Source organism: Aeromicrobium phragmitis, assembly GCF_003674095.1.
GTDB lineage: Bacteria > Actinomycetota > Actinomycetes > Propionibacteriales > Nocardioidaceae > Aeromicrobium > Aeromicrobium phragmitis.
This window is the reverse complement of the sequence record NZ_RDBF01000004.1, coordinates 56,288-113,369: the sequence shown is the minus strand read 5'-3', so window position 1 is coordinate 113,369 and position 57,082 is coordinate 56,288. Positions and strand designations below refer to the sequence as shown.

Sequence of the window (57,082 nt, the reverse complement as noted above, 5' to 3'; positions counted from 1 at the left end):
ACGAAGCCGCTCGAGTTTCCGGGTCCGTTGTTGGTGACCGTCAACGTGTAGGTCACGGTGCCGCCGGGGATGACGGCCTCGGGGCCCTCCTTGACGATGGCCAAGTCCGTGGGCTGACCCGGCGAGGCCGCGCCGTCGTTCGCGGCGCTCGACGGACCGGGATTCGTCGAGACGAGCGTGAACGTGGGGGCGGGGGCCGCGGGGTTGGTCACCGCGACCTGGTAGACGGTGCCGGAATTGTTGAAGGAGAACCCGAGGTTGTCGTTGCCGTAGGTCCAGGCCGCACCGGCTTGATCGTTCGTGTCGGTGGGGAACGGAGCGGCGAACTGCGTCGTCGCCCCGCTCGCCGGATCGATGCGGGCGATGAGGCCGCCGCCCAACGACCAGAAGAAGCCATCCTTGTATGCGATGTCATATCCAGTCGTGTTGCCGCCGACGAGCGGAATGTGACGCACCAGGGTGCCGTTGGACACGTCGATCACTTCCAGGCTCTGCACTCCGTCGACATAGCCGACCGTGTACAGGTGCCCGTCCGCCGGCCCGAACGTACCGATGACGCTCGGCGTGAAGGTCTGCGTCCCGACCCGAGTCACCACGCCGCCTTGTCCGATGCGAACCAACGAGTTCAGCGGAATCGAGGCGCTCGCAACGTTGACGATGCCGTACAGATAGTGGTCCGCGGGGTTGTAGCCGATGGCGTTGTACGAGAGGTCGGACGGCCCGCCCTCCGGTTCGAACGACGTGTTGCCCGAGGCATCGGTCAGCGCCTTGAACAGCTGGGTGGGCTGATTCTGCGCGACGAAGACGTAGGGATCGGCCGGGTCGAACGGGTCTCCGGGCGCGGCGTGAGCCGGCGACGCGGTCAGCATCGGTGTTGCCGCCAGGACGCCGGCGAGCACCGAGAGCACGCCGGCCAAGGCCACCCCACGACGCCGCGGGTCCTTCATGGGGACTTCCTTGGTGGTCCGCTTCGGCGCACGTCGCCATCGAAATCTCACGCAGTTCTCCTCGCTTCATGGTTCAGCCGGCGAGCGATCGGACCCCGGCGGCCGTTCGCTGATAATGAAAGCCGAGTTTGAGCGTGGCGTCCAGTTCCGGTCTCGCGAATTGCGGGCGCGGGCCCCTTCGGGCCTCGTTACCATCGCTTCATGACCCAGCTCTCGATCGACCGACTCCTCGACCTCGAACACCGCGGCTGGGACGCCCTCAGCTCATCGCAAGGGGGGACCTTCTACGGCGACCTGATGACGCCGGACGCGGTGATGATCCTCGTCAACGGGATGGTGCTGGACCGACCGACGATCGCCCAGACGCTGAACGACTCGCCGCCGTGGTCGTCCTTCTCGCTCGACGGCGCTCGCGTGGTGTCGACCGGCGAGGCTTCGGCTGCGCTCATCTACACCGCGACGGCCCGCCGCGACGGGCAGGACGAGCCGTTCGTCGCCCTCATGTCGAGCCACTACCGCGTGCTCGACGACCAGGTCCGCTTGACGCTGTACCAGCAGACCACGATCACGCACGGCTGAGCGCGACTCACCCCGTGTTGCGCAGGCCGTTGGCGATGCCGTTGATGGTCTGCAGCAGCGCGAGACGCATCGCGTCATCGACCGACTCGGGCTCCTGGCGCACCCGGGCCAGCAGGTCGACCTGCGCGAACGAGATCGGCTGCAGGTAGGCGTCGCGGACGTCGAGGGTGCGTTTGAGCCCGGGCTGATGGTCCAGCAGCTCGGACTCGCCGGTCAGCCGCAGCACCTCCTGCACCGTGACCTCGTACTCCGCGCGGACGAGGCCGAAAACGTGCCGCAGGTGCTCGGGGACGAGCGCCTCGACGTACCGCTCCGCGACCCGCAGATCCGTCTTGGCCAGTGTCATCTCGACGTTGGACACGAACGTGCGGAAGAACTGCCACTCGGCCAGCATCTCGCGCAGCACGTCCTCATGACCCGCCTCGCGTGCGGCGCGAAGGCCGCTGCCGACGCCGTACCACCCGGGCACGATCTGCCGGGTCTGCGTCCAGCCGAACACCCAGGGGATGGCCCGCAGGCCCGAGATGTCGCCGCCGGAGTCGGGCCGTCGCGCAGGCCGTGAGCCGATGTTGAGCTCACCGAGCTGGTCCACCGGGGTCGCGGCCAGAAAGTAGTCGAAGAGGCCCGGGTCTTCGACGAGGCCCCGATAGGACCGGTAGGCCGCGTCGCTCACCAGGGTCATGGTGTCGTCCCACGCAGTCAGTTGCCCACCGCGGTGCCGCGTCTGCAGGTGCAGCGTCGACGCCTCCAGCACCGCCGCGAGCGACAACTCCAGGTTCTCGTGACCCAGTTGCGGGAGCGCGTACTTGTCGCTGATGACCTCGCCCTGCTCCGTGAACTTGATGTCGCCGGTGAGCACGCCGTACGGCTGGGCGAGGATCGCGTCGTAGGTCGGTCCGCCGCCGCGCCCCACCGTGCCACCGCGCCCGTGGAAGAGTCGGAGCCGCACGCCGTGCTTCGCGGCGACGTCGCGCAGGCTGCGCTGCGCCCGGTGCAGCTCCCACTGCGAGGTGGTGATGCCGCCTTCCTTGTTGGAGTCGGAGTACCCGAGCATGACCTCCTGAACATCTCCCCGCAGTCGCACGACCTCGCGATACGGCTCATCGGACAGCAGGTCGTCGAGCACCTCGCCGGCGCGACGGATCTCGTCCACGGTCTCCAGTAGCGGCACGAAGTCCAGCCGGGCGAGCGGCTCGACCCCCGGTCCCCCGACGAGATCGACGAGCCCGGCCTGCCGCGCGAGCACGACCGGAGCCAACAGGTCGTCGGCGCCTCGCGCCATCGACACGATGTAGCTCTCGACGACGTCCTCGCCGTAGGTCTCTTTCAGTTCGCGTATCGCGCCGAACACGCCGTACGTGCGCGCGCCCCACTCGTCGAGCGCGGGCGGGACCGGGCTGAGCGGGCGGCGCGACCGCAGCTCGCGCGAGAGCACGGCGACTCGCGCGGTTCGATCGAGTTCCTCATAGGCGCTGTCCAGCTCTCCGAGCCGGTCGACCATGAGCCCGATCGTGTGGTGGTGCGCGTCGGCGTGCTCGCGGACGTCGAGCGTGGCGAGGTGGAGGCCGACCAGCGCGATGGAGCGGATCGCGTCGGCGAGCAGCCGGTCGGCGATGCGGGAACCGCCGTTCTCGCGCAACGAGCGGTCGACGATCGCGAGGTCGGCCAGCAGCTCGTCACGATCCGCGTAGTCCCACCCTGTGCGGTGCGGTTGGGCGTGAGCGATCCGGGCTTCGGTGTTGTGCACCTTGAGGCGCATGCAGGCGAGCTTGAGCCGGTACGGCTCGGCGGCGTTGACGGTGAGTAGCCGCGGGTCGAGGTCGGGGAGGTTCGCAAGGTCGACGCTGAGCGAGTCGGTCAGCTTCTGGCTCACTCCGACCAGCTCCGACGACGGCGACAGCTCGCGGATCAGAACGTCGAGCCGGTCGGTCACGATGCGGGTGGCGACCCGGTTGTGGAGCATCAACACCTCGCGGGTGACCTCGGGCGTGACGTTGGGATTGCCGTCGCGATCGCCGCCGATCCAGGAACCGAAGCTGAACGGCCGGCTCGTCGGGGGCAGCTCCACTCCGTGCTCGGCGAGCATGTCGGTGAGCTCGCGCCCCAGCGCCGGCATGGCCTCGTCCAGGATCTGCTGGAGGTAGAAGACCATGTGCCGCGCCTCGTCGAGCGGGGTAGGCCGGGTGCGCCGAACGGCGTCGGTCTGCCAGATGAGGTCGACGAGCTGAGCGAGGTCCGCGTCCTGCCGCCGGCGCTTCCGGCTCCCAGGCTCCGAGGGATCGGCGAGGATGTCCGCGATGCGGCGCAGCTTGGTGAGGACCGTGCGGCGGCTGACCTCGGTGGGATGCGCGGTGAACACCGTCCGGGCGTGCAGCCGCCGGACGCCGTCGGCGAGGCCCTCGCGACCTTGCTCGGCGACGACCTCGGCGATGGCCCGCGCCAGCCAGCCCTCGTCCTCGGGGCGGTGCTCCAGCCCGCGCACGCGCGCGACCTGTTCGGCTGCGTTGGCGAGGCTGAAGTAGACGCTGAAGGCGCGCACGAGCTTGCCGACCGTCTCCGACGGCACATCGCGCAGCAGCGCGCGGATGGCATCGGACGATGCCTCCCGCTCAGCTGGATCGTCGCTCTCCTCGATGCGTTTGGCATGCGCCCGGACGCGCTCGACCCGTTCGAAGAGGTCGTCCCCCTCGAGCCGGCGCAGCGTCTCGCCGAGGAGGTCGACGACGCGGCGCACGTCATGGCGGATCGTGTCGTCGATCGAGCGGGCGATGGCGTCGAACTCACTGGACGTCATGACTCGAGCCTAGGGGCGTTCGATGACGGTTGCGTGACGTCCAGGCTCTGTGATCGACGGAGCGAGCGATCCGCTTTAGAGTGGCCGCATGATGATCGGGGGCGATCCGGAGGACCTGCGACGCCTCGCGGCCTCCGTGCGACGCGTGGCGGAGGGGTTGGCGGACGACACCGACCGTGCCGCGTCCGCCCGACACGTCGAGTGGGCCGGTGTCGCCGCCACCGCCTTCCGTGAGGAACTCCGCACGCGCCAGCTCGAGGGGACCGAGATCAGCGCCGCCATCCACGACGTGGCTCGCGAGATCGATCGGCTCGCCGAGACGCTCCAGCAGCGGCAATCGGCACTCCTGGTGGCGCTCGAGACCGCTGGCAGATCCGTGGAGGACGCGCAGCAGTGGATCGCCGACGGCGTCACCGACCTCGTCGACACCGCCGAGGGTTTGGCGAGGGAAGCGCTCGACACCATCGGAGACGGGGCGGAAGCCCTCGAGGATGCGGCGCGCCGCGGGCTCAGGACGATCGGGCTGGGATGAACTCCACCGCACTCGCGATCAGCGGCAACGCGGCCCGGGTTCGCCTGGCCGAGGACGACTGGGCGGCCGTCGTTCGGGCGGCGCGACTCGATCCGACCGCGCTCGGCGCGCTCGCGCCGTTGACCGAACCATCCGACCGGCCTCTGGACGAGGCGACCGTCGCCGCGGCGGGGCGGACGTGTACTTCCGCGCCCGTCACGGTCACGGTCTCGACCAGTTCGCAGGGACGAGGCCTGCACGGTTCCCTCGCGAGCGACACCGAGAGCCTCGTCGCGGTGACCCGGGTGGTCGCCGCGTCGGAGGATCCGAACGCACCTGCGGCGCTGGTCCCGGGAGTGGAACTGTCGGTGGCTCGGGCGAGCCAGCTGGTGGAGGAGCTGTCTCGGCTCGTACCGCCCCTGACGCCGACGATGACGTGTGCGGACGCTGGGCCCTGGTCGCTCCCCCACGACAGCGCGCTCAGTTGGGCCGCGGCCGTCGCGAAGCAGGACGACGCGGTGCTCGACCTCATCGCCCGGCAGTGCGGATGGTCCGAGCCGCCGGACGTCCTCGTGAATCTGGCCGAGGGCCTCGATGCCTCGGTCACCGTGCAGATCGCCTCGCTCGACCATCCCCGGGATCTGTTGCGATGGCTGGGCTGCGGTTACGGCTGGGTGGGGTTGTCCGTCACCTCCACCCACCTCATCCATGCCTTACACAGCCGCCGCGAGCTGCTCGCGGTCCTCGTCGAGCGCACGGCGCTGGCCTTCGACCGCGCGACCACCGCGCGCCAGGAGGGAGGCGGGCGATGAGCGACGACCTTCAGATCAGCGGCGGCGCGGGCGGCCTGACCGCCGCCTACGAGGACATGATCCGCTATGCCGGCGTCCTCGACGAGACAGCAGACGGATTCCGCTCCGCGGGTGTGCTGGTGGCGGCCGCGGCGACCGATCCCGAGCTCGCGCAGGCAGCCGTTCTGTGTCCTGCGGAGGTTGCGAGGATTCACGCCTCGCTCGGTGCCCTCACTCTCGGACGTTCCGGGCCGTTGGCTCTCGGCATCGAGATGGAGGTGCTCGCGCGGCATCTGCGGTTCAGTGTGGAGACGCTCCAGGCCAAGGACGCGCTGCTCGCCGGACTCGAGGACGCCTTCTGGGACGGGGCCGGCTGGTCCGCGGGCCTCGGGATCGTGCCGGTCGCCGTGGGAGGGTTGGCGGTCTGGGGGTTGTCGAACGATCCCCGCTTCAGGCCGCTCTTCGATGCGATGGGGTTCCCGCGCGACCTCGACGACCTCCAGGAGACCCTGTACGACAACCCGTGGATGCTCGACGCGCTGAGCCGCATGGCACCAGGCCTGGTCCAGGGCGTGGGATTCAGCCTGTCGGGTCTCCTCGGACCCGTCGGCGCGCCCTTGCTCTTTGCCGCCTCCGACGGAAACTGGCCGACGGGGGATTACGCCGCTGCTGTCTCCGGTCTGCTCGCGATCGCGAACCGCCTGGGGTATCTCGAGGACGTCGGCGACTTCACGGTGGAGCCGGCCGGTCCCGCGACACCCCTCGACTTGAGCACCGGTGGTCTCGAGGCGTTGCTCGAAGAGCAGCGGGCGCTCGCGACGTCCCCGGGGCAGGTGCAGGTGATCGCACTGGACGGCGCGCCGCCGGCCTATATCGTCCAGATCCCCGGCACGCAGTCATGGTCACCGCACCGCGGTGCTCATCCGGTCGACCTGACCACCAACGTCGAGCTGATGGCGATGCAGCAGCGCACCGTGATGGAGCAGCAGGTGCTGGCCGCCATGGAGCGAGCCGGCATCGGCCCCCACGACGCGGTGATGTTGAGCGGACACAGCCAAGGCGGGATCACCGCAGCCGCCCTCGCCGCGGACCCCGCCGTGCGCGACCGCTTCTCGATCGAGAGTGTCGTCACGGCCGGCTCCCCGATTGCCCACATCGACCTCCCTGAGGACGTCTCGGTCCTGTCGCTGGAGCACAGCCAGGATCCCGTCCCGATGCTCGACGGGGCCGACAACCCGGACCGGCCGAGCTGGACGACCGTCCGACGGGAGCTCTCCGATACCGAGGGAACCCGCGGTGGCCCGCGCAGCCCGATCAACGCCCACGGCTCGGGGACCTACGCCACGACGGGGGCCCTCGTGGACGGCTCCGAGGACCCTGGCCTGGTGTCCTGGCGAGAACGCAACGATCATTTCCTACGTCCGGGAACGACCCGTGGCTACCAGATTCACGCGGAGGATTGAGCAGTGACAGCGTTGCGCCACGCCGTGCTCGTCCTGGTCCTCTCGATCGTGATGACGGGTTGTGCGCAGGACCCCGAACCGACTCCGGAGCCGACCGTGTCATACACCCCCATCGCCGACGAGCAGCTGTACGCCGACATCACCCGGCTGCCGGGCGTCCAGTCGGTCGATCTCGACTACGTCGACAGTGTCACCGCCGGACGCGGCTACATCGGGAGCATCGTCATCGACGACGGCGCCGACGCCGCTCAGATCCTCGACCACGCCATCGCGATCCTGCGCCAGGGGCAGCCCGACGCGACCATGACCATCCACGCGCTGCGCGGCGATGAGCGCATCACCCCGCGAACAGCGCTCGACCTGACACAGACCGATCTTCGCGAGCTCGAGAACCGCTACGGCCCGCAACCCGGCGACGGTCAGCCGCCGGAGGTGGCTCCCTGACGTCATACGTTTCGTGGCCCCCGGGCCACGGAACGTATGACGCAAACTCAGCCGCGCCGCTGCCAGAGCGTGATCTGGTGGCGGGCGACGACGGCGGGGAGATTCTGAGGCTGCTGCGCGGCGACGAGCTCGGCCTGGAGTTCGGCCACGCGCTCACGCAGCGCCGCCACCTGGTTCTCCAGCTCGATGACGCGCTTGACGCCCTCCAGCCCGAGACCCTCGGCCGTCAGCCGCGCGACCTCCCGCAACTGCTCGATATCGCGAAGTGAGTAGCGCCGGCCGCCGCCGCTCGTCCGTCCTGCCTCGACGATGCCGAGGCGGTCATAGGTGCGGAGCGTTTGCGGATGCAGGCCCGACAGTTCGGCCGCGACGGAGATGACGAACACCTTCGCCTCGGGTCCCGGCGGGACGAAGCCGGATGCGCTCATCGTTCACCACCCTCTCAGCCGGCCGCCTGGAACACGGCGGCCCTGGGATCTGCGTTGCCGCGCGCGGCGCGCAACGCCTCGACGGCGGCGCGCTGCTCGTCGGTCAGGTGCTCGGGTACCTGCACCTCGATCGTGACCAGGAGGTCACCCCGGGCCGCCTGCCCCGAGCCTGGCGACGCATTCTTCTTGACGCTGCCCTTGCCACGAGCCCGGAACGTGCGGCCCGTGGGTGTGCCGGCCGGGATCTTGAGCTTGACCGGCGGCCCATCCAGCGTCGGCACGCTGATCTGGGCGCCGAGCACCGCCTCGTCGAAGGCGACCGGCACGGTGATGGTGAGATCGTCGCCCTTGCGGCCGAACAGCGGATGCGACTCCACGTGCACGATCAGATACAGGTCTCCGGCGGGAGCGCCCGCATCGCCCTTGGCACCCTTGCCCTTGATCTTGATGCGCTGGCCGTCCTTGACGCCGGCCGGCACCTTCACGTTGATCGTGCGGCTCGACGGCGCCCGGCCGTTGCCGTGGCACGTGGCGCAGGGGTGCTCGACGATGAGCCCCCGACCAGCGCACTGGGCGCACGGCTCGGTCATCGCGAACAGCCCGCCGGCGGTGCCGGTCTGCATGCCGCTGCCCTGGCATTTGGGGCACACGCGCGGGACGGTGCCGGGCTTGGCGCCCGTGCCGTGGCACGTCGGGCACGCCTCCTCGCTCGTGAGCCGCAGGGGCAGCGTGACCCCGTCGACCGACTGCTGGAACGTGATCGTCGCCTCGGACTCGAGGTCCTCGCCCCGGCGGGCCTGAGGCGGGCGGCGGCGACCACCGCGGCCGCCGCCACCGAAGATGCCTCCGAGCAGGTCACCGAGATCGAACTCGGTGCCCCCGGCCGTGCCACCGCCGGGGAAGCCGCCCCCGGGCGGGAATCCGTTCTTGAACTGGCCGAACAGCGACCGCTGCTCGTCGTACTGCTTGCGCTTCTCCGGCGAGCTCAGGACGCCGTACGCCTCGGAGACCTCCTTGAAGCGCTCCTCGGCGGCCCTGTCGCCCGGCTTCGAGTCGGGGTGGTTGTCGCGTGCCAGCTTGCGGTACGCCTTCTTGATCTCGGCAGCGGAGGCGTCCTTACTCACGCCGAGCGTCTTGTAGTAATCCTTGGTCGCCCAGTCACTGGGGTTGCTCACGACGTTCCCCTCCTCTCTGCCGTCAGTTGGGTGCGTCCTCCGCGGAGTCGGCCGACTCCGTGGCGTCAGCGGATGGATCGGCGGGGTCGACGACGCCCACCGTCGCGGGGCGCAGGATCCGCTCGCCGACGCGGTAGCCGATCCGCATGACCTGCGCGATGCTCGTGGTCGCGACGTCGGCGGACTCACCGGCGTGGAACACGGCCTCGTGCTGGGCGGGGTCGAAGGGCTCGCCCTCGGCGCCGAACGCCTCCAACCCGTACTTGGAGGTGGTGCTGCGCAGGGCATCGGCCACCGCCTTGAAGCCCCCGGTCAGTTCACCGTGCTCCTCGGCTCGGCCGATGTCGTCCAGAACCGTGAGCAGGGCGCCCAGCACGTCTTCGCGTCCCTGCGCGCGCATCATCTCGCGGTCCCGATCGACGCGACGTTTGTAGTTGACGTACTCGGCCTGAAGCCGCTGCAGGTCGGCGGTGCGCTCGGCGAGCTGCTGCTCGAGCGAGGGCCCCTCCTCGGCCGGGGCGGCCGGAGCCTCCCCGTCAGGGGAGGCGTCCGGCGTGGCCTCGGCGTCGGGCTGCTCGACGGGCTCGTCGACCGCTCCGTGGTCGTCGGGCTGCTGCGTCACTTCGTGTCACCCTCGTCCTCGTCGACGATCTCGGCCTCGACGACATCGTCGTCGTTGTCGGCGTTGTCGGCGTCGCTCGTGGGCGCGGAGGCGTCCGCCGCCTGCTGTTCGGCGGCAGCGGCGGCGTACATCGCCTCGCCCATCTTCGAGCTCGAGGTGCCGAGCTTGGCCACCGCGGCGTTGATCGCCTCGGTGTCCTCGCCCTTGAGGGCTTCCTTGAGGGCGTCGAGATCGGCCGTGACCTCGGCCTTCACGTCGTCGCCGACCTTGTCGCCGTTCTCGTCGAGGAACTTCTCGGTCGAGTGGACCAGCGCCTCGGCCTGGTTGCGGGCCTCGACCGCCTCACGGCGCTTGCGGTCCTCCTCGGCGTACTGTTCGGCGTCCTTGACCATGCGGTCGATGTCCTCCTTGGACAGAGCCGAACCGCCGGTGATGGTCATCGACTGTTCCTTGCCGGTGCCGCGGTCCTTGGCCGAAACGTTGACGATGCCGTTGGCGTCGATGTCGAAGGTGACCTCGATCTGCGGCACGCCGCGCGGAGCCGGGGGCAGGCCGGTGAGTTCGAAGGTGGCCAGCAGCTGGTTGCCGGCGGCCATCTCGCGCTCACCCTGGTACACCTGGATCGCCACGGACGGCTGGTTGTCCTCCGCCGTCGTGAAGACTTCGCTGCGCTTGGTCGGGATCGTGGTGTTGCGCTCGATGAGCTTGGTCATCACGCCGCCCTTGGTCTCGATGCCGAGGCTCAGCGGGGTGACGTCGAGGAGCAGCACGTCCTTGACCTCGCCCTTGAGGACGCCGGCCTGCAGGCTCGCGCCGATGGCGACGACCTCGTCGGGGTTGACGCCCTTGTTGGGCTCCTTGCCGCCGGTGAGCTTCTTGACGAGCTCGGACACGGCCGGCATGCGCGTCGACCCACCGACGAGCACGACGTGGTCGATCTCGTTGATCGAGATGCCCGCGTCCTTGATGACGTTGTTGAACGGCGCCTTGGTGCGCTCCAGCAGGTCGGCGGTGATCTTCTCGAACTCGGCGCGGGTCAGCGTCTCGTCGAGGAACAGCGGGTTCTTGTCCGCGTCGACCGTGATGTACGGCAGGTTGATCGACGTGCTCGAGGAGCTCGACAGCTCGATCTTGGCGCGCTCGGCCGCCTCGCGGATACGCGGCATGGCCATCTTGTCCTTGGTGAGGTCGATGCCCGTGCTGTTCTTGAACTTGGTCACGATCCAGTCGACGACGGCGTTGTCCCAGTCGTCACCACCGAGGTGGTTGTCGCCGCTGGTGGCCTTGACCTCGATGACGCCGTCACCGATCTCCAGCAGCGAGACGTCGAAGGTACCGCCGCCCAGGTCGAAGACGAGGATCGTCTGGTCGTCGGCCTTGTCCAAACCGTAGGCCAAGGCGGCCGCGGTGGGCTCGTTGATGATGCGGCTGACGTTGAGGCCCGCGATCTCACCGGCCTCCTTGGTCGCCTGCCGCTGGTGGTCGTTGAAGTAAGCGGGCACCGTGATGACCGCATCGGTGACCGGCTCGCCGAGGTAGGCCTCGGCGTCGCGCTTGAGCTTCTGCAGCACGAAGGCGCTGATCTGCTGCGGCGTGAACGCCTTGCCGTCGATGTCGATGGTCCAGTCCGTGCCCATGTGGCGCTTGACCGAACGGATCGTGCGATCGACGTTGGTGACGCCTTGACGCTTGGCGACCTCGCCGGCGAGTACCTCGCCGTCCTTGGCGAAGGCGACGACCGACGGGGTGGTGCGGGCGCCCTCGGCGTTGGCGATAACGGTGGGTTCGCCACCTTCGAGTACGGCGACGACGGAGTTGGTCGTGCCGAGATCGATTCCGACCGCGCGGGCCATGGGTTCCTCCTGAGTGTCGGGAAAATCTGTGAGGTCGACTGACTTGAGTCTAACCGTATCAACTTTCCTCAAGCCGCTCGTATTCCCCCGGCCGGACCCCCGAGATGCCCGCTATCCGCGCGCCTCGAGATCAGGCCCAGTGGAGGACGGCGGGCGCGTGCTCGGGGACGAGCGGCGTGCGCGGTGCGACGGGGTCGAGACGCACGTAGCCGGCGCCGAGAGGCGGGCGCGGGTCGCGCTCGCCCTTGACCGGCCAGAAGGACATCGCTCGCTCGGCCTGAGCGGCGATCGTGAGCGAGGGATTGACGCCGAGGTTGGCGCTGATCGCTGAGCCGTCGGCGATGTGAAGGCCCTCGTAGCCGAACACCCGCTGGTACGGGTCGATCACCCCGCACTCCGGGTCGCTGCCGATCGCGCAGCCGCCGATGAAGTGCGCCGTCATCGGGATGCCGACGAGGTCCGCGACCGAGCCGCCCGCCACCCCGTCGACCTTCTCGGCCAGCCGGCGCGCGACCTGGTGCGCCACCGGGATCCACTCCGGGTTCGGCTCCCCCGTCCCCTGCCGGCTGGTGAGCCGCAGCCCCCACGGCCGGCGGCGCAGGAACGTCGTGATCGAGTTGTCGAGCGACTGCATCGTCAACAGCACGATCGACTGTTCCGCCCACCGCCCCGGTCGGTGCACCCGCAGCGCCGCGCGCAGCCCGAGCGTGCGGTACTGCCGTAGGGTGGCGCGCCACCGCCGCACGCCGTCGACCGGATCGACGAGGTGCGCGTTGAGCAGGCCGATGAGACCCGATCCCGGCCCGTACCGCACGGGCTCGACGTGGGTGTGCTCGTCGGGGTGGAACGACGAGGTGATCGCCAGCCCCGCGGTGTGGTCCGCCGCGCGATCGCCGGCTCGCGCGGTCAGCACCGCCTCGGAGTTTGTCCGGCTCAACACCCCGATACGGGAAGAGAGCCGCGGCAGCGACCGGCGTCGCAGACGGTGCAGCAACGTCTGCGTATTGAGCGCGTTGCCGGCGAAGACCACCTGCTCGACGCGCAGCGTGCGCCGCTGCCACGGCCGACCGCTGTGCCGCGTCCGCACCCGGTACCCGCCACCGGCGAGCGGACGCACGTCCGTGACCGTGGTCAGCGCATGCACGTCCGCGCCGCCCTGCTCGGCCAGGTGCAGGTAGTTCTTGACCAACGTGTTCTTGGCGCCGACCCGACAACCCGTCATGCACGAGCCGCACTCGGTGCACGTGCGACGCTGTGGCCCGACCCCACCGAAGAACGGATCGGGAACCTCCTCACCGGGCCGCTCTCCGAACAGCACGCCGACATCGGCGGGGTGCACCGTGTCGCCGGCGCCCAGTTCGTCGGCGATCTCCGCCAGCAGCCGATCGGGCGTCGTCCAGCCCGGGTACGTCGTCACGCCGAGCATGCGTCGCGCCTGCGCGTAGTGGGGTGCGAGCTCGGCGCGCCAGTCGGTGATACCCGCCCACTGCGGGTCCCGGTAGAACGGCTCGCCGGGCTCGTAGAGGGTGTTGGCGTAGACCAGCGAGCCCCCGCCGACCCCCGCGCCGCTCGCGATGAGCACGTCGCGCAGCAGAGTGATGCGCATGATGCCGAAGCACCGCGCCCACGGCGCCCACAGGTAGCGCCGTATGTCCCAGGAGGTGCGCGGCAGCTCGTCGTCGGCGAAGCGTCGGCCCGCCTCCAGAACGGCGACGCGGTAGCCCTTCTCGGTCAACCGCATCGCCGTCACGCTCCCGCCGAAGCCGGAGCCGATGACCGCGACGTCGTAGTCGAACTGGCTCATGGCGCGAGACCCTACGCGCTTGTTGACACTTTGCCAATAGTCCACGAGACTGCCGGCATGACCTTGCCGTCCACCTCGGCCCGCACGCGCTTGGCACCGGACTCACGCCGGCAATCGCTCATCGACGCGGCGCGCACCCTCTATGCGCAACGCCCGTACGACGACGTCTCCACCGCCGAACTGGCGCGGGCCGCGGGAGTCACGCGCGGGCTGATCAACCACTACTTCGGCACGAAGCGCGAGCTGTTCCTCGCGGTCATGCGCGAGTCGGTCATGATGCCGGCCGAGGCGCTGCCCGACCTGTCGGCGCAGCCGATGCCCGAGCGCGTGCGTCACACGATCGACTGGATCCTCGACGCCGCGACGACGTACGGGCAGGCCTGGGTCGCGGCCTCGGGCGCCGCCAACCTCCACGGCGACTCCGACGTCCAGGCGATCGTGGACGAGGCCGACGACCGAGCGGCCCGACTCGTCCTCGACGCCCTGTGCCTTCCCGACGATCCGCACCGCCGGGCGCGGCTGCGACCCGTCGCCGCCTACGTCAAGGCCTTGTGCCGCGAGTGGCTCGTGCGCGGAACGCTCACCCGCGACGAGGTCAGCGATGCGGTCTGTGCGGCGGTGCTCGCCGTGGTCACGGAGGAGGCACGGTGACCTCGATCGGGATCATCGGGACAGGATTCGGCGGCATCGCCGTGGCCATCGAACTGCTGCAGCACGGCCACGAGGACGTCCGCCTGTGGGAGCGCGCCGATGACATCGGCGGTGTCTGGCGCGAGAACACCTACCCCGGCGCCGCCTGCGACGTACCCGCGTCGCTGTACTCCTACTCCTTCGCGCCGCACGACGGTTGGACCCGCCGCTACCCCAGTCAAGGCGAGATCCACGCATACCTGCGCGGGGTGGCGCAGCGCTACGGCGTGACCGAGCGGTGCCGCTTCGACCGCCAGGTCACTGCCGCACGCTGGGACGACGGGTGGACCGTGGAGTTCGCCGACGGCACGTCCGAGCACGTCGACGTCTTGGTGAGCGCCGTCGGCCAGCTCTCCGAGCCGCAGGTTCCCGAGCTGCCCGGCCTCGACGAGTTCGACGGACCGGTCTTCCACTCGGCGCAGTGGGCCCATGACGTCGACCTGTCCGGCCGCCGCGTGGCAGTGATCGGCTCGGGCGCGACCGCGGTGCAGGTCGTCCCTCGGCTCGCCGGCGTCGCCCGCGATGTCGTCGTCGTGCAGCGCACTCCCAACTACATCCTGCCGAAGCCCGACGGCCGCTTCCCCCGCTGGTATCGGCGTCACGCACCGCGGGAACGCGATCCCATCGACTGGGTGACGCAGCAGTTCTCCCGCGGCCTCGACCCGCGTTCGGGCATGGCCCGGTTCCTCCATGCGCTCGCCCTGGGTCACCTGCGGGCGAGGGTGCGCGATCCCGAGCTCCGCCGGGCGCTCACTCCGCGCTATCCGATCGGTTGCAAGCGGATCCTGTTCTCCAACGACTACTACCCCGCGCTGAACCGCGACGACGTCCACCTGGTGACGGCGCCGCTCGTGGCGGTCAGCCCGACGGGAATCGAGACGGCCGACGGAGTGACGTGCGAGGTCGACGCGCTCTGCTTCACGACCGGTTTCGCCGCGCAGGACTTCCTCGCCACGCTCGACGTCCACGGGCCCGCCGGGCGTCTCCACGACCTCTGGAAAGACGGCGCCCGCGCCCATCTGGGCGTCCACGTGCCCGGCTTCCCCAATTTCTTCGTGAGTTACGGCCCCAACACCAACCTCGGCGGCGGATCGATCATCGCGATGCTCGAGGCCCAGGCCCGGCACATTCGGCAGGTGCTCGATCACCGTGCGGCGCGGGGCGCGCACGCCGTCGAAGTGCGTCCCGACGCCGAGGAACGCTGGGACGACGAGGTGCAAGACGCCCTCGAGCGCTCGGCCTGGGCGTCCTGCTCGAGCTGGTACCGCCACCCGATCTCGGGCCGGATCACCTCCAACTGGCCCGGCGGCACCCGCGGCTACGAACAGAAGGTCGCGGCAGTGCGACCGGAGGAGTTCCGATGGATGTGAAGACGTTCCCCACCGAACCGTGGGACCTCGCCGGGCACGCCGTCGTCGCGGCCGGACTGACCGACCGCGCCGTCATCCACGCGCCCCCGGGAACACGTCCGGTCACGGTCGGCGGCCGCGCACTCGTCGCTCTCGCGTTATTCGTCTACGAACCGCCGAGCCCGCTCACCTACCGCGAGATCATGGCGGCCACCCTGGTCCGCCGCGGGTTACGTCCGTTCGTGCACATCACGCATATCTGGGTGGACAGCCCCGCCTCACGTGACGGAGGGCGCGCGCTCTGGGCGATCCCCAAGCACCTCGCGGACTTCGAGGTCACGCCGGACCGCTACGCCGCTCGCGACATCGCGACGACGACGCTCCGGAGGGGCCGGCGGCTCGCGGTACCGTTCCCGGCCCGCTTCACCGTGGCGCAGCGGCGCGACGGCCGGACGCTGACCACGCCGGTGCGCGGCCGCGTGCGCATCTCGCCGGCGCGCTCCCACTGGACGATCACCGGGGACGGACCGCTCGGCCATCTCACCGGCTTCCGACCGCTGGTGTCGGTCGCGATCCGCTCGTTCCGGCTGCGATTCGGGCCCGCACGTCGCGGCTGACTCAGAGGATCGGGTTACCGCCGGTCACCGCGACGCGAGCACCCGAGACGTAGCTCGCCTCGTCGGACGCGAGCATGACGTACACCGGGGCGAGCTCGGCCGGCTGCCCGGCGCGCTCCAACGGCACCTGCTGGCCGAAGCTCTCGACCTTCTCCTCGGGCATCGTGGCCGGGATGAGCGGCGTCCACACGGGTCCGGGTGCGACGCTGTTCGCCCGGATCCCGCGCTCGGCGAGCAGCTGCGCGAGCGAGGCGGTCATGTTGGCGATCGCGGCCTTGGTCGCCGCGTACGGCAGCAGCGTGGGCGACGGCATGTCGGAGTTGACCGACGACGAACCGATGATCGACGATCCCTCGGCCATGTGGGGCAGGGCCGCCTTCACGAGGTGGAAGTAGGCACTCAGATTGATGGCGAGCGTCATGTCCCACTCCTCGTCGGGGATCTCCTCGAGCGTCGGGTGGTTCATCTGGAACGCTGCGTTGCTGACGAGCACGTCGACCCGGCCGAACTCGTCGACCGTCTTCTGGATGATCTCGCGGCAGTGCGCCGGGTCCGCGAGGTCGCCGGAGATGACGACCGCCCGGCGGCCGGCGTCCTCGACGAAGCGACGGGTCTCCTCGGCGTCCTCGTGCTCGTTGAGGTAGCTGATGACGACGTCAGCGCCCTCGCGGGCGTAGGCGATCGCGACGGCCTTGCCGATCCCGCTGTCGGCTCCCGTGATGACCGCGACTTTCCCCTCGAGGCGACCGGACCCCTGGTAGCTGTCCTCCCCGTGATCGGGCTTGGGCGTCATCTCCTGCTCGGTTCCCGGAGGCTGCTGTTGCTGCGGCGGCTGCGTCATGGGAGGTCCTTCCTCTGCTCGCGGTGGCGTTGCGATCGACGCTACGCAGGCCGACGCCGCCTCGCACGGCGAGCGCCTCCGGCCCGAGATGCGGTCGCTTGCGTGTCACCGCGTCCCCTCTCGATGACCCAGAATCGACCACATCACGTCCGCCTCAGGCTTTTCATAGAATGCGTGTTCCAGTAATGTCGAGCCATGACCTCGACGTGGACGCTGCGCGACCGCCGGCGCGAACTCTCCGTTCACGATGGCGGCAACGGCTGCGTGCGCGTCGAGGTCGACGGCGATCTCCTGGAGGAACGGACCGGCGAGCTGCTGGACGCCCTCACCTTCGAGCTCGGCCCCGTCGACGACGTCGAGCAGACCGTGCGCGTCCATCTCGGCGTGCGCAAGGAGGTGCGGCGCGTCGAGATGCGCGAGAAGCCCGCCGACGAGGACGAGGCGCGCCCGCTCGTCGTGCCGTTCGTGCCACCGCCCGGCACCAAAGCCCGGCGCCGCTACGACCTGCAGGAAGCGCATCCCCGGCTCTACGCGGCGCGCCACGTCGCCAGCTCGATCGGCGGAATCCTGATCGGCATCCTCGGCGTGGGGGCGCTGGTCAGCGCGTTCCTCAGCCAGTTCGTGCCGCGGATCGACTGGTCGTGGCTTCCCGATCTTCCCGACATCTCGCCACCGTCCTGGTTGCGCTACATCGACCCCCTCTACTGGCTCAGCCGTGTGCTGCCGGACTGGGACTGGTTCGGTTGGTTGCCCGATCTCGACCTGTCGTGGTTGCAGTACGTCGTGCCGGTCCTCGTCGCCATCGCGATCGCCGTCGGCGAGCTCGAGCGGCGCAAGAAGCGGCTCGAACGCGAGCAACGCGCCGAGGAGGGCGATGCGGACCGTTGACCCGGCACGCCACGCCGCCCGCCGCGCACAGATCCTCGCCGGCGCGGCGACCGCATTCGCCCGCAAAGGCTACGACCGCACCACCGTCAAGGACATCTGCATGAGCGCCGGGGTGGGGTCGGGCACGCTCTTCCACTACTTCACCGACAAGCGGGCGATCTTCCACGCCATCCTCGAAGCCGACCGTGACCAGCTGCTCGCCGACCTCGCCGACGTCGACATGCGTGATCCGCTGAGCGCGTTCTGGCACGTCGTGGAGCGCACGACGACCGACCTGCGCGACCCGATGGCCGGTGCGATGGTGCTCGCGATCCTCGGCCAAGTGACCGTGGATCCGGCCGTCGGCGAGATTCTGGGGGCGGGCGACACCGCCGCGCACGCGGTGCTCGCCGAGCTCATCGGCCGACTGCAGGAGGCAGGTCAGGCCGATCCGGCGTGGGACCCCGCGCACGCCGCTACCTGGGTGCAGACGATGACCGACGGCCTCTACCTGCGGTGCGGCGACGAAGGCTTCGACGCCGACGTCGAACTGGCACAGCTGCGCCTCGTCCTCACCCGAATGCTGGACGTGCGAACGCGCTGAGTGTGACGTTTGGGCTGAGAAATGGGGCGATTCACCTGCGAAACGTCACACTCAACGCGTGCTTAGCCCACGAGGGCGCGACGTTCAGGACCAGTCGGCGGACCGTAGAACCCGCAGCAGTGCGTAGGCCTCGCGTTGCTGCGCGGGGGTCAGGGCGTCGACGCCGAAGCCCAGGTTCACCAGGGTGTCCGTGGCCACCTCGAGCACCTTCTCCCCCTCCGGCGTGAGCGAGGCGAGGACGCGACGCCGGTCGGCTTCGTCGACTTCGCGGGAGACCAACCCCTGCGCCACCAGCCGGTCGATGGCGTTCGTGACCGACGTGGGGTGCACCATCAGCCGCTCCCCGATGCGACTGAGCGGCAAGGAGCCGGTGCGACTGAACGAGAGCAACCGCAGCACCTCGTAGCGCGCGAAGGTGATGCCGAGCGGGCGGAGCGCCGCCTCGAGCCGGGTCAGGACGAGCTGCTGAGCTCGCATGAGCGAGGTGACGAGACGCATCGCGGTCGCGTCACCGATGCGCTCCTCCCAGAGCTCACCAGCGCGCTCGATCGGGTCGAACTCCAGCGGTGCCATGGGCGGAAGCCTAGCCGTGCCGATGCCCCCACTTCCATTTAGTAGGTCATCCGACTATTTTAAGACCTAGCAATCCGGCGAGAGGTTACCCATGCACGTCCCGACTCACCCCGTTCGCTTCGTCACCGCGTCTGCGCTCTTCGACGGCCACGACGCGAGCATCAACATCATGCGGCGCATCCTGCAGAGCCAGGGCGCCGAAGTGATCCACCTCGGCCACAACCGATCGGTCGCCGAGGTCGTGGACGCCGCCCTCGAGGAGGACGTGCAGGGTGTGGCGGTGAGCTCCTACCAGGGCGGGCACGTCGAGTACTTCGAATACCTGGTGGAGTCGCTCGCGGCGCGTGGCGCCGGTCACGTCAAGGTCTACGGGGGCGGCGGCGGCGTGATCGTTCCCGAGGAGATCGCGCGGCTGCGCGAGGTCGGGGTCCGCATCTTCTCGCCCGAGGACGGACAGCGCCTCGGTCTCGTCGGGATGATCAATCAACTCATCGCCGAGACCGATGTCGATCTGTGGGAGGCGAGCCGTCCCGACCCCGCGGCGGTGCTGTCCGGCGACCGCGCGGCCGTGGCCCGCGCCCTCACCGGGGCCGAGCTCGGTCGACTCGACGGCGCCCTCGCCGAGCGCATCCGCGCCGCCGCCGACGCCTCGACGGCCCCGGTCCTCGGCATCACCGGGACCGGCGGATCGGGCAAGAGCTCACTGACCGACGAGCTCGTCCGGCGGCTGCGCGTCGACCAGCAGGACAAGCTGCGCGTCGCGGTGATCGCCGTCGACCCGACCCGGCGCAAGGGCGGTGGTGCGCTGCTCGGCGACCGCATCCGGATGAACGCGCTCGACGGCGACCGCGTGTTCTTCCGTTCGGTCGCCACGCGCGGAGCGCATGAGGTGCCCGACGGGCTGACCGACGCCATCGCGGTCCTCAAGGCCGCCGGCCACGACCTCGTGATCGTCGAGACGCCCGGCATCGGGCAGGGCGACGCCGGCATCCTGCCCTACGTCGACCATTCGCTCTACGTCATGACCCCGGAGTTCGGCGCCGCCTCGCAGCTGGAGAAGATCGACATGCTCGACTTCGCCGACGTCGTGGCGATCAACAAGTTCGAGCGTCGCGGCGCGAAGGACGCGCTGCGCGATGTCGGCCGTCAGCTCGTGCGCAACCGCGAGGCCTTCGGCGCCAAGCCCGAAGACATGCCCGTGTTCGGCACCTCCGCGGCGACGTTCAACGACGACGGCGTCACGGCGCTGTACCAGCATCTGCGCGACCTCCTCGGTATCGGCGCCGGTGTCCTGCCGGCGGTCGGCGTCCGCCACTCCAGCGACGAGGACCACGTCATGCCCCCCGATCGGGTGCGGTACCTCGCCGAGATCGCCGAGACCGTGCGCGGCTACCACGCCGAGACCGAGCGGCTGGCGCAGCAGGCGAGCCGGGCACAGCGCTTCGCGCAGGTCGCCGCAGAGCTACCCGAGGACACGGCCGTCGCCGACGCGGCTGCGCGAGCCGAGAGCGAGCTCCCGGTCACGGTTCGCGACCAATTGACCGCGTGGCCGCAGCTCGTGGCGGACTACTCCGGCGACGAGCAGGTCGTCGTGGTCCGCGACAAGGAGATCCACACGCGGCTGACCCGCGAGTCGCTCTCGGGCACCAAGGTCCCGCGCGTCGCGCTCCCCCGCTACACCGACCACGGCGAACTCGTGCGGTTCTGGCGGCGCGAGAACCTGCCGGGTTTCTTCCCGTTCACCGCAGGGGTCTTCAAGTTCAAGCGCGACAACGAGGACCCGGCTCGCATGTTCGCCGGCGAGGGCGACCCGTTCCGCACCAACCGCCGCTTCAAGCTGCTCAGCGAGGACCAGCCGGCGACCCGTCTTTCCACGGCCTTCGACTCGGTCACCCTCTACGGCCGCGACCCCGACCTGCGCCCGGACATCTACGGCAAGGTCGGCACGTCGGGGGTCTCGGTCGCGACCCTCGACGACATGAAGGTGCTGTACGACGGCTTCGACCTCGTGGCACCCACCACGAGCGTGTCGATGACGATCAACGGGCCCGCCCCCACCGTGCTGGCCTTCTTCCTCAACACCGCGATCGACCAGCAGGTCGACGCGTTCCGCGAGCGAGAAGGCCGCGAGCCCGACGATCAGGAGCGCGCCGAGCTGAGGGCCCTCGCTCTGCAGAACGTCCGCGGCACCGTCCAGGCCGACATCCTCAAGGAGGACCAGGGCCAGAACACCTGCCTGTTCTCCACCGAGTTCTCACTGAAGATGATGGGCGACATCCAGGAGTGGTTCATCGAGAACGGGGTGCGCAACTTCTACTCGGTCTCGATCTCGGGCTACCACATCGCCGAGGCCGGGGCGAACCCCATCAGCCAGCTCGCGTTCACCCTGGCCAACGGCTTCACGTACGTCGAGTCGTACCTCGCCCGCGGGATGGACGTCGACGACTTCGCGCCCAACCTCTCCTTCTTCTTCAGCAACGGCATGGATCCGGAGTACTCGGTGCTCGGCCGTGTCGCCCGCCGCATCTGGGCGGTCGCCATGAAGGAGAAGTACGGGGCCAACGAGCGAAGCCAGAAGCTCAAGTACCACGTGCAGACGTCGGGCCGGTCGTTGCACGCGCAGGAGATGCACTTCAACGACATCCGCACCACGCTGCAGGCGCTCATCGCGATCTACGACAACGCCAACAGCCTCCACACGAACGCGTACGACGAAGCGGTGACCACGCCGACGGAGGAGTCGGTGCGGCGGGCGCTCGCGATCCAGCTGATCATCAACCGCGAGTGGGGTCTGGCGATGAACGAGAACCCGCTGCAGGGCTCCTACATCATCGACGAGCTGACCGATCTCGTCGAGGAGGCGGTGCTGCGAGAGTTCGACGCGATCAGCGAACGCGGCGGTGTCCTCGGCGCGATGGAGACCGGCTATCAGCGCGGCCGCATCCAGGACGAGTCGATGCTGTACGAGCACCGCAAGCATGACGGGTCGCTGCCGATCATCGGCGTCAACACCTTCCGCCCGCCGCGCGAGGACGTGGAGCCGCCGTCGGTGGAGTTGGCCCGCGCCACGGAGGCGGAGAAGCGCTCGCAGCTCGAGCGGCTCGAGGCCTTCCACGCGGCACACCGCAGCGAGGCGGAGGTCGCCCTCGCCCGGCTCAAGGAGGCCGCGGTGTCCGGCGAGAACGTCTTCGCGGTGCTCATGGACGCCGCGCGCGTGTGCTCACTGCAGCAGGTCACGGAGGCGTTCTTCGAGGTCGGAGGCCAATACCGACGCAATGTCTGATCGATTCTCCTCGCGCTGGTGACCGGACCTCGTCACCCGGCACGGACCGCGCAGGTGCGGTACGAAGGACCTAGGGGTGGACGAGGCACCACCGGGTGCGCTCGACTGGCCGAGAGGAGAACGACATGAACGACGTGCAGTGGTGGGTATGGGTGCTGATCGCCGTGGCGGTGGTCCTGCTGCTGATCGGACTCGTGGCGGCAATGCGCGGTTCTCGCCATGCAAAGGAGCAGCGCCGGCTCGAGGAGGAGCGGCGCAAGCGCGACAAGGCGGCCGAACTCCGGCAGTCCGCCCAGGAGGAGCGGATTCACGTGCAGCGCACCGAAGCGGAGGCGACGAGTGCCCGTGCGGACGCGGACCAGGCGCGACTCGAGGCCGAGCGACTCGAGGCCCGGGCCGAGACGCTGCGCGGCGACGCCGCCGACCGGCACGAGTCGGCGTCCGACAAGCTGCGCAAGGCCGAGCACATCGATCCCGACGCGGGGACCGACCAGACGGCGCGCCGCGGAGGGCAGCCTGACGCGCACCCGCGCGACGCCGGCGACCGGACCGGCACCGCAGGTACCGCGGGTGCGGCGGAAGCGGGCGGCCAGCGCAGCGCGAGCGACCCTCGCCCCGAAGGCGATGAGCGCTACGTCCGAGAGGACGAGATCGTGGACGACGGTGCCGATGCGCGGCACGTGCGCCGCGACCCCGGCACCGAACCGCGTTGACAGTCGCCGTCCGACCGCTCGAACTGGTCGTGGTCGCAGGACTCTGCGGTCACGACCAGTTGCTTCTCAGCTCACCGAGTGGCGCAAAGTGAGCACCGAGTGGCGCAGTATGGAGGTGTTTTCGGGGCGCATCGTCCCCGATCTGCGCCACTCGCGGCGATGAGGAGCGGGGCACGCCCTACGCTGCGGGCATGGTGCTTCGACGCGTCCTCCTTGTGCTCACCATGGGTCTCGCTGGTCTCGCGGTCGCCGTCTGGCGCAGCCCGCGGGTGGGATCCGCCCTCATCCGCTGGGTCTTCACCCGCGGGGGCGAGCACACGGTGGCGACGCTGCAGCCGTTCGTTCCGCCCGGCGTCGACGGCCGGCGCGAGCTCGCCTACGGGCCGGGACCCGCCGAGCGCCTCGACGTGTGGTTCCCCGCGGGCACCGACCGCCCGCTGCCGACCGTCGTCTGGGTTCACGGTGGCGGCTGGGTCGCCGGTTCGACCGCCGACGTCGAGCCCTACGCCAAGATAATCGCCGCCGAGGGGTACACCGTCGTCGCGGTCGATTACGCGCTCGCGCCGGCCGCGCGCTATCCGATGCCGCTGCGGCAGGTCGGCGCCGCGCTCAGCTGGCTCACAGACCACGCCGACGAGCTTCGCGTGGACATCGATCGGCTGGTGCTCGCCGGCGACTCGGCCGGGGCACAGATCAGCGCACAGCTCGCGATCGCCATCACCGATCCCGCCTACGCCTCCCGCATCGGCATCGATCCCACCGTCGCCGCGCCTCAACTACGCGGCGTGATCTCGCACTGCGGCCCGCAGCTGCCGGAGCTGCTCGAGGACGCCCACGGCGTCGAGGGCTGGTTCATCCGCACCATCGGGCGCGCCTACTTCGCCACCTCGTCGTTCGACGAACCGCATGTGCACGACGCGTCGGTGGCCGACCAGGTCGGTCCCGCGTACCCACCGACGCTGGTGACGGGCGGCAATGCCGATCCGCTCACCCGGCAGGGAAAGGCGTTCGCCGAGCGCCTGGCCGCGGCAGGCGTGGACGTCACCGCGTTGTTCTGGCCCGACGACTACACACCGGCCCTCCAGCACGAGTTCCAGTTCGACCTCAGACTCGAGGCCGCGCAGGAGACGCTTGCCGCGACGCGCGACTTCCTCGCTCGGGTGATGCGCTGACGGTCAGGCCGGCAGATACCGGGCCAGGAACTCCCGGGTTCGCGAGTCCTGCGGTGCGGTGAAGATTCGCTCGGGAGTTCCCTCCTCGATCAGCACGCCTCCGGAGAGGAACACCACGCGGTCGGCGCACTCGCGGGCGAACGCCATCTCGTGCGTGGCCATGACGATCGTGTGGCCCTCGTTCTTCAGATCGCGCACGACATCGAGCACCTCGCCGACGAGCATCGGGTCCAGCGCCGCCGTGACCTCGTCGAGCAGCAGCAACTTGGGCTGCATGGCGACGGCACGGATCAGCGCCACGCGCTGTTGCTGACCGCCCGAGAGTGCGTCCGGGTACGCCGTCGCCTTGCCGTTCAGTCCGATGCGGTCGAGCAAGGCGTGCGCGCGCCGCTCGGCGTCGGCTTTTGACTCCTTGAGCACCCGGCGCGGCCCGATGGTGACATTGTCGAGCACGCTCAGATGCGGGAACAGGTTATAGGCCTGGAAGACGATCCCGATGTCGCGACGAGCCCGGTCGAGATCGATCGCCGGATCGGTGAGTTCCCGGCCGTCGAGCCAGATGTCACCGTCGTCGGTGACCTCCAGCAGATCGAGGCACCGCAGCAGGGTCGATTTGCCCGACCCGGACGCACCGATGAGGCACACGACCTCACCGCGGGCCACCTCGAGGTCGATGCCGTCGAGCACGACGTTGTCGCCGAACGCCTTGGTCAGTCCGTTGATGCGCAGCATGTCAGATCCCGTTCTCGCGCCGCAGGGAGCGGATCGTGAGCCAATCGGTGAACCGCGCGAGCGGGATGGTCACGACGATGAAGAACAGCGCGGCGACGCACAGCGAGGTGAAGTTGAAGGTCGAGGCCGAATACACCTGCGCCGCCCGCAAGGCCTCGACGAGCCCGATCGTGGAGAGCAGCGCCGTGTCCTTCTGCAGCGACACGAAGTCGTTGATGAGCGGCGGCGCCACGCGGCGGACCGCCTGCGGCAGCACGATGTGACGCAGGGTCTGGCCGTAGCTCATGCCGAGGGCACGCCCGCTGGCCCACTGGGTGGGGTGGATGGACACGAGACCCGCCCGCAGCACCTCGGCCACGTAGGCGCCGTAGCTCAGCGTCAGGGCGATGACGCCGAGCCAGAACAGGCTCGTCGGCAGCCCGCCGAGGTTGAGCGCCGGAACGCCGAAGCCGACGAGCAGGACGACCAGCAGCGTGGGGATGCCGCGGAAGATGTCGGTGTACAACGCCGCCAGGATCTTCAGCGGGGTGAGGGCGGGCGACGGGATCACCCGCACCACCGCAACCAGCAGCGCGAGCGCGAGGACGATCACCTCGATGGTGAGGAACAACCGGATGTTGAGCCAGAACGCGTCGAGGATCGCCGGGAAGGACTCCCGCGCGTGTCGCCAGTCGAAGTACGTCGTGCGAACCCGCTCCCAGCCCGGGGCGTTGACCACCACGACGAGCATCAGGCCGAGCACGACCACCGTCGAGACGGCGGCGATCGTCGCCCGGCGCCGCGAGCGGCGCAGCCGGTAGGCGTTGCGCTCGAGCTGGCGGGCGCTCAGCGTGCGGCCCGCCCCGGGTGGGAGCGAGGAGGTCACTGCAGCTCGGGGACGTTCGCCGACTCCGAGAGCCACTGCTGCTCGATGTCGTCGAGCGTGCCGTCGTCCTCGAGCGACTCGATCGCCGCGTCGAGGCACGGCGTGAGGTCGCTGCCCTTCTCCAACAGCAGGCCGAACTCCTCGGACTCGCCGGTCTCGGGCTGGAACTGCCCGGCGATCGTGGAACCGTCGATCTCCGCGGCGGTCAGGTAGAACGCGGTGGGCAGGTCGGCGACGATGCCGTCGACCTGATCGTTCTGCAGCGCCTGAGCCGCCTTGGTGGTGTCGTCGTAGACGAGCGGGGCCGTGGACGGGTCGATCTGGTCGATCGCCGCCAGCGACGTCGTGCCGATCTGCGCACCGAGGCGCGCGTCCTTGAAGTCCTCGAGCGAGCCGACGTCGGCGAACTCCGAGCCCTCGAGCGTGATGATGGCCTGCGCGGCCGAGTAGTACGGCTTGGAGAAATCGACGGCGTTCTTGCGCTCTTCGGTGATCGAGATCTGGTTGATGTCGAAGTCGAAGTCCTTCGCGCCGGGCTGGTAGGAGGAGTTGAAGGGCACGACGACCCACTCGACCTCGTCCTCGGCGAACCCGAGCTCGTCGGCGATGGCGTACGCGACGGCGCTCTCGAAGCCTTCGCCGTTGCTCGGCTCGTTGTCGACGAACCACGGCTCGAACGCCGGGTCATCGGTGGCGATCGTGAGCACGCCGTCGTTCTTGAGGGGCAGCGAGTCAGTCGAGCACTGACCGTCGCCGGCCGCGTCGGTGGTGGAATCGGCGTCGTTCTCGTCCGCGGGAGCGCACGCGGACGCGAGAACGAGCAGGCTGGCAGCGGCCGAGAGGCCGAGGATACGGGGGGAACGCATACCCACCATCGTACGAAAGCCGTCTCGAACGCTGATCATCCGTATCAGGCTGTGGGCGTGGCAGCCCTGCTTACGGGCGGCGGGGAAAGCGCTCGAACTCCGGACGACGCTTCTCCTTGAAGGCCTCGCGCCCCTCCTTGGCCTCCTCGTTGCCGTAGAACAGGAGGTTGGCGTCGTGGGCGAGCTGCTGCAGCCCGGCGTAGCCGTCCTCGGAGGCGTGGAAGCTGGCCTTGAGCAGACGCAGGGCGAACGGCGAGTGCTGCAGCATCTCGCGGCACCACGCCACGGTCTCCGCCTCGAGGTCGGCGAGCGGCACGACGGTGTTGACGAGTCCCATCTCGAGCGCCTGCGCCGCGTCGTACTGCCGGCACAGGAACCAGATCTCCTTGGCCTTCTTGGGACCGACGAGGTCGGAGAGGATGCTGGCGCCGAAACCGCCGTCGAACGAGCCGACCTTGGGGCCGACCTGACCGAAGCGAGCGTTGTCGGCCGCGATCGTCAGGTCGCAGACCAGGTGCAGTACGTGGCCGCCGCCGATCGCCCATCCGGCGACCATCGCGACGATCGGCTTGGGCGTGCGCCGCATCTGCACGTGCAGGTCGGTCACGTGGAAACGCCCGGTGGCGCCGGCGTCGGTCTTGTAGCCGCTGTCGCCGCGCACCCGCTGGTCGCCGCCGGAGCAGAACGCCTTCTCGCCCTCGCCGGTGAGGATGATCGCCCCGACCCGCTCGTCCTCGCGAGCGACGTTGAGCGCCTCGGAGATCTCGATGATCGTCTGCGGCCGGAAGGCGTTGTGCACTTCGGGACGGCAGATGGTGATCTTGGCGATGCCGTCGCTCGTGGTCTCGTAGCGGATGTCGTCGTAGGTACCGGACGCGGTCCAGTCGATCGGGGCAGTGCTCATAGGCCTCAGCCTAGGGCGCCGCCAGGACGAGGACGCGGTGGGCTTGCGGCGACTTCGACTCCTCAGCCGCTTCCCAGCTAGCCCGCCTAGGCTGGACGCATGCGCGATGATCTGGGAACCGAGCTCATCACCCGACAGCCCGTACGTCGCGTCGTGAGTCTCGTCCCGTCGCTCACGGAGGCCATCGCGGCCACCGAGCCCGAGGCCCTCGTGGGGGCGACCGACTGGTGCACGCAGCCGCCGGGCCTGGAGGTCACCCGAGTGCGGGGCACCAAGAATCCCGACCGCGATCTCATTTCCGAGCTCCGCCCGGACCTCGTCGTCGCCAACCAGGAGGAGAACCGCGAACTCGACGTCCGCCGACTGCGCGCCGAGGGCATCCCCGTCTGGGTCACCAAGATCGAGACCCTGGACGAGGCCTTCGCCTCGATGCGACGCCTCTTCACGACGGCCCTCGGCTGGGGCGTGCCCGAGTGGCTGGCCGAGGCCGAGCAGGTGTGGGCTGAACCGTCGAGTGAGTTCCGCGGACGCGCCGCGATGGCGATCTGGCGAGACCCCTGGATGGTCGTGGGGTCGTCAACCTTCACCGGGGACGTCATGGCGCGCCTCGGACTCGAGAACGTCTTCGCGCGCCATCCGGAGCGTTATCCGCACGTCGAACTCGCCGAGCTCGATCGTCCGGACATCGACCTCGTCCTCCTCCCGGACGAGCCCTACGTCTTCACTCCCGACGACGGTCCCGAGGCGTTCACGCGGACCCGTACCGTCCTGTGCTCGGGACGGTCGCTGACCTGGTACGGCCCGTCGCTCGTCACGGCCCGCGGTGAACTCGAATCCCGGCTCGCCGTCTCCTGAGCGGTGACTCAGCCCGGACCAACGACATCGGGCGGTGAGCCACCACGCACGTCGTGCGCGACGATGCGGGTGAGCTCACCGCCCGATGGACGAGACCGCTGACGATCAGAAGTTGATCATGTGACCGACGAGGCCGTGGAAGGCCTCCTGCAGCGCCTCGCTGAGCGTCGGATGCGTGTGCACGTTGCGGGCGAGTTCGAGGGCACCGAGATCCCACTTCTGCGCGAGCGTGAGCTCCGGAAGCAGCTCGGAGACGTCCGGACCGATGAGGTGGCCGCCGAGCAGCTCGAAGTGCTCCTTGTCGGCGACCAGCTTGACGAAGCCGGAGGCGTCGCCGAGGCCGTGCGCCTTGCCGTTGGCGGTGAAGGGGAACTTCGCGACGACGACGTCGTAGCCCTCCTCCTTGGCCTGCTCCTCGGTGAGACCGAACGAGGCGACCTGCGGCGTGCAGAACGTGGCACGCGGCATCATCCGGTAGTCGCCGAGCTCCATCGTCTCGGCATCGGCGATCGTCTCGGCGGCCACCACGCCCTGCGCCTCGGCCACGTGGGCGAGCTGCAGCTTCATGGTGACGTCGCCGATCGCGTAGATGTGCGGAACGTTGGTGCGCATGCGCTCGTCGATCGCGATCGCGCCGCGATCGGTGAGCTCGACGCCGGCCTTGTCCAGACCCAGGCCCTCGACGTTGGGCAGGAAGCCGATCGACACCAGGACGCGGTCGACCTCGATGGTCTCCTCGCCCTTCTTGCCGCTGTAGCGGACCGTCACCGAGCTGCCGTTGTCGGTGACCTCCTCGACCTTCGTGGAGGTGAGGATCGGGATGCCGAGCTTCTTGTACGCCTTGGTGATCTCCTTGGAGACCTCGGCGTCCTCGTTGGGCAGCGCGCGATCGAGGAACTCGATGATGGTGACGTCGACGCCGTAAGCGCGCAGCACGTAGGCGAACTCCATGCCGATCGCACCGGCGCCGACGATGGCCATCGACTCGGGCAGATCGTCGCGCATGATCTGCTCTTCGTAGGTGAGGACGTTCTCGGACTTTTCCACGCCGGGCAGCATGCGCACGCGCGAGCCGGTGGCGATGATGACGTTCTCGAACTCGATCGTCTCGGTGCCGCCGTCGTTGAGGGCGACCTCGATCGAGTTGGGGCCGGTGAAGGTGCCGCGGCCGTCGAACTCGGTGATGTTGTTCTTCTTCATCAGGAAGTGCACGCCCTTGACGCGCCCGTCGGCCACCTCGCGGCTGCGGCTGAACGCCTTGCCGAAGTCGAAGGAGACGTCACCGCTGATGCCGAACTTGTCCGCCTCGTGGTTGACGATGTTGGCGAGCTCGGCGTTGCGCAGGAGCGCCTTGGACGGGATGCAGCCGACGTTGAGGCAGACACCGCCCCAGTACTTGCTCTCGATGATCGCCACGGACTCGCCGAGCTGCGCGGCGCGGATCGCTGCCACGTATCCGCCGGGGCCGGCACCCAGCACCACGACGTCAAAGCGGTTGGACATGGACTCCCCTTCGAAGATTGGTCGCCTTCCAACCTAGCAAGCATCGAGGACCCCGCTCGCGGCGGCTTCCCCGACTCCGAGGCCGCGGAATCCCCGGGAGCAGAGCCACCGCCGGATGCCCGATCGACCGCCGACGCGAGGGATCGCGGTGTCGGTGGCAGCGGCTACTGTGCTCGTGCCGAGCCCCATGCCCGGGGTCGGGATGCGATGAACGGAAGGCAGCCATGAAGCGGGTTCTGACCGGCGTCGCGAGTGTCGTCGTCGTGCTGGCGGTCGTCCTCGGTTGGACCGGTGACGAGTTCCTCGCACGGTCCCAGCCGGCGCCAGCCCCAGAGGCACGTGCCTCGGTCGCGCTCGCCGAGAGCCTGCCGGTCAAGGGGCGCGCCGCCAAGACCGGCTACTCGCGCGAGCAGTTCGGTGAGGCGTGGACCGACGCGGCCGACGTGGAGTTCGGCCGCAATGGGTGCGACACCCGCAACGACATCCTGCGACGGGATCTGACCGACGTCGAGTTCGGCGACGACCGCGGCTGCCGAGTCCTGTCGGGCACGCTCGACGACCCGTTCACGGGCGAGCGGATCGAGTTCCGGCGCGGCGAACGGACCTCGAGCGCGGTGCAGATCGATCACCTCGTTGCGCTGTCCGACGCGTGGCAGAAGGGCGCCCAGCAGTGGACCCGCGAGAAGCGCATCGCCTTCGCCAACGACCCGATCAACCTGTTGGCGGTGGACGGTGCCGCGAACAGCGCCAAGGGCGACGCCGACGTCGCCACGTGGCTCCCCGCGAACCGCGCCTACCGCTGCACGTACGTGAGTAAGATCGTGAACGTCAAGGCGGCCTACGGCGTCTGGGTCACGCAGGCGGAGGCCGACGCGATGCGGCGCGAACTGCAGAGGTGCTGAGATGACGCGCGAGGTGACGCTGCGCCGCTTCACCGCGGAGGACTGGCCGTGGCTGCGCGCCTGGTACGCCGACCCGCAGCTCAACGCCCAGCTGGGACCGCTCGACGAGGACTGGCTGCATCATGTGCTCGCCGAGCACGACGGTGTCGAGTTGGTGGCGAGTCACCGTGAGGCTCCGGTGGCCGTCGTCGGGTGCGTCTGGGGTACCGGCGAGCATCCCGACCACGTCATCACCGACCTGGCTGTCGCCCCCGGCCGTCGCCGCGAAGGGTGGGCCGCGGCGGCCGTGCAGGAGTTCCTGGCCTGGCCCGGGCATCTCGACGCTCCCGCGTGGCGGGCGTACGTCGAATCGGGCAACCAGGTCGCGTTCGCGTTCTTCGAGAGTCTGGGATGGGCACTCACCGAGACCGCAGAGGAACGCGGTGACGACCTGCACCTCTTCCGGCGGCGGTCCTTCGGCTGAGCCGTTCGCGTGGAGCCCCCGACAGGATTCGAACCCGCGACATCCTTATTACAAGTAAGGCGCTCTACCAACTGAGCTACAGGGGCATGCGGCCGAGCCGCCCGACCATCGTAGGGCACGTCACCACCGCGCTCCCACCCTCTCGTTGCGTCATACGTTTCGTGGGTCCTGGGCCTCGGAACGTATGACGCAAGCTCAGGTGACCCTCGGCGCGAGATCCCACCGAGGGCCACCGGGCTGGGCGATACTGGGCGCGTGCCCGACTACGAACGGCTCCTCGCCGCCACCGCCTCGCTCGACACGCCCTACGCGATCGTCGACGAGGAGGCGCTGTGGGCCAACGCGGCCGATCTCATCGCCCGCGCCGACGGCACGCCGATCCGGTTGGCCACCAAGTCGGTCCGGGTCCGCTCGATCATCAAGAACGCCCTGACCCTCGACGGGTTCCGCGGGGTCATGACGTACTCGCTCCCTGAGTCGGTGTGGCTCGCCGATCAGGGTGTCGACGACATCCTGCTGGCGTACCCGACGGTGCACCGCGAGGCGCTGCTCGAACTCGCCGCCAAGGACCACCGGCTCGCGGCGATCACCCTGATGGTCGATTCCGTGGACGGCATCGACTACATCGACCACGTCCTCGGTGCCGGGCACCCGACGATCAACGTCGCGATCGAGGTCGACGCATCGTGGCGGGTGGCCGGCGCGCACCTGGGCGTGCGGCGCTCCCCCGTACACAGCAAGCGCGACGTCAAGAAGCTGGCCCAGGCGATCGTCGAGCGTCCCGGCTTCGACCTCACCGGTCTGATGTTCTACGACGCGCAGATCGCGGGCCTCCCGGACTCCTCGTTCGCCGTGCGCACCGTGAAGCGCCGTTCGAACGCCGAACTGCGACGCCGCCGTAAGCGCATCGTCAAAGCGGTCGGCAACCTCACCGACCTCCGGCTCGTGAACGCCGGTGGCACCGGGAGCCTGCACGTGACCGGGACCGATCCGTCGATCACCGAGCTGACCGCCGGCTCTGGGCTGTTCTCCCCGACCCTCTTCGATGGCTATCGCGCCTTCACGTCGCGGCCCGCGGCGTTCTTCGCCTTGTCCGTCGTGCGCAAGCCCACCCGCGACATCGCCACCTGCTTCTCCGGCGGCTACATCGCCTCGGGACAGGCCGGCGAGTCGCGCGTGCCGACGCCGGTGTGGCCCGAGGAACTCTCCCTCCTCGACGCCGAGGGGGCCGGCGAGGTGCAGACCCCGGTGCAAGGCGCGGCCGCTCGCCGACTCTCGATCGGCGACCGCGTGGTGTTCCGTCACGCGAAGGCCGGCGAGATGTGCGAGCGCTTCGACGAGGTCGCCGTCGTCACCTCGGGCGGGCATGTCGTGCGCACCCCGACGTATCGGGGCGAGCGGAAGAACTTCGGATGATCACGTGGACCAACTGGGGCGGCAACGTCACCGCCACCCCGAAGCTCGTCGCGCACCCGGCGAGCACCGACGAGGTCGCCACCCTCGTGCGGTCCCATCGCGCGATCAAGGCCGTTGGGGCAAGCCACTCGTTCACCGCCATCGCCGCCACCGACGGCGTCCAGCTGCGGCTCAACCGGATGAACCGGCTGCTGCACCACGATTCGGCCACCGCACGAGTGCGGGTGCAGGCGGGCATGTCGCTGCGGGAGCTGAACCCGCAGTTGCAGCGGCTCGGGCTCGCCCTGCCGAATCTCGGCGACGTCGATCCGCAGTCGGTGTCGGGCGCGATCTCCACCGGGACGCACGGCACCGGCGGCCGGCTGCACGGCATCGCGGCCGCCGTCGTGGCGCTGCAACTGGTGGTCGGCGACGGCACGGTCGTGGAGGTCGACGAGACCCACCCGTGGTTCGGTGCGGCGCGAGTCGGGCTCGGCGCCCTCGGGATCGTCACAGAGGTCACCCTCCAGTGCGTGCCCGCGTTCCTGCTGCACGCCCGCGAGGCGCCGATGCCGTTGCCGGACGTCCTCGCCGGCCTCGACGACCTCGTCGACGGCAACGATCACTTCGAGTTCTACTGGTTTCCGCACACGGTGAAGGCGCTCACCAAGCGCAACAACCGCGTGCCGGCCGGGACCGAGCGCAGGCCGCTGCCGCGCTGGCGCTCATGGCTCGATGATCGATTCCTGTCCAACACGGTCTACGAACGGGTGAACCGGCTGTCCGCCGTGCGTCCGGCACTGATCCCGCGGCTCAATGCGATCTCCGGATCGACGCTCGGCGCCCGTGAGTACATCGATCATTCCTACGCCGTGTTCGTGTCGCCGCGCGACGTACGATTCCGGGAGTCCGAGTTCGCGATGCCGCGCGCGGCCGCCGCGGAGGTGATCGGCGAGCTGCAGCGATGGTTCGGGCGACGCGAGGATCTCGTCGGCTTCCCGATCGAGGTGCGCTTCACCGCGGCCGACGACATCTGGCTGTCCACCGGGCATGAGCGCGACAACGTGTACGTCGCGGTGCATCAGTACCACCGCGCCGACTACCGCCGGTACTTCGCGGCCGCACAGGACATCTTCGTCGCGCACGAGGGGCGCCCGCACTGGGGCAAGCTGCACACCCTCGACGCGGACTACTTCGCCTCGCGCTACCCGCGCTTCGCGGACTTCCTCAGCATCCGCGACGAGGCCGACCCCGACCGCCGCTTCGCCAACTCCTACCTCACCCGCGTGCTCGGCGCGTGAGCCCTCCGGCCCGAGATGTGGTCAGTTCTTTGGAACAGCGGCGGGGTTCGATTCCACAGAACTGACCACATCTCGCGGCGGAGCCGCCTACGGGAGGAAGATGCGGGCGACGAAGTAGAAGAGGGCGGCGACGGTGGCCGCGGCGGGGATCGTGATGACCCACGCGACGACGATGCCCTGCGCCACTCCCCAGCGCACGGCACTGAACCGCTTCGTCGCGCCCGCACCCATGATCGCCGACGTGATGGTGTGCGTCGTCGAGACCGGCGCGTGCAGACCGATCGCCATCACGTACAGCACCGATGCCGCGGTGGCCTCGGCCGCGAATCCCTTGGGCGGATCGAGCTCGATGATGCGGCGCCCGAGGGTGCGCATGATCCGCCAGCCACCGGCGTACGTGCCCGCCGCGATCGCCGACGCGGCCGCGACGATGACCCAGAACGGCACGTCGTTGCCGTCGTGCAGGCCACCGGCCACCAGGGCGAGGACGATGATGCCCATCGTCTTCTGCGCGTCCTGCAGACCGTGACCGAGCGCCATGCCCGCCGCAGAGACGGTCTGGGCGAGACGGAAACCACGGTTCACCCGAGCCGGTCGAGCGCGCCGGAAGATCCACATGATGGCGACCATCAGCAAGTAGGCGCTGAGGAAGCCGACTGCCGGTGACACCACCATCGGGATGGCGACCTTGTTGACCAGGATGTCCCAGCTGACCGTCGTGGCCGACGCGATGCCCGCACCGACGATGCCGCCGATGAGCGCGTGCGAGGACGACGACGGGATGCCGAAGTACCAGGTGATGAGGTTCCAGGTGATCGCGCCGACGAGCGCCGCCAACACGATGGTCAGCGCGTGGGCGGACCCCTCCCCCGGTGCCGTCTCGATCTGGATGATCTCCTGGATGGTCTGCGCCACACCGACACCCAGCCAGGCGCCGACGAAGTTGAGGATCGCCGCCATCGCGAGGGCGACTCGCGGTGTCAGCGCACGCGTCGACACCGAGGTGGCGATGGCGTTCGCGGCGTCATGGAAGCCGTTCGTGTAGTCGAACACGAGCGCGATCACGACGACCGCGATCACCATGGCCAGGGTGAGATCCACCGGTCAGGACTCCTTGACGGCGATCTGCTCGATGGTGTTGGCGACCGACTCGAAGGCGTCGATGGCCGACTCGACCGACTCGACGATGTCCTTGAGCTTGAGGACCGCCATCGCCTTGTAGCTGCCGTCGAACAGGTGCGCCAGGATCCGCCGGTGGTTGCGGTCGCCTTCGTTCTCGAGTCGGTTGATCTCGATCCAGAACTCCTCGAGATCCTTCATCGTCCGCAGCCTCGGCATGGCCTCGGCGGTCAGCTGCGCGGCGCGCTGGAGCACTGCGACCTGACCGGCGAACGCCTCGGGGAAGTCCGTCACTCCGTACAGGACGATGCTGTCGACGGCCTCGTCCATGTGGTCCATGACGTCGTCGAGACCGCTGGCGAGGGCGTAGATGTCCTCTCGGTCGAACGGGGTGATGAACGTGCTGTTGACGCGCTTGATGATGCGGTGCGTCGTCTCGTCGGCCTGGTGCTCGGCCTCACGCATCCGCTCGGCGATGTCACCGTTGGTGACGTCCATGTCGAGCACCTGAGCGAGCAGATCTGCACCCGTCACCAGATGCTGGGCCGACTCGGTGAACAAGTCGTAGAAGGTCGTTTCGACCGGTCGAATGCGAAACCGCACGCAAGGCTCCCTTGAGAGGCGGAACTGGGCCGCCCACCATGCTAAACGGCAATGCACCACGCGGACGCATCGCGGTCGCTCCTGGCTCGCCCTCAGTTCACGGAGTCGTCATCGGACCCCACGCCGAGCAGGTGGTCCACCTCGTCCTGGGTGAGCCGGGCCTCGGTGCCCGAGGCCGCGATCATGAGCCTGCTGGTCAGCTCGATCTCGGCGAGCGCGGCGTTGTCTCGCAGGCGCTCGTCGAGCGGCTCCGATCGGTGCTCTTCGCGGGGGTGACGAGGGGACACAGCCCGCAGGCTACTCCCGATCACGCGTGCGCGCCGATGGTTCCCAGCACGTCAGGAAGGGTGGAACGCCAGGTATCACGCAGCTGCGCGACGTCGACCGTGAACTGTCCGTCGACGACGATCCGGTCGCCGCCGGTACGGCCGATCGAGGCCAGCTCCACGCCGTGCTGCTCGGCGAGAGACACGAACTCCTCGTGGTTGTCCGCCGGCACCGCGACCAGCACACGACCCGCGGACTCGCTGAACAGGTCGACGAACGGGTCGTCGAGTTCGAGCGTCGCACCGACGCCGTTGCGGAAGGCCGCCTCGGCCACGGCCATCGCGAGACCGCCGTCGGACAGGTCGTGGGCGGCTTCGATGATCGCCGTCTTGGCGACGTCGACCATGAGGGCGGCGAGACGGCGTTCGGCATCGAGGTCGACCGCCGGCGGAAGGCCGCCGAGATGCCCGTGCACGACGTCGGCCCAGGTGGAGCCAGACAGCTCGTCGCGGGTCTCGCCGAGCAGCAGCAGGTGCGCGCCCTCGGTCCGGAACCCTTGGGTGACGCGCTGGCGGACGTCCTGGATGACGCCCAGCACTCCGACGACCGGGGTCGGGAGGATCGGGGTGTCGCCGGTCTGGTTGTAGAACGACACGTTGCCGCCGGTCACCGGGATGCCGAGCTCGGCGCACGCGTCCTTGAGACCGTGGGTGGCGCGTTCGAACTGCCACATGACGTCCGGGTCCTCCGGCGAGCCGAAGTTGAGGCAGTCGGTGACCGCGAGCGGCTGCGCTCCGGTGACGGCGACGTTGCGGTACGACTCGGCGAGGGCGAGCTGCGTGCCGGTGTACGGATCGAGCTTGGCGAAGCGGCCGTTGCAGTCGGTGGAGACGGCGACGCCGAGGCCGGTCTCCTCGTCGACGCGGACCACGCCGGCGTCCTCGGGCTGGGCAAGCACGGTGTTGCCGAGCACGTAGCGGTCGTACTGGTGCGTGACCCAGCTCTTGTCGGCCATGTTGGGGCTGGTGACGACCTGCTCGAACTGCTCCCGCAGGGCCTCGGGCGAGGCCGGGCGCGGCAGCTTCTCCGCGGCGTCCGCCTGGAGGTCGTCCTGCCACGCGGGGCGGGCGTACGGGCGCTCGTAGACCGGGCCGTCGTGGGCGACCGAACGCGGCGGGACGTCGACGACGGTCTCGCCGTGCCAATCGATGACGAGGCGGTCCCCGTCGGTGACTTCGCCGACGACGACGGCCTCGACGTCCCACGTGCGGCAGATGTCCATGAACGCGGCCAGGTGCTGGGGCTCGACCACGGCCATCATGCGCTCCTGGCTCTCGCTCATGAGGATCTCCTCGGGCGAGAGGGTGGCGTCGCGCAGCGGCACCTGGTCGAGCTCGACGTGCATGCCGCCGTCACCGGCGCTGGCGAGCTCGCTGGTCGCGCAGGACAGACCGGCACCGCCGAGATCCTGGATGCCGGCGACGACGCCGGCTTTGAACAGTTCGAGGGTGCACTCGATGAGGAGCTTCTCCATGAACGGATCGCCGACCTGCACGCTGGGGCGCTTGGTCGGGCCCTCGTCGGTGAAGGTCTCCGAGGCGAGGACGCTCACGCCGCCGATGCCGTCGCCTCCGGTGCGCGCCCCATAGAGGACGACCTTGTTGCCCGCGCCGCTCGCGTGCGCGAGGTGGAGGTCCTCATGACGCAGCACGCCGACGCACAAGGCGTTGACCAGCGGGTTGCCGATGTAGGTCTCGTCGAAGACGACCTCGCCGCCGATATTGGGCAGTCCGAGGCAGTTGCCGTAGCCGCCGACGCCGGCGACGATGCCGGGCAGGACGCGGGAGGTGTCGGGCGCGTCGAGCGGGCCGAAGCGCAGCGGGTCCATGACGGCGACCGGGCGCGCGCCCATTGCGAGGATGTCGCGCACGATGCCACCGATGCCGGTCGCGGCGCCCTGGTACGGCTCGACGTAGCTGGGGTGGTTGTGCGACTCGACCTTGAAGGTGACCGCGTACCCCTGGCCGATGTCGATGACGCCGGCGTTCTCGCCGATGCCCGCGAGCGTCTTGCCGAGCGGGGTCTCCTGCGGCAGCTCACCGAACTTGCGCAGATGCACCTTGCTCGACTTGTACGAGCAGTGCTCGCTCCACATGACCGAGTACATGGCCAGCTCGGCGCCGGTGGGACGGCGGCCGAGGATCTCACGGATGCGCTGGTACTCGTCGGGCTTCAGACCCAACTCGGCCCAGGGCTGCTCGTGATCAGGGGTGGAGGAGGCGTGTTCGACGGTATCCAACGTCACGGCACCAGCCTACTTGCTGGGGTGACGGCCTCCGGCCGGTGACCTGGCGCCGCTCCCTGGGACCTCGGTTCCCCACGATTCCACCGGTGGTGAACGGTTCTGCGGGAACCGTCAACGGGCGGGAAGGAGTTCGCAGACGAGATCGCGCAGGATGGCGAAGCCGTTCTGCGTGAGGATCGACTCCGCGTGGAACTGGATGCCGCGGTAGTGCGGCCCGGCGACGAGGTGGACGTCGCCGCGCTCGTCGGTCTGCACGCTCACGCCGTCGGGCAACCCGGACGCCGGCACGCGCGCGACGAACGTGTTGTAGAACCCCACGGTCTCCTCGCGGCCGAGCACGGGGAGCCGACTCTGCGTCCCCTGGAAGACGATGTCCTTGAACTCCAGATCGAGCCCCAGCTGATGACTGAGCGCCTGATGGCCGAGGCACACCCCGAGGAACGGCTGCCGGCGCTCCAGCAATCGGTCGACCGCACTCCGCAGCACCCGCATCTTGGGCTCGTCCGCCCGCGGATCGCCGGGGCCGGGGCCGACGACGACGAGGTCGTGATCGTCGAGGGCACCCTCGGCGTAGGCGTCGTGGCGGACGATGTCGGTCGTCATGCCCAGCACGCTGAAGACGTGGGCGAGCATGTTGACGAAGTCGTCCTCACCGTCGAGGATCACGACCCGTTTGCCGGTCAACTGCGGCATCGGCGGCGTGCCCGACTGGTCGCGGAGCCAGAACTGGCTGAGCCGCTGGTTGCGCGAACCGAGCGCGATGAGCACGTCGTCCTCGCGGGTGAACGCATCGAATCCGTCGACCGCCGGCGGGGCGGCCTCGACGAGACCGAACGCGCTGAGGATTCCGGCGGCCTTCGCCCAGGTCTCGGCGGTCTCGTACTCCGCGTCGGAGTCGCGCACCAGCGTCGCCCCGGCGCTGACCTTGAGGTGTCCGTCGAGATCGACGTCGGCGGTGCGGATGAGGATCGGCGCGTCGGCCTTCTGCCCGCCCTCGGCGTCGCGGCCGATCAGCGCGGCGACGGAGGCGTAGTAGCCGCGGCCCTCGGGCTCGTACTGCGCGATGAGCCGGCACGCGTTCTCGACCGGGCTGCCGGTCACGGTGGCCGCGAACATCGAGTCCCGCAGCACCTCGCGGACGTCACGGTTCGTGCGGCCGGCGAGGAGGTACTCGGTGTGCACGAGGTGGCTCATCGGCTTGAGGTACGGCCCGAGCACGAGGCCGCCCTCGTGACAGATGTCGCACATCATCTTGAGCTCCTCGTCGACGACCATGAAGAGCTCGTAGATCTCCTTCTCGTCGGACAGGAACCGCAACAGTTCGCGTTTGCGATCGGCGTGCGTCTCCAGGCCCCGCATGCGGAACGTGCCCGAGATCGGGTTCATCCGCACCTGCCCGCCGTTCAGGCTGACGTGCCGCTCGGGGCTCGCACCGATGAGGTAGCGGTCGCCGGTGAAGATGCAGAACGTCCAGAACGCCCCGCGCTCGCGTTCGAGGAGGCGGCGGAGGACCGTCAGCGCGCGTCGGTGGCCCCAGTCCGCCACCTGCGCGCGGTAGTGCCGGCCGATCACGAGGTTGGCGCCTTCGCCGTGGCCGATCTCCTCGTCGATGATGCGCCGGACGATCCCGGCGTACTCGCCGTCACTCGTCTCGAAGCCCCCGCGGTCGACGAACTCGACCGGCACGTCGGGAAGGAGCTCCAGCAAGTCGGTCAGGGCGATCTCCTCGAGCATGTCGGCCCGGATCACCGACAGCGGCGTACCGTCCTCGCGCGCGTCGAAACCGCGCTCGCGGACCTGCGCGTAGGGCACGACGACGAGGTGGTCCCAGCGCTCCTCCGCCCCCTCGAGGAGGGGGATGTCGGCGAGGCTCTCGATGTCGGTCCGCGGACCGCCGAGCAGCGTGACCGTGTCAGCCTCGCGCCCGCGGATGAGCGCGAACGCCGGCTGGGCGAGGAGGTCGTCGAGCAGGGTCATGGAAGGACTTTCTACGTCGGTCGCGGCCGAGGACGACGAACGCCCAGCACCGGCCGAGACGGCGGACTGGGCGTTGATTACAGACGACAGGCCACCTACCGGCGGCGCCACCAGGTGCGAGTCGTCATGGCGGCAGCGTAGCGCATTCCCCGCCGCGCCCGCCCCGAACCCGTTGAGTGTGACGTTTGGCAGGTGAATCGGGGGTTTTACCTGCCAAACGTCACACTCAACGCGTTCTCGACGGGGCGCTGTCACACTGAGGCTCGTGGACATCGATGAGGACGCTCTGCGTGACGATCTCGCCACCCTCGTGGGCTTCGGGGCGGTCGGCGGCAGCGAGGCCGAGGTGGCGATCCAGCACTGGTGCGCCGAGCGTCTCACCTCGCTCGGCCTCGAGGTCGACCACTGGCGCGTCGACCTCGACGAGGTGCGGGCCGAGCCGGACTACCCGGGGGAAGAGGTCGCGCGCGAGGAGATGTGGGGCTGCGTCGCGGCCACGAACAGCGACCGGCCCGCAGTGATCCTGGCCGGGCACGTGGACGTCGTCCCGACCGGGGACATCGCGCTCTGGGACTCCGACCCCTTCACGCTCACCTCACGCGACGGGCAATGGCGCGGGCGTGGCACGTGCGACATGCTCGGCGGCGTCGCGGCCATCTTCGCCGCAGCACGAGCCGTCGACCACGCCTCACTCACCCGCACGTTCGCGATTCACACGGTCGTCGCGGAGGAGGACGGCGGACTCGGCACCTTCGAGACGCTTCGCCGTGGCCACGCCGGCGACGCGTGCCTCATCGCCGAGCCGACGGCGGGCCGCTTGATCACCGCCAACGCGGGATCGCTGACCTTCCGCCTTGAGATCCGCGGCGCGGCCACGCACGGCTCGATGCGCCGGTCGGGCGTCTCGACGATCGACCTGTTCCCGCGGGTCCTCGCCGCCCTTGACGCTCTCGAGGACAAGCGGAACGCCGACGTGCCGACGCTCTTCGGCCCCCTGCCGTTCCCCATCTCGATCGGCATCGTCCACGCCGGCGACTGGGCGAGCACCGTGCCCGACCGGCTCGTAGCCGAGGGCCGCTACGGCATCCGTCCAGGGGAGGAGTTCGCCGAGGCCGAGGCGTTGTTCGAGGCGCACATCGCCGAGCTGTGCGACTCGGACCCCTGGCTGCGGGAGCACCCGATCGAGGTGACCTGGTCCGGCGGGCGGTTCGCGGCCGGGGTGACTGAGCCGGATCATGCGTTCGTCCACCAGCTGCACGAGCTGACCGGAGCGCCGGCCGCTGGGGCGCCGTACGGTTCGGACCTGCGCCTGTACGTCGGCGCGGGCATCCCGACGGTGCAGTACGGGCCCGGTGACATCGCCGGGGCGCACGCCGTCGACGAGTCGGTGCCGATCGACGAGGTCGTTCGTTGCGCCGCCGCCTACCGCGATCTCATCCTCGCCCGCTGCACCTGACCGAAGCACATCGAGAGCACACCTCACGCAACGTGGTCTCGATACGCTCGGCCGCGGCCGGCCTCCCTACTCGACCACCTATTCCCCCTCGGTGGTCGAGTAGCGGCGAGCTCTGCGAGACGCGCATCGAGACCACACCTCACGCAACCTGGTCTCGATACGGCACTCCGCTAGCGCTCCGGCCTACTCGACCACCTATCCCTGCGAGGCCCGCTAGCGGTTCGGCCTACTGGGGTGCGGGGGTGGCGGTGTCGTCGTCGACGTCGCTGACGGTGAGCTCGGTGTAGTCGCCGACCTCGATGATGGCGCCCGGCTTGAGCGTGACGATCTGCAAGCCGACCGGCCGCCCGTCGTCGAACGTCACCAGCGTGACCTGGGCGTCGCGGCGCAGCTTGCTGCCCAGGGCGAAGGCGTACACGGCGCCTCCGGTCGAGGCCGTCGTCAGCGCCGTGGTGATGCCCTCCTCGCCCTCGGTCTCCGTCGGACCCACCTGCCGGTGCAGGTGGCCGGACAGCACGAGATCGGCGCACCCGCGCTCGATCGTCTCGCGCGCCGAGGCGGAGCTGTGCACCATGAGCACGCCGACGCGCTCGTCGGCCTCGCACGCGGTCTCGGCGAGCGCCTCGCTCTGCTCACCGATGGCGCCGATGTTCTCGCCCTCGTTGCCGGTGTAGCCGGCGGTCAGGCCCGAGCTGCGGGGGTCGCTGTCCCCTAGCAGGGAGATGCCCTCGAACTCCTCGATCTCCCCGTCGAGCACGGTGAAACCCGCCCGCTCCATCTCCTCGCGGATGTACGGGCCCTGATCGTGATTGCCCGCGACCGCGTAGACGGGGTAGTCCTCGAAGGTGGTGGCGAGGGAGCGGATGCTGAAGTCCTCCCAGCTCGCGCCGTTGGAGGTGTCGTCGCCGAGGTTCATGACGAACGAGATGTCGGCGCGGTCCGCGATCGCCTTGGCCACTTGGTCCATCGTGATGTTGTCGTGCCGGTCGGTGACGACGAGCGCGGTGATCTCGTCGCCCTCGGGAGCGCGAATGCCGTCGACGTCCTCCACCTTGGCCGCCAGGTCACCGTAGAACTCGACCGACTCGCTGTAGGTCGCGATCGCGCCGTCGAGCAGCGCTTTGCCGCCCGTGACCGCGGCGCCCTTCGACACCTCGACACTGCGCAGCGCGCTGGTGTCGGCGGGGATCGTGTCCAGTTCGGGGAACTCGGTGGCGATCGGCACCCAGGTGACGTTGCGCTGGTCACGCCCGTTGGGAAGCGCCACCCACACCGACGCGACCAGGACGACGGCGAGGGTGCCGGCGACGGTCGCCGCACCCCGGCTCGGCGGCCAGGACGCGACGAGTTCGGCGCGGCGCTCGGGTCCGACGATCCGCCACACCACGACGATCGCCGTCACGGTGGCGACCGCTGCGGCCAGCCCCCTCACCGCGGACTCGAGCGCGACGTCGCGCAGTTCCGCCTCGACCTTGGCGATCTCACCCTCGGGAGCGGCCGCGATCGCGGCGTCACGCGCGAGGATCTCCTCGAAGTTCGTGATCGGGCTGTCGTGCAGCACGATCGTCGCGCCGATGCCGAAGGGTGCGTTGCTGGGCAGCCGGAACTCGGGCAGCAGCGGCCCGGCCTGCACCGTGGCGTGGCCGTCGAACGTTCCGTTGACCGTGGCCGCGTGCGCACCGAGCGTGACGGACCGCTCGGAGTGCAGGAATGAGGCGGCAGCGACCCACAGTCCGACGACCAGTCCCACGACGAGGAGGGCGGCGATCCGCAGCACGCGACCCGCCATCACACCTCCTGCAACCATTGGTCGGTCGTGCCCAGGGTCGCGAGCCGCTGCGTCGCCCGGGTGAGCACGACGTAAAGCGTGCGCCAACCGGCCGGGGACTCGGCCACGAAGGCGTCCGGCTCCACCACGAGGACGCCGTCGAACTCCAGCCCCTTGGTGTCGAGGCCGGTCAGCAGCCGGACGCGGTCGGGCGCGATCTCGCCCAGCTCGCGCTGCCACTGCGAAAGCGCTGCGTACGGAACCACGACGGCGACCGTACCGGCGGTCTCGGCGAGCAGCCAGTCGAGCAGCGCGCGCGCCCGAGCGGTGAGTCGTCCGGTGTCGACGCGCTCGTGGCGCGGCTCGACGCCGGTCCGTCGCACGGCTTCGGCGAGGTCCGGTCGCTCGATCGTGCGGCGGGCCACCCGCGAACCGAGTTCATAGATCTCGGCGGAGTTGCGGTAGTTGGTCGACAACCGAAAACGGTGGATCGGCTTGTCGCCGAGCGCCTCGGCACGAGCCTCGGTCGCTTCCGCCGGCAGCGGCCAGGAGGCTTGCGCGTCGTCGCCGACGATCGTCCAGCTCGCCAGCCGGCCACGACGTCCGAGCATCCGCCACTGCATCGGGGACAGGTCCTGCGCCTCGTCGACGAGGATGTGCGCGAAGCTGTCGTCCTCGATGCTCGAGGTGGTGCGGAGTCGCTCCTCGGCCTCCTCCCGCTCACGGCGTTCGAAGCTCATGAGCTGGCGAGGTGCGCCGGCGTCGAGGTCGAGCTCGGGCGGCACCTCCCCCACGAGATGGCGCAGCTCGTCGATCAGCGGCACGTCCTCGATGCGCGGCGCGTCCGTGCTCCACGTGCGGCGCAAGGTCGCGATCTCCTCGCTCGTGAGCAGATCGGCGGCGAGTTCGCCGAGGCGCTCTGGAATCGACCGCCACAACTGGACCGCATCGACCTCGGGCCACCAGGACTCGACGAAATCGATGAACCGGGCGTCGCCGATCATCGCGTCGATGAACGCGTCCTCGCCCTTCTCGAGGGCGCGTTCGGCGGCGACCTGGGACCAGAGCGCCTGCAGCACGGCCGCGGGCGCCTGGCGGAACACTCGATTGTGCGGCGCCTGCTGGAGCAGCCTGCGGCGCAGCCGCTTGAGGTCGGCGCCGGTGAGGTGGAGGCGCGCGTCGCGGTAGAAGCCGGTGAACTCACGCGGGGCGTCGGCGACCGGCGACCGCGACAACCGCCGCAGCACCGTAGCCATCCGGGCCGACCCCTTGACGGCCGCGGCCTCCGGGACGTCGTGCTCGCCCGCGCGGATGCCGTCGACGACCTCGCCGATCGCCCGAAGGGTCACCGCGGTCTCGCCCAAGCTGGGCAGCACCCGCTCGATGTAGTTCATGAACACCGCCGACGGGCCGACGACGAGGACCCCGCCGCGCTCGAACCGCCGGCGGTCGGTGTACAGCAGGTAGGCGGCGCGGTGCAGGGCCACGACGGTCTTGCCCGTTCCCGGGCCGCCCGCGATGATCGTGGCGCCCCGGCTGGGCGCGCGAATCGCCTCGTCCTGCTCTTTCTGGATCGTCGCGACGACCGAGTGCATCGCATCGTCACGGGCCCGGCTGAGGCTCGCCAGGAGTGCCCCTTCGCCGATGACGACCATGTCGTCCGGCGCATGCTCGGCATCGAGCAGGTCGTCCTCGATGCCGACGACCCGATCGCCGCGCGAACGCAACACCCGGCGGCGGACGACACCCGCGGGCTCCTGCGCGGTGGCGCGGTAGAAGAGGGACGCCGCGGGCGCGCGCCAGTCGACGAGCAACACCTCACGGTCCTCGTCGCGCACGCCGATCCGGCCGATGTAGCGCTTCTCGCCGTCGCGCAGGTCGAGCCGGCCGAACACCAGCCCCTCGTGCGCGGCGTTCAGCGCCGACAACCGGCGTGACGCCTGATAGACCATGGCGTCACGCTCCACGAGGCCTCCCTCGTGACCGATATGGCCACGCGCCATGCCCTCCGTGACGAGGGCTCGGGCGGTGTCGGCAGAGACGTCGAGGCGCTCGTACACGGTGTCGACGTAGGCCTGCTCGGCCGCGAGTTCCGCGCGCTCCTCAGTGCTGGGCAACCGATCTCCTCCACAGGGCAGTCCGAACGATCGATTGTACGCTGCCGCTCCCACACCGGGAGGACCCGAACGCCTCGCGTCCCGCTACTTCTTGCGGGTGAGGAACGCGGTCATCGCCGCGCGCGCCTCCTCGCTGCCGAAGAGCTCCGCCGACTGGCGCGCCACCTGCTCGCCGTGGCGATCGATCCGGTCGACCAGCTCGGCGTTCAGCAGCCGCTTGGTCTCGCGCAGGCCCTGCGGCGAGCCCTCGACGAGTTCGCCCACCGCGGCCCGCACCGCGGCATCCAGTTCGCCGTCGGGGACCGCTCGGGTGACGAGGCCGATCGCGGCCGCTTCCGTGGCGTCGAAGGTCCGAGCCGAGAGGAACAGGTCGGTCGCGGCGCGCGGAGTCAGTCGGGTGAGCAGGCTGAGGGAGATGACCGAGGGAGCCAGTCCCAGCCGAACCTCGGTCAGCGCGAAGGTCACGGACTCGGCGGCGATGACGACGTCAGCCGCACCCACGAGTCCCAATCCGCCTGCGCGGACCGGTCCGGCGAGGACGACCACGACCGGCTTGGCGGAGGTGGCGATCTGCCGCTGCAGCGCGACCAGCCGGTGCGCGCCCTCCTCCATCGCGCCGTCCTTCGCCTCGGAGAGGTCGGCGCCGGAGCAGAACACCCGGTGAGCCGACCGCAGCACGATGACGCGCGCCGCATCGTCCTGCTCGGCCGCGGTCAACCGCTCCCCCAGCTCGGTGACGAGCTGGCGACTCAGCGCGTTGCGGTTGTGCTCGCTGTCGAGGGTGATCGTGGCGACCCGGTCAGCCACCTCAAGGTGCACGAGCTCGGTCATGGGGTTCCTTCCTCGTTGAGTGTGACGAATCGCAGGCGAAATCGCCCATTTCGGCTGCGAAACGTCACACTCAACGCGTGCGGTCAGTAGGACTTGGGGAGGCCGAGGGAGAACTGGGCGACGAAGTTGAGGGCCATCTCGCGGCTGACCGGAGCGATCCGGGTGAGCCGCGACGCGACGAGCGACTGCACGAGACCGTACTCGGTCGCCAGTCCGTTGCCGCCGTGCGTCTGGATCGCCTGATCTACCGCCGCGCACGCGGCTTCTCCGGCCGCGTACTTGGCCATGTTCGCGGCTTCTCCCGCGGCCAGCAGGTCACCGTCGGCGTACAACGCGGCGGCCTTCTGGGTCAGCAATCGGGCCATCTCGATGTCGATGTGCAGCTTGGCCAGGGGGTGCGCGATCGCCTGGTGCCCACCGATCGGCTTGCCCCACACGTCGCGCTCCTTGGCATACGCGACCGCCTTGCCCAGCGCCCAGCGCGCGGTGCCGGTGGCCATCGAGGCGGCCATGATGCGCTCGGGGTTCAGGCCGGCGAAGAGCTGGTCGAGGCCTGCGTCCTCCTTGCCCACCAGCGCATCGGCGGGCAGCCGGACGTCGTCGAAGAACAGCGTGAACTGCTTCTCCGGGGACGTCAGCCCCATGTCGATCTCCCGCCAGGTGAAGCCCTCGGCGTCGGTCGGCACCATGAAGAGCGCGGGTTTGAGCTTGCCGGTCCGGGCATCCTCGGTCCGGCCCACGACGAGCACGTGGCTGGCCTCGTCGACGCCGCTGATGTAGGTCTTGCCGCCCTTGAGCACCCAGTCGGTGCCGTCGCGCCGCGCCGTGGTGGCGATGTTGTGCGAGTTGGAGCCGGCGTCGGGCTCGGTGATGCTGAAGGCGTAGGTCGCGCTGCCGTCGGCCAAGCCGGGCAACCAGCGGTGCCGTTGTTCCTCCGTGCCGTACTGCGCGATGACCGTGCCGACGATCGCCGGCGACACGACCATCAGCAGCAGTGGGCAGCCCGCGGCGGCGAGCTCTTCGCAGACGGCGGCGAGGTCGCCGATCTCACCGCCGCCACCGCCGTACTCCTCGGGGATCGAGACGCCGAGGTAGCCGAGCTTGCCGGCCTCGCTCCACAGCTCGGTGGTCTTGCGGCCCTCGTCGGCCGCGGCGTAGAAGTACGACTCGCCGTACTTGCGGCCCAGGTCGCGCACCGCCTTGCGCAGCGCGCGACGCTCCTCGGATTCGACGAACGCGCTCATGCCCCATCCTCCTCGATGACCGCGAGCACGGCGCCCGCTTCGACTTGCTGGCCGGTAGTGACCGCCAGTTCGGCGACGACACCGTCCGTCGGTGCCGCGATCGTGTGCTGCATCTTCATCGCCTCCAGGACGACGACGGGGTCGCCCTTGGCGACCTTGGCCCCCGGTTCGACGGCGACGGAGGTGACCGAGGCGGGCATCGGCGCGAGCAGCGAACCTTCCGCCACCACGTCGGCCGGGTCGACGAAGTCGGGAACGACCTCGAAGCCGAACCCGCCGACCGGGCCGTCGACGTCCACCGCCCCATCGCCCACGGTCACCCGATAGCTCTCGCGCACGCCACCGTCGTCGAGGATCACGCGATCGCCGATCGCGTCGACGACCTCGACACCCTCGAGCCAGCGCGAGGCGAGGGTGCGGCCTTCGGCCGCATACGCGACCGCGAACTCCGCGTCGCCGCGGCGATACGTCCGGACGCGCGGCTGGCTCGGCACATTCCGCCACGCGGCGGGAATCCGCGCGAGGACGCGGGCGGCAGCGGCGGTCTGCGTCGCCTGGCCGATGGCCGCCGCCAGAGCGGCCTTGCGGACGGCATGGTCGTCACCGGCACCTGTCCACGCGTCGAGCCGCTCGTCGAGCAGCGCGGTGCTGAGGCGCGCGGCGGCGAAGTCCTCGTCGTTCACGATCGCTCGCAACAGGTCAAGGTTGGTGGTGAGGCCGTGGACCCGTGCGCGGCGCAGTGCACCCTCGAGCATCCGGAGCGCCGTCTGGCGATCGGGTCCGTACGCGATGAGCTTGGCGAGCATGGCGTCGTAGTGGATGCCGACGCCGCTACCCGCTTCGACACCCGAGTCGATTCGCATGCCGTACCGCTCGGGCACGCTGAAGCGCGCCCCGTCGAGGTCGAACGCCCGGACGATGCCGGTCTGCGGCGCCCAGTCGTCGGCGGGGTCCTCGGCGTACAGGCGGACCTCGACGGCGTGCCCGGAAGACGGCGGCGCGTCCCCGGGAAGGGGCCGGCCTTCGGCGATGGCGAGCTGCAACGCGACCAGGTCCAGGCCCGTGACGCACTCGGTCACGGGGTGCTCGACCTGCAGCCGGGTGTTCATCTCGAGGAAGAACACCCGGTCGCCGTCGACGAGGAACTCGACGGTTCCGGCGCCGCGATACCGCACGGCTTCGGCCGCCGCCCGCGCGGCGATGTGCAATGTGGTGCGCGCCTTGTCCGAGAGGTTCGGTGCCGGAGCCTCCTCGACGACCTTCTGGTGTCGGCGCTGGATCGAGCAGTCCCGGTCGCCTACGACCCAGGTGCGTCCGTGGGCGTCGCTGAGCACCTGCACCTCGACGTGGCGCGCACGCGGCAGGTACGGCTCGACGAACACGGTGCCGTCGCCGAACGCCGACCGAGCCTCGGCCTCCGCCTTCGCCAGCTCGGCGTCGAGCTCGTCGAGCGACTCCACGACGCGCATGCCGCGTCCGCCGCCTCCCGCGGATGCCTTGACGAGGAGGGGGAACTCCGCGGGGGTGACCCCGTCGAGGTCGACGTCGAGGATCGGGACGCCGGCGCGCGCCATGATCTGCTTGGCCCGGATCTTGCTGCCCATCGCCTGGATCGACTCCGGCGTGGGGCCGATCCAGGTGAGACCCGCGTCCTCGACCGCGCGAGCGAAGTCGGCGTTCTCGGACAGGAAGCCGTAGCCGGGGTGGATCGCTTCGGCACCGGCGCGGCGGGCGGCCTCGATGACGAGATCGCCGCGCAGATACGTGTCGGCGGGGGCATCACCGGGCAGTCGGACGGCGCGGTCGGCCTCGCGCACGAACGGGGCGTCGGCGTCGGCGTCGGAATGGACGGCGACGGTCGCGATGCCCAGGTCGCGGCAGGTGCGGAACACCCGGCGGGCGATCTCGCCGCGGTTGGCCACCAGCACACTGCGGATCATCGTCGACCTCCTGTCATCGGGCACTCGCTTCTCATTGCGTCATACGTTCTGAGGGCTCCGGCCCTCGAAACGTATGACGCAAGGCCGGTCGCCGTCCGATCACGCGCGGTCATAGGCGGAACACCCCGTAGCCGCGGGCGCCCTCGACCGGGGCGTTGTGGATGGCCGAGAGGCAGACACCGAGGATCGTGCGGGTGTCCCGCGGGTCGATGACGCCGTCGTCGTAGCCGAGCCCGGAGGTGAAGTACGCGAGCGACTCGTTCTCGATCTGCTGCTCGACGAAGGCGCGCATCTGGGCGTCGCCCTCCTCGTCGTAGGGCTGGCCCTTGGCCTCGGCCGCCTGCCGGGCGACGATCGAGATCACGCCGGCCAACTGCGCCGGGCCCATGACGGCGGACTTGGCGCCGGTCCAGCTGAACATGAACCGAGGATCGTAGGCGCGGCCGCTCATCCCGTAGTTGCCCGCGCCGTAGGACGCACCCAGCACGACGGAGATGTGCGGAACGTGGGAGTTCGACACCGCGTTGATCATCTGCGCGCCGTGCTTGATGATGCCGCCCTGCTCGTACTCGGCGCCGACCATGTAGCCGGTCGTGTTGTGCAGGAACAGCAGCGGCGTGTCGACCTGGTTCGCGAGCTGGATGAACTGCGCAGCCTTCTGGGCCTCCGCGCTGAACAGGACGCCCTGCGCGTTCGCGAGGATGCCCACCGGATAGCCGTGCAGCTGCGCGAACCCGGTCACCAGGCTCGGCCCGTACAGCGGCTTGAACTCGTCGAACTCGCTGCCGTCGACGATGCGGGCGATGACCTCGCGCGGGTCGAAGGGGATCTTGAGGTCGGTCGGGACGATGCCGAGCAGCTCGTCCGGGTCGTACAGCGGCTCGGCGTAGTCCCCCGCCGGAGCCGGGCCGTGCTTGCGCCAGTTGAGCCGGCGCACGATCTGCCGGCCGAGCCGGATGGCGTCGCGCTCATCGACGGCGAGGTAGTCCGCGAGCCCGGACTGGCGGGCGTGCATCTCCGCGCCGCCCAGCGATTCGTCGTCGGACTCCTCACCGGTGGCCATCTTGACCAGCGGCGGGCCGCCGAGGAACACCTTGGCGCCCTCCTTGACCATCACGACGTAGTCGCTCATGCCCGGGATGTACGCGCCGCCGGCGGTGGAGTTGCCGAACACGAGGGCGATCGTCGGGCGCCGGTCCGCGCTGGCCTCGGTGAGATTGCGGAACGACTTGCCGCCGGGGATGAAGATGTCCTTCTGGGTCGGCAGGTCGGCCCCGCCGGACTCGACGAGGTTGATCGTCGGCAGGCGGTTCTCGGCGGCGATCTGCGCGGCGCGGAACCCCTTCTTCACGGTGACGGGGTTGCTGGAGCCGCCCTTCACCGTGGGGTCGTTGGCGACGATCATGCATTCGACGCCCTCCACGACGCCGATGCCGGTGACGATCGAGCCGCCGACCGCGAAGTCCGTGCCCCATCCGGCCAGCGCACCCAGTTCGAGGAACGGCGAGTCGGGATCGAGGAGGAGCTCGATGCGCTCGCGCGCGGTCAACTTCCCCCGACGATGGTGCCGCTCGACGTATCTCGAGCCTCCCCCGGCGAGCGCCTTGGCGTGCTGCTCGGCGAGGTCGGCGACGCGTTCGAGCATCGCAGCGCGGTTCTCCTCGAACGCCGGCGACATCGGGTCGATCGCGGTCTTCATGTCATCGTCCTTCCTCGTCGTACCGATTCCCCGGACCGAAGCGGTAGGTCTGGTCCCAGGGCGGCGTGAGCGGTGGGACCTCACCTACCGCCCGACGGGAGAGGTGAGACGGCATCCACCGGCGGGCGAACATCAGTACCCCAGCAGCTTCGCGGCCAGGTCGTTGAGCACTTCGGTGGCACCGCCGCCGATCCCGAGCAGCCGGGCGTCGCGGTAGTGCCGGTCGATCTCGGACTCGCGCATGTAGCCCATGCCGCCGAAGATCTGCACCGCCTCGTTCACGACCCACTCGACGGCTTCGACGGCCTGGTTCTTGGCGATGGCGGCGTCGAGGATGAGCTGCGGGTCGGTCTTGTCGCCGCTGTCGGCGGCTCGTTCGATGGCCCGACGCGTCAAGGCACGGGCGGCTTCGGTGCGTCGGTGCATCTCGACGAGCTTGTGCCGGATCACCTGCCGGCTGATGAGCGGGCGACCGAACGTCTCCCGCTCGCGGGCGTAGCCGACGGCGAGGTCGAGGGCCCGCTGGCAGGTGGCGTAGGCCTGCACCGCGAGCGACAACCGCTCGGTGACGAACTGCTGCATGACGAGATAGAAGCCGCCGTTCTCCTCCCCGACGAGGTTGGCGGCCGGCACCCGAACGTCGTCGAAGGCGAGTTCGCCGGTGTCCGAGCAGTGCCAGCCCATCTTGCGCAGGTTCCGGCTGACCGAGAAGCCCGGCGTGTCCGTGTCGATGACGAGCAGGCTGATGCCGCCGTGCCCCGCCTCACCCGTGCGGACCGCGGTCGTCACGAAGTCCGCCCGCACGCTGGAGGTGATGAAGGTCTTGGCGCCGTTGACGACAAAGTCCCCGCCGTCGCGCGCCGCGCGCGTGGTGATGCCGGCGACGTTCGAGCCGCCTCCGGGTTCGGTGATGCCGAGCGACCCGATGAGCTCACCGGCGAGGGTCGGGCGCACGTAGCGGTCGATGAGCTCGGCATTGCCGGCCTCGACGATGTGCGGCAGCGCGATGCCGTGCGTGTAGAGGGAGGCCAGCAGACCGGTCGAGCCGCCGTTCTCGACGATCGCCTCGGAGACGATCGAGATGTCGATCAGGTCGCCGCCGTCGCCGCCCACCTTCTCTTCGAAACCGATGCCGAGGAAGCCTGCCGCGGCCGTCTCACGATGCAGCGACCGCGGCAGTTGACCGTCGTCTTCCCACTGCGGCAGGTGCGGGGCGATGCGGTCGCGGGTGAACGCCGCCACCGCCTCGCGCAGCGCGATCCGTTCCGGGGTGGCCCATCGGTCGGTCATCGACATCTCCTTCTCGCCCTCACACGAGCAGTTCGCGGGGGATGTCGACGAGGCGGGCGCGGAGCCACTCGCCGACGGCCTTGGCCTGCGGATCGAAGCGCGTCGAGGACGCGACGCCCTCACCGAGCAGCCCGTCGATGACGACATTGACGGCGGCGAGGTTCGGCAGCGGGTAAACGGTCACGGGCAGGTCGGCCGCTTCCGGCAGGAGCTCGCGGACCCGCTCGGCGTCGAGCGTTTCGGCGAGCCACGCGAATGCTTCGGCCCGCCGGGGGTGCTCGGCGGGGATCCAGACGCCGACGTTGGCCGCCCCGCCCTTGTCGCCGGAGCGTGCGTACGCGAGGCGGCCCAGCGCTTTGCGCACGGTCTCGCCGAGTGGTGCAGATCCCTCCGCGACTGGTGCAGTCGCGTGGGAATCCGGGCTGCCGGACGACGAATTCGCACCACTCGCGGGGGACGTCGGGGCGGCGGATGCGGTGTGCTCGGGCGGCGGGATGTCGATACGGGTGCCGTCCGCGAGGACGACGACGTGCGGCACCTCGGACTGCGGCAGATAGGCCGCGCGGTAGATGCCGAACGGCGATGCTGCGCTGGGCGGCGCGGTCACATGGAAGCCCGGATACGAGGCCAAGGCGAGTTCGACCGCAGCACCGCTGAACGCCCGCCCGGCCGCCTTCGGGTCGCTACTCTTGACGTGACACCGCAGGACGGCCGCGGCTTCGGGCTCGGTCGCGGGATCGGACCGGTCGGTGCGGACCAGCTCCCACGAGATCTCGTCGATGGCGACGTCGGCGAGCGCTTCCTCCAGTTGCCCGCGCACCCACGCCGCCTTCTGCTCGATGTCGAGCCCGGTGAGGACGAACTCCACCTGGTTGCGGAACCCGCCGAGGCTGTTGAGCGCGACCTTGGTCGTCGGCGGCGGAGCCTGTCCTCGGACGCCGCTGATGCGCACGCGATCGTCGCCCTCCTGGTCGAGGCGGATCGTGTCGAGGCGCGTCGCGACGTCGGGGTTGAGGTAGACCGGTCCGCCGATCTCGTACACCAGCTGCGCGGTGACGGTGTCGACGGTGACGGCCCCTCCGGTGTCCGGGTGCTTGGTGATGACGCTCGTGCCGTCCTCGGCCACCTCAGCGATCGGGAAGCCGAGCGGGCGGCTGGTGTCGATGTCGGCGAATCCCGAGAAGTTGCCGCCGGTGGCCTGTGCGCCGCATTCGATGACGTGCCCGGCCACGACCGCACCGGCCAGCCGATCGAGGTCGTCGCGGCCCCAGCCGAACTCGGCGATCACCGGCCCGACGACGACGGAGGCGTCGGTGACCCGTCCGGTCACCACGATGTCGGCACCGCGCCGCAGGGCCTCGGCGATCCCGAAGGCGCCGAGGTAGGCGTTGGCCGTGAGGGCGCCGTCCCACCCGTACTCGCCGGCCCTGGCGACGAGGTCGTCTCCTTCGACGTGCGCGACGACCACCTCCACGCCCTGCTCCGCGGCGACGTCGCGGATGCGCTGCGCGAGACCCGCGGGATTGAGACCGCCGGCGTTCGCGACGATGCGCACCTCGCGCTCCTTGGCGAGGGCGAGGCAGTCGGTCAACTGACGCAGGAAGGTCTTGGCATAGCCGAGCTCGGCGTCCTTCATCCGGTCCTTGCCGAGGATGAGCATCGTCAGCTCGGCCAGGTAGTCGCCGGTGAGGTAGTCCAGCGGACCGCCCTCGAGCATCTCGCGCATGGCCGACAACCGGTCGCCGTAGAAGCCGGAGCAGTTGCCGACACGGATGGTTCGCACGCGCTCAGCCTGCCCCGAATCAAACAAACAGTCAACCCTGCTTGTTTCTTTCGGCTCCACCCCTCGCTGTGGACGATCGCTCGGCGTGACGCGCCCTCTCGCCTACCCTGGATGCATGAACGACGCGCAGACGTGGACGGTGATCGGCAGCCTCGTCACGCTCATCCTCGCGTTCATGGCCCTCATGGTCCGGACGTTCGGACACACGTTGGATGCCCGGTTCGATGCGCTCACCACGCTCGTGACCGTGCGGTTCGAGCAGGTCGATCAGCGGTTCGAGCAGATCGACCGCCGGTTCGAGCAGGTGGACCGGTGCTTCGAGCACGTCGAGAAACGCCTCGACCGCATCGAGCACCGGGTCGACAATCTCGACCGTGACGTCACGGCGATCACCCGCCGGCTCATGGGCGGGGCGGAGGGCTGATGCGCCCGGGTCATCCCAGGGGATGACCCCAGCACCGCTCCTCCTCCTCCGGAGGCACTCGGGGTCCACCCCACGGCCCGACGAAACGAGGGGCTCGAAATTCCTACGGTCGAGCTATGACTCAGACCTCTGCGCCCCTCTCCCCCACGGCGACGGCCGACGGCATTGCTGCACGCGCCCGCGCGCTGACCAAGACCTACGGCCGCGGCGCCACCGAAGTGCACGCTCTGCGCGGTGTCGACCTCGACCTCCCGGCCGGTCGCTTCACCGCCATCATGGGCCCGTCCGGCTCCGGCAAGTCCACCTTGATGCACTGCCTCGCAGGCCTGGACACCCCCACGGCCGGCGAGGTGACGGTGGGCGGGCAGCAGCTCGAGCGTCTCGACGACACCGCGCTCACCCGTTTTCGCCGCGATCACATCGGCTTCGTCTTCCAGGCGTTCAATCTGCTGCCGATGCTGACCGCGGAGCAGAACATCCTGCTGCCGATCGACCTCTCCGGCCGCAAGCTGGACGAGGGGACGCGCCGCCGCTTCGATGACGTCGTCGACGTCCTGGGCATCCGCGAACGGCTCAGCCACCGTCCCAGCGCGCTGTCCGGCGGACAACAGCAGCGCGTCGCGATCGCCCGCGCGCTGGTCACGCAGCCCGACATCGTCTTCGCCGACGAGCCGACCGGCAACCTCGACAGCGAGTCGTCGCGCGAGGTGCTGGACTTCCTGCGCCGTTCGTGCCGCGAGTTCGGGCAGACGGTCGTCATGGTGACGCACGAGATCGACGCGGCCTCGTACGCCGATGACGTCCTCGTTCTCGCCGACGGACAGATCCGTGCGCATCTCGAGCGGCCGACGTCCGAGGCCCTCGTGGCGGCGCTGCGGGGGGTGCGCTCCTGATGCGCACCGTGACCCTGGCGTCGCTGCGGCTCTACACCCGCCGCTACGTCGCCGCCTTCCTCGCCGTGGCCATCGGCGTCGCGTTCATCATCACCATCGGTGCGCTCAACGCGTCGGCCAAGGACGGCCTGACCGCCGGGGCAGGACAGCCCTACCGCGGTTCGGACGTCGTGGCCTCGGACGTCTATGACGTATCGGACGCCCGCACCATCGTGGAAGCCGTCGAAGCCGACGGCGGAGCCGCCAGCGTGCTCGGCTACGCGATGGAACCCCTGCAGGCCGGCGCCGCGAGCGGAGACACCACGCTCGGCGTCGTCGCCGATGACGAGGCGCTGCGGTGGCAAACGCTGATCAGCGGCTCCTGGCCGCGCGTGCCGGGCGAAGTCCTGGTCGACGAGCAGGCCGCGAAGAGCAACGGCGTCGCGGTCGGCGACACCGTGCAGATCGGCGGACTGGAGCTCGACGTGGTCGGTGTGGCCAGCGCCGGCAAGGCACTCACCAGCTCGGACTTCTACGGGCTGTGGACCGACGTCAGCAGCTTCGAGAACAGCTTGTGGATCGACTCGGTTCCCGTTCGGGGCACCGACGAAGCGGCCATCACCGCCGTCGCACCGGACGCCGTCGTCATGGCGACGGACGACCACGTGCGCGAATTACAAGCTGAACTCACCCGCGGTGCGGACACGCTGACGCTCATGCTGCTGGTCTTCGTGACCGTGGCCCTCACCGTGGCGGCCATCGTCATCGCGAACACGTTCTCGATCCTGTTCGCGCAGCGCACCTCCGACATCGCGATGCTGCGGTGCGTGGGTGCGACCCGGGCGCAGGTGCGTCGATCGGTGCGTCTCGAAGCACTGGCGATCGGTCTGTTCTCCTCCACCGTGGGGCTCCTCGCCGGCGTCGGTTTCGGCTTCGGCATCGTGGCGCTCATCCGCTCGTTGTTCCCGGCCGTGGGTCTCGGCGACGCCTCCGTCGCACCCCTGTGGTTCCTCGCCGCGTTCGCCGTCGGCGTCATCGTCACCGTCGCCGCCGCCTGGCTGCCCACGCGGGCCACGACCCGCATCAGCCCGCTCGCGGCCTTGCGGCCGGCGGGAGACGGCGACGTCCGTACGACCGCGGGCAAGCTGCGCGTCGCGTTCGGCGCGGTACTGCTGCTGGCGGGTGCTGCGCTCCTCACGCTCGCCGTCACCGGAGCGAGCGTCGTGGCGATGCTCGGCGGCGGTGTGCTCGCGTTCGTGAGCGTGCTCGTGCTCGGTCCCGTCATCGTGCCGCCGATGATCCGCCTCGCGGGCCGGGCCACGGGCCCGCTGACCGGAGCCACCGGACGGATCGCGACCGACAACGCGATCCGCAACCCCAAGCGCACGGCCACGACCACCTCCGCGCTCCTCGTCGGGGTCACCTTGACGAGTGCGGTCGTCGTCGGCATGTCGAGTGCCGGTGCGGCCGTCGACGAGGAG

At 69.7% G+C, this 57,082-nt stretch carries 49 protein-coding genes and 1 tRNA gene (2 of these 50 cut by a window edge); 22 read left to right on the top strand and 28 right to left on the bottom strand.

Features of this window, described 5'->3' with window-relative positions:
* Window positions 1-947, bottom strand: the start of a protein-coding gene (locus D9V41_RS07000; protein ID WP_121793840.1) for a DUF11 domain-containing protein. 2,152 nt of this gene lie to the left of the window's left edge; only the first 947 of its 3,099 coding nucleotides appear in the window; the start codon lies at window positions 945-947; its stop codon lies off the left edge, out of view.
* A 201-nt stretch (window positions 948-1,148) separates the two neighbouring features.
* Here D9V41_RS07000 and D9V41_RS06995 point away from each other — a divergent pair, with 201 nt between their 5' ends.
* The gene (locus D9V41_RS06995; RefSeq protein ID WP_121793839.1) at window positions 1,149-1,526 is read left to right on the top strand and encodes a nuclear transport factor 2 family protein; all 378 of its coding nucleotides are present in this window, start codon (window positions 1,149-1,151) and stop codon (window positions 1,524-1,526) included.
* A 7-nt stretch (window positions 1,527-1,533) separates the two neighbouring features.
* On the opposite strand, the gene ppc is transcribed toward D9V41_RS06995, so the two are convergent.
* Entirely contained in the window at window positions 1,534-4,320 is a 2,787-nt protein-coding gene (ppc, locus tag D9V41_RS06990) for a phosphoenolpyruvate carboxylase (protein ID WP_121793838.1), read from the bottom strand.
* 88 nt (window positions 4,321-4,408) lie between these two features.
* Here ppc and D9V41_RS06985 point away from each other — a divergent pair, with 88 nt between their 5' ends.
* The 4 genes from D9V41_RS06985 to D9V41_RS06970 are packed head-to-tail and all read left to right on the top strand — an operon-like array spanning window position 4,409 to window position 7,529.
* The gene (locus D9V41_RS06985; RefSeq protein WP_121793837.1) at window positions 4,409-4,852 is read left to right on the top strand and encodes a hypothetical protein; all 444 of its coding nucleotides are present in this window, start codon (window positions 4,409-4,411) and stop codon (window positions 4,850-4,852) included.
* Window positions 4,849-5,643: a hypothetical protein gene (locus D9V41_RS06980; protein ID WP_121793836.1), complete on the top strand. Its 795-nt coding sequence runs from the start codon at window positions 4,849-4,851 to the stop codon at window positions 5,641-5,643. Before D9V41_RS06985 ends, D9V41_RS06980 begins: the two co-directional genes overlap by 4 nt.
* Complete coding sequence (locus tag D9V41_RS06975; RefSeq protein WP_121793835.1) at window positions 5,640-7,085, top strand: alpha/beta hydrolase family protein; 1,446 nt, start codon at window positions 5,640-5,642, stop codon at window positions 7,083-7,085. The genes D9V41_RS06980 and D9V41_RS06975 overlap by 4 nt, the downstream gene beginning before the upstream one ends.
* A gap of 3 nt (window positions 7,086-7,088) precedes the next feature.
* A complete protein-coding gene (locus tag D9V41_RS06970; protein ID WP_121793834.1) occupies window positions 7,089-7,529 on the top strand; it encodes a hypothetical protein in 441 nt (146 codons plus the stop codon).
* A gap of 47 nt (window positions 7,530-7,576) precedes the next feature.
* Here the strand turns inward: D9V41_RS06970 and D9V41_RS06965 are convergent, their stop codons facing one another.
* The 5 genes from D9V41_RS06965 to D9V41_RS06945 all read right to left on the bottom strand — a co-directional run bounded on the left by D9V41_RS06965 (window position 7,577) and on the right by D9V41_RS06945 (window position 13,411).
* Complete coding sequence (locus tag D9V41_RS06965) at window positions 7,577-7,957, bottom strand: heat shock protein transcriptional repressor HspR (RefSeq protein WP_121793833.1); 381 nt, start codon at window positions 7,955-7,957, stop codon at window positions 7,577-7,579.
* A 14-nt stretch (window positions 7,958-7,971) separates the two neighbouring features.
* Window positions 7,972-9,132 (bottom strand): molecular chaperone DnaJ, encoded by a 1,161-nt coding sequence (dnaJ, locus tag D9V41_RS06960; RefSeq protein WP_121793832.1) that lies wholly within the window; start codon window positions 9,130-9,132, stop codon window positions 7,972-7,974.
* Between the two features lie 22 nt (window positions 9,133-9,154).
* A complete protein-coding gene (gene grpE / locus D9V41_RS06955; RefSeq protein WP_121793831.1) occupies window positions 9,155-9,754 on the bottom strand; it encodes a nucleotide exchange factor GrpE in 600 nt (199 codons plus the stop codon).
* A complete protein-coding gene (gene dnaK / locus D9V41_RS06950; RefSeq protein WP_121793830.1) occupies window positions 9,751-11,607 on the bottom strand; it encodes a molecular chaperone DnaK in 1,857 nt (618 codons plus the stop codon). Before dnaK ends, grpE begins: the two co-directional genes overlap by 4 nt.
* A 130-nt stretch (window positions 11,608-11,737) precedes the next feature.
* Window positions 11,738-13,411: an FAD-dependent oxidoreductase gene (locus tag D9V41_RS06945; RefSeq protein WP_121793829.1), complete on the bottom strand. Its 1,674-nt coding sequence runs from the start codon at window positions 13,409-13,411 to the stop codon at window positions 11,738-11,740.
* Window positions 13,412-13,468: 57 nt separating this feature from the next.
* On the opposite strand from D9V41_RS06945, the gene D9V41_RS06940 reads away from it, so the two are divergent.
* Genes D9V41_RS06940 through D9V41_RS06930 form a run of 3 tightly spaced genes read left to right on the top strand, consistent with a single transcriptional unit; the run spans window position 13,469 to window position 16,067 of the window.
* A complete protein-coding gene (locus D9V41_RS06940) occupies window positions 13,469-14,062 on the top strand; it encodes a TetR/AcrR family transcriptional regulator (RefSeq protein WP_121793828.1) in 594 nt (197 codons plus the stop codon).
* Window positions 14,059-15,471 carry a flavin-containing monooxygenase gene (locus tag D9V41_RS06935; RefSeq protein WP_121793827.1) on the top strand — a complete coding sequence of 471 codons (1,413 nt, stop codon included), beginning with the start codon at window positions 14,059-14,061 and terminating at the stop codon, window positions 15,469-15,471. The genes D9V41_RS06940 and D9V41_RS06935 overlap by 4 nt, the downstream gene beginning before the upstream one ends.
* Complete coding sequence (locus tag D9V41_RS06930) at window positions 15,462-16,067, top strand: acetoacetate decarboxylase family protein (protein ID WP_121793826.1); 606 nt, start codon at window positions 15,462-15,464, stop codon at window positions 16,065-16,067. The genes D9V41_RS06935 and D9V41_RS06930 overlap by 10 nt, the downstream gene beginning before the upstream one ends.
* A 1-nt stretch (window position 16,068) precedes the next feature.
* Here the strand turns inward: D9V41_RS06930 and D9V41_RS06925 are convergent, their stop codons facing one another.
* A complete protein-coding gene (locus D9V41_RS06925; protein WP_121793825.1) occupies window positions 16,069-16,908 on the bottom strand; it encodes a glucose 1-dehydrogenase in 840 nt (279 codons plus the stop codon).
* 195 nt (window positions 16,909-17,103) lie between these two features.
* Here D9V41_RS06925 and D9V41_RS06920 point away from each other — a divergent pair, with 195 nt between their 5' ends.
* Together D9V41_RS06920 and D9V41_RS06915 are read left to right on the top strand one after the other, a co-directional pair.
* Window positions 17,104-17,796: a hypothetical protein gene (locus D9V41_RS06920; RefSeq protein WP_121793824.1), complete on the top strand. Its 693-nt coding sequence runs from the start codon at window positions 17,104-17,106 to the stop codon at window positions 17,794-17,796.
* Complete coding sequence (locus tag D9V41_RS06915) at window positions 17,783-18,379, top strand: TetR/AcrR family transcriptional regulator (RefSeq protein ID WP_121793823.1); 597 nt, start codon at window positions 17,783-17,785, stop codon at window positions 18,377-18,379. The genes D9V41_RS06920 and D9V41_RS06915 overlap by 14 nt, the downstream gene beginning before the upstream one ends.
* A gap of 84 nt (window positions 18,380-18,463) precedes the next feature.
* Here the strand turns inward: D9V41_RS06915 and D9V41_RS06910 are convergent, their stop codons facing one another.
* Window positions 18,464-18,952, bottom strand: coding sequence for a MarR family winged helix-turn-helix transcriptional regulator (locus D9V41_RS06910; protein WP_121793822.1), 489 nt, complete (start codon window positions 18,950-18,952; stop codon window positions 18,464-18,466).
* A gap of 91 nt (window positions 18,953-19,043) precedes the next feature.
* Between D9V41_RS06910 and icmF the strand changes: the two genes are divergently transcribed.
* From icmF to D9V41_RS06895, 3 genes are all read left to right on the top strand, one after another.
* Window positions 19,044-22,235, top strand: coding sequence for a fused isobutyryl-CoA mutase/GTPase IcmF (gene icmF, locus D9V41_RS06905; protein WP_121793821.1), 3,192 nt, complete (start codon window positions 19,044-19,046; stop codon window positions 22,233-22,235).
* Between the two features lie 125 nt (window positions 22,236-22,360).
* Window positions 22,361-22,948 (top strand): hypothetical protein, encoded by a 588-nt coding sequence (locus D9V41_RS06900; protein WP_121793820.1) that lies wholly within the window; start codon window positions 22,361-22,363, stop codon window positions 22,946-22,948.
* Window positions 22,949-23,139: 191 nt separating this feature from the next.
* Entirely contained in the window at window positions 23,140-24,120 is a 981-nt protein-coding gene (locus tag D9V41_RS06895) for an alpha/beta hydrolase (RefSeq protein ID WP_121793819.1), read from the top strand.
* A 3-nt stretch (window positions 24,121-24,123) separates the two neighbouring features.
* Here D9V41_RS06895 and D9V41_RS06890 read toward each other — a convergent pair whose 3' ends face one another.
* The 4 genes from D9V41_RS06890 to menB form a co-directional block, all read right to left on the bottom strand.
* Complete coding sequence (locus D9V41_RS06890) at window positions 24,124-24,852, bottom strand: amino acid ABC transporter ATP-binding protein (protein ID WP_121793818.1); 729 nt, start codon at window positions 24,850-24,852, stop codon at window positions 24,124-24,126.
* 1 nt (window position 24,853) lies between these two features.
* Window positions 24,854-25,717, bottom strand: a complete 864-nt coding sequence (locus D9V41_RS06885; protein ID WP_121793817.1) for an amino acid ABC transporter permease — start codon at window positions 25,715-25,717, stop codon at window positions 24,854-24,856.
* A complete protein-coding gene (locus tag D9V41_RS06880) occupies window positions 25,714-26,583 on the bottom strand; it encodes an ABC transporter substrate-binding protein (RefSeq protein ID WP_121793816.1) in 870 nt (289 codons plus the stop codon). The genes D9V41_RS06885 and D9V41_RS06880 overlap by 4 nt, the downstream gene beginning before the upstream one ends.
* Before the next feature lie 70 nt (window positions 26,584-26,653).
* Window positions 26,654-27,487, bottom strand: coding sequence for a 1,4-dihydroxy-2-naphthoyl-CoA synthase (menB, locus tag D9V41_RS06875; RefSeq protein ID WP_121793815.1), 834 nt, complete (start codon window positions 27,485-27,487; stop codon window positions 26,654-26,656).
* A 99-nt stretch (window positions 27,488-27,586) separates the two neighbouring features.
* Between menB and D9V41_RS06870 the strand changes: the two genes are divergently transcribed.
* Window positions 27,587-28,342, top strand: a complete 756-nt coding sequence (locus tag D9V41_RS06870; RefSeq protein WP_121793814.1) for a helical backbone metal receptor — start codon at window positions 27,587-27,589, stop codon at window positions 28,340-28,342.
* A gap of 105 nt (window positions 28,343-28,447) precedes the next feature.
* Here the strand turns inward: D9V41_RS06870 and lpdA are convergent, their stop codons facing one another.
* Window positions 28,448-29,845 (bottom strand): dihydrolipoyl dehydrogenase, encoded by a 1,398-nt coding sequence (gene lpdA / locus D9V41_RS06865; protein ID WP_121793813.1) that lies wholly within the window; start codon window positions 29,843-29,845, stop codon window positions 28,448-28,450.
* A gap of 224 nt (window positions 29,846-30,069) precedes the next feature.
* On the opposite strand from lpdA, the gene D9V41_RS06860 reads away from it, so the two are divergent.
* Complete coding sequence (locus tag D9V41_RS06860) at window positions 30,070-30,747, top strand: HNH endonuclease family protein (protein ID WP_121793812.1); 678 nt, start codon at window positions 30,070-30,072, stop codon at window positions 30,745-30,747.
* Window position 30,748: 1 nt separating this feature from the next.
* Window positions 30,749-31,210, top strand: a complete 462-nt coding sequence (locus D9V41_RS06855) for a GNAT family N-acetyltransferase (RefSeq protein ID WP_121793811.1) — start codon at window positions 30,749-30,751, stop codon at window positions 31,208-31,210.
* 10 nt (window positions 31,211-31,220) lie between these two features.
* Here the strand turns inward: D9V41_RS06855 and D9V41_RS06850 are convergent.
* A tRNA-Thr gene (locus D9V41_RS06850) sits at window positions 31,221-31,296 on the bottom strand.
* Between the two features lie 169 nt (window positions 31,297-31,465).
* Here D9V41_RS06850 and D9V41_RS06845 point away from each other — a divergent pair.
* On the top strand, window positions 31,466-32,626 hold the full coding sequence (locus D9V41_RS06845) for an amino acid deaminase/aldolase (RefSeq protein ID WP_121793810.1): 1,161 nt from the start codon (window positions 31,466-31,468) through the stop codon (window positions 32,624-32,626).
* Window positions 32,623-33,906, top strand: a complete 1,284-nt coding sequence (locus tag D9V41_RS06840; protein WP_121793809.1) for a D-arabinono-1,4-lactone oxidase — start codon at window positions 32,623-32,625, stop codon at window positions 33,904-33,906. Before D9V41_RS06845 ends, D9V41_RS06840 begins: the two co-directional genes overlap by 4 nt.
* Window positions 33,907-33,993: 87 nt before the next feature.
* Here D9V41_RS06840 and D9V41_RS06835 read toward each other — a convergent pair whose 3' ends face one another.
* The 5 genes from D9V41_RS06835 to D9V41_RS06815 form a co-directional block, all read right to left on the bottom strand.
* On the bottom strand, window positions 33,994-34,989 hold the full coding sequence (locus tag D9V41_RS06835; protein ID WP_121794013.1) for an inorganic phosphate transporter: 996 nt from the start codon (window positions 34,987-34,989) through the stop codon (window positions 33,994-33,996).
* Window positions 34,990-35,010: 21 nt separating this feature from the next.
* The gene (locus D9V41_RS06830; protein ID WP_121793808.1) at window positions 35,011-35,628 is read right to left on the bottom strand and encodes a DUF47 domain-containing protein; all 618 of its coding nucleotides are present in this window, start codon (window positions 35,626-35,628) and stop codon (window positions 35,011-35,013) included.
* Between the two features lie 92 nt (window positions 35,629-35,720).
* Window positions 35,721-35,915 carry a hypothetical protein gene (locus D9V41_RS06825; protein ID WP_121793807.1) on the bottom strand — a complete coding sequence of 65 codons (195 nt, stop codon included), beginning with the start codon at window positions 35,913-35,915 and terminating at the stop codon, window positions 35,721-35,723.
* A 20-nt stretch (window positions 35,916-35,935) separates the two neighbouring features.
* The gene (gene purL / locus D9V41_RS06820; protein ID WP_121793806.1) at window positions 35,936-38,200 is read right to left on the bottom strand and encodes a phosphoribosylformylglycinamidine synthase subunit PurL; all 2,265 of its coding nucleotides are present in this window, start codon (window positions 38,198-38,200) and stop codon (window positions 35,936-35,938) included.
* A gap of 111 nt (window positions 38,201-38,311) precedes the next feature.
* Window positions 38,312-40,177: an anthranilate synthase family protein gene (locus tag D9V41_RS06815; RefSeq protein WP_121793805.1), complete on the bottom strand. Its 1,866-nt coding sequence runs from the start codon at window positions 40,175-40,177 to the stop codon at window positions 38,312-38,314.
* 265 nt (window positions 40,178-40,442) lie between these two features.
* Between D9V41_RS06815 and D9V41_RS06810 the strand changes: the two genes are divergently transcribed.
* Window positions 40,443-41,633, top strand: a complete 1,191-nt coding sequence (locus D9V41_RS06810) for an ArgE/DapE family deacylase (protein WP_243697181.1) — start codon at window positions 40,443-40,445, stop codon at window positions 41,631-41,633.
* 226 nt (window positions 41,634-41,859) lie between these two features.
* Here the strand turns inward: D9V41_RS06810 and D9V41_RS06805 are convergent, their stop codons facing one another.
* From D9V41_RS06805 to D9V41_RS06770, 8 genes are all read right to left on the bottom strand, one after another.
* On the bottom strand, window positions 41,860-43,422 hold the full coding sequence (locus tag D9V41_RS06805) for a metallophosphoesterase family protein (protein ID WP_166375942.1): 1,563 nt from the start codon (window positions 43,420-43,422) through the stop codon (window positions 41,860-41,862).
* Window positions 43,422-45,518, bottom strand: a complete 2,097-nt coding sequence (locus tag D9V41_RS06800; protein ID WP_121793802.1) for a HelD family protein — start codon at window positions 45,516-45,518, stop codon at window positions 43,422-43,424. The genes D9V41_RS06805 and D9V41_RS06800 overlap by 1 nt, the downstream gene beginning before the upstream one ends.
* Before the next feature lie 84 nt (window positions 45,519-45,602).
* Window positions 45,603-46,349, bottom strand: a complete 747-nt coding sequence (locus D9V41_RS06795) for an enoyl-CoA hydratase-related protein (RefSeq protein WP_121793801.1) — start codon at window positions 46,347-46,349, stop codon at window positions 45,603-45,605.
* A gap of 83 nt (window positions 46,350-46,432) precedes the next feature.
* Complete coding sequence (locus D9V41_RS06790) at window positions 46,433-47,593, bottom strand: acyl-CoA dehydrogenase family protein (protein ID WP_121793800.1); 1,161 nt, start codon at window positions 47,591-47,593, stop codon at window positions 46,433-46,435.
* The gene (locus tag D9V41_RS06785) at window positions 47,590-49,533 is read right to left on the bottom strand and encodes an acetyl/propionyl/methylcrotonyl-CoA carboxylase subunit alpha (protein ID WP_121793799.1); all 1,944 of its coding nucleotides are present in this window, start codon (window positions 49,531-49,533) and stop codon (window positions 47,590-47,592) included. Before D9V41_RS06785 ends, D9V41_RS06790 begins: the two co-directional genes overlap by 4 nt.
* Before the next feature lie 109 nt (window positions 49,534-49,642).
* The gene (locus D9V41_RS06780; RefSeq protein WP_166375941.1) at window positions 49,643-51,232 is read right to left on the bottom strand and encodes an acyl-CoA carboxylase subunit beta; all 1,590 of its coding nucleotides are present in this window, start codon (window positions 51,230-51,232) and stop codon (window positions 49,643-49,645) included.
* A 132-nt stretch (window positions 51,233-51,364) separates the two neighbouring features.
* On the bottom strand, window positions 51,365-52,522 hold the full coding sequence (locus D9V41_RS06775) for an acyl-CoA dehydrogenase family protein (protein ID WP_121794011.1): 1,158 nt from the start codon (window positions 52,520-52,522) through the stop codon (window positions 51,365-51,367).
* 19 nt (window positions 52,523-52,541) lie between these two features.
* Window positions 52,542-54,305 (bottom strand): acyclic terpene utilization AtuA family protein, encoded by a 1,764-nt coding sequence (locus tag D9V41_RS06770; protein ID WP_121793798.1) that lies wholly within the window; start codon window positions 54,303-54,305, stop codon window positions 52,542-52,544.
* A 115-nt stretch (window positions 54,306-54,420) separates the two neighbouring features.
* On the opposite strand from D9V41_RS06770, the gene D9V41_RS06765 reads away from it, so the two are divergent.
* The 3 genes from D9V41_RS06765 to D9V41_RS06755 form a co-directional block, all read left to right on the top strand.
* Entirely contained in the window at window positions 54,421-54,729 is a 309-nt protein-coding gene (locus D9V41_RS06765) for a hypothetical protein (protein ID WP_121793797.1), read from the top strand.
* Window positions 54,730-54,845: 116 nt separating this feature from the next.
* A complete protein-coding gene (locus D9V41_RS06760) occupies window positions 54,846-55,622 on the top strand; it encodes an ABC transporter ATP-binding protein (protein WP_121793796.1) in 777 nt (258 codons plus the stop codon).
* On the top strand, window positions 55,622-57,082 hold the 5' portion of the coding sequence (locus D9V41_RS06755) for an ABC transporter permease (RefSeq protein WP_121793795.1). It continues 936 nt past the right edge of the window; the window shows 1,461 of its 2,397 coding nt (coding positions 1-1,461); its start codon is at window positions 55,622-55,624; the stop codon falls past the right edge of the window. Before D9V41_RS06760 ends, D9V41_RS06755 begins: the two co-directional genes overlap by 1 nt.

What these genes read in the sequence shown, in the direction of transcription:
- D9V41_RS06975 (WP_121793835.1), top strand. Translation starts at nt 5,640, where the DNA reads ATGAGCGACGACCTTCAGATCAGCGGCGGCGCGGGCGGCCTGACCGCC.
- dnaK (WP_121793830.1), bottom strand. Translation starts at nt 11,607, where the DNA reads ATGGCCCGCGCGGTCGGAATCGATCTCGGCACGACCAACTCCGTCGTC.
- D9V41_RS06900 (WP_121793820.1), top strand. Translation starts at nt 22,361, where the DNA reads ATGAACGACGTGCAGTGGTGGGTATGGGTGCTGATCGCCGTGGCGGTG.
- D9V41_RS06775 (WP_121794011.1), bottom strand. Translation starts at nt 52,522, where the DNA reads ATGACCGACCGATGGGCCACCCCGGAACGGATCGCGCTGCGCGAGGCG.
- lpdA (WP_121793813.1), bottom strand. Translation starts at nt 29,845, where the DNA reads ATGTCCAACCGCTTTGACGTCGTGGTGCTGGGTGCCGGCCCCGGCGGA.
- D9V41_RS06925 (WP_121793825.1), bottom strand. Translation starts at nt 16,908, where the DNA reads ATGACGCAGCCGCCGCAGCAACAGCAGCCTCCGGGAACCGAGCAGGAG.
- menB (WP_121793815.1), bottom strand. Translation starts at nt 27,487, where the DNA reads ATGAGCACTGCCCCGATCGACTGGACCGCGTCCGGTACCTACGACGAC.
- D9V41_RS06880 (WP_121793816.1), bottom strand. Translation starts at nt 26,583, where the DNA reads ATGCGTTCCCCCCGTATCCTCGGCCTCTCGGCCGCTGCCAGCCTGCTC.
- icmF (WP_121793821.1), top strand. Translation starts at nt 19,044, where the DNA reads ATGCACGTCCCGACTCACCCCGTTCGCTTCGTCACCGCGTCTGCGCTC.
- D9V41_RS06920 (WP_121793824.1), top strand. Translation starts at nt 17,104, where the DNA reads ATGACCTCGACGTGGACGCTGCGCGACCGCCGGCGCGAACTCTCCGTT.
- D9V41_RS06790 (WP_121793800.1), bottom strand. Translation starts at nt 47,593, where the DNA reads ATGAGCGCGTTCGTCGAATCCGAGGAGCGTCGCGCGCTGCGCAAGGCG.
- D9V41_RS06855 (WP_121793811.1), top strand. Translation starts at nt 30,749, where the DNA reads ATGACGCGCGAGGTGACGCTGCGCCGCTTCACCGCGGAGGACTGGCCG.
- D9V41_RS06785 (WP_121793799.1), bottom strand. Translation starts at nt 49,533, where the DNA reads ATGATCCGCAGTGTGCTGGTGGCCAACCGCGGCGAGATCGCCCGCCGG.
- D9V41_RS06940 (WP_121793828.1), top strand. Translation starts at nt 13,469, where the DNA reads ATGACCTTGCCGTCCACCTCGGCCCGCACGCGCTTGGCACCGGACTCA.
- D9V41_RS06815 (WP_121793805.1), bottom strand. Translation starts at nt 40,177, where the DNA reads ATGACCCTGCTCGACGACCTCCTCGCCCAGCCGGCGTTCGCGCTCATC.
- D9V41_RS06965 (WP_121793833.1), bottom strand. Translation starts at nt 7,957, where the DNA reads ATGAGCGCATCCGGCTTCGTCCCGCCGGGACCCGAGGCGAAGGTGTTC.
- D9V41_RS06765 (WP_121793797.1), top strand. Translation starts at nt 54,421, where the DNA reads ATGAACGACGCGCAGACGTGGACGGTGATCGGCAGCCTCGTCACGCTC.
- D9V41_RS06780 (WP_166375941.1), bottom strand. Translation starts at nt 51,232, where the DNA reads ATGAAGACCGCGATCGACCCGATGTCGCCGGCGTTCGAGGAGAACCGC.
- D9V41_RS06980 (WP_121793836.1), top strand. Translation starts at nt 4,849, where the DNA reads ATGAACTCCACCGCACTCGCGATCAGCGGCAACGCGGCCCGGGTTCGC.
- D9V41_RS06945 (WP_121793829.1), bottom strand. Translation starts at nt 13,411, where the DNA reads ATGAGCCAGTTCGACTACGACGTCGCGGTCATCGGCTCCGGCTTCGGC.
- D9V41_RS06890 (WP_121793818.1), bottom strand. Translation starts at nt 24,852, where the DNA reads ATGCTGCGCATCAACGGACTGACCAAGGCGTTCGGCGACAACGTCGTG.
- D9V41_RS06995 (WP_121793839.1), top strand. Translation starts at nt 1,149, where the DNA reads ATGACCCAGCTCTCGATCGACCGACTCCTCGACCTCGAACACCGCGGC.
- D9V41_RS06860 (WP_121793812.1), top strand. Translation starts at nt 30,070, where the DNA reads ATGAAGCGGGTTCTGACCGGCGTCGCGAGTGTCGTCGTCGTGCTGGCG.
- D9V41_RS06985 (WP_121793837.1), top strand. Translation starts at nt 4,409, where the DNA reads ATGATGATCGGGGGCGATCCGGAGGACCTGCGACGCCTCGCGGCCTCC.
- ppc (WP_121793838.1), bottom strand. Translation starts at nt 4,320, where the DNA reads ATGACGTCCAGTGAGTTCGACGCCATCGCCCGCTCGATCGACGACACG.
- D9V41_RS06805 (WP_166375942.1), bottom strand. Translation starts at nt 43,422, where the DNA reads ATGGCGGGTCGCGTGCTGCGGATCGCCGCCCTCCTCGTCGTGGGACTG.
- D9V41_RS06870 (WP_121793814.1), top strand. Translation starts at nt 27,587, where the DNA reads ATGCGCGATGATCTGGGAACCGAGCTCATCACCCGACAGCCCGTACGT.
- D9V41_RS06835 (WP_121794013.1), bottom strand. Translation starts at nt 34,989, where the DNA reads ATGGTGATCGCGGTCGTCGTGATCGCGCTCGTGTTCGACTACACGAAC.
- D9V41_RS06910 (WP_121793822.1), bottom strand. Translation starts at nt 18,952, where the DNA reads ATGGCACCGCTGGAGTTCGACCCGATCGAGCGCGCTGGTGAGCTCTGG.
- D9V41_RS06795 (WP_121793801.1), bottom strand. Translation starts at nt 46,349, where the DNA reads ATGACCGAGCTCGTGCACCTTGAGGTGGCTGACCGGGTCGCCACGATC.
- D9V41_RS06840 (WP_121793809.1), top strand. Translation starts at nt 32,623, where the DNA reads ATGATCACGTGGACCAACTGGGGCGGCAACGTCACCGCCACCCCGAAG.
- D9V41_RS06915 (WP_121793823.1), top strand. Translation starts at nt 17,783, where the DNA reads ATGCGGACCGTTGACCCGGCACGCCACGCCGCCCGCCGCGCACAGATC.
- D9V41_RS06760 (WP_121793796.1), top strand. Translation starts at nt 54,846, where the DNA reads ATGACTCAGACCTCTGCGCCCCTCTCCCCCACGGCGACGGCCGACGGC.
- D9V41_RS06930 (WP_121793826.1), top strand. Translation starts at nt 15,462, where the DNA reads ATGGATGTGAAGACGTTCCCCACCGAACCGTGGGACCTCGCCGGGCAC.
- D9V41_RS06895 (WP_121793819.1), top strand. Translation starts at nt 23,140, where the DNA reads ATGGTGCTTCGACGCGTCCTCCTTGTGCTCACCATGGGTCTCGCTGGT.